This window comes from Streptomyces albofaciens JCM 4342 (genome assembly GCF_008634025.1).
Taxonomy (GTDB): Bacteria; Actinomycetota; Actinomycetes; order Streptomycetales; family Streptomycetaceae; genus Streptomyces; species Streptomyces albofaciens.
The window spans coordinates 4,003,602-4,058,432 of the sequence record NZ_PDCM01000002.1; the positions used below are offsets into that span (position 1 = coordinate 4,003,602).

60 protein-coding genes (2 of these 60 running past the window's edge) are annotated in these 54,831 nt (G+C 71.4%); 20 read left to right on the top strand and 40 right to left on the bottom strand.

What is annotated here, in order from left to right:
• From CP973_RS37485 to CP973_RS37495, 3 genes are all read right to left on the bottom strand, one after another.
• Positions 1–279, bottom strand: partial view of a methyltransferase gene (locus CP973_RS37485; protein WP_150248948.1) — the start only. 759 nt of this gene lie to the left of the window's left edge; 279 of the gene's 1,038 nt are visible here — the first part of the coding sequence; its start codon is at positions 277–279; its stop codon lies beyond the left edge, outside the window.
• 229 nt (positions 280–508) lie between these two features.
• Entirely contained in the window at positions 509–1,195 is a 687-nt protein-coding gene (locus CP973_RS37490) for a response regulator (RefSeq protein ID WP_150248951.1), read from the bottom strand.
• 273 nt (positions 1,196–1,468) lie between these two features.
• A complete protein-coding gene (locus CP973_RS37495) occupies positions 1,469–2,680 on the bottom strand; it encodes a sensor histidine kinase (RefSeq protein WP_150248953.1) in 1,212 nt (403 codons plus the stop codon).
• Positions 2,681–2,871: 191 nt separating this feature from the next.
• On the opposite strand from CP973_RS37495, the gene CP973_RS37500 reads away from it, so the two are divergent.
• Together CP973_RS37500 and CP973_RS37505 are read left to right on the top strand one after the other, a co-directional pair.
• Positions 2,872–3,891: an SAM-dependent methyltransferase gene (locus CP973_RS37500; protein ID WP_150248956.1), complete on the top strand. Its 1,020-nt coding sequence runs from the start codon at positions 2,872–2,874 to the stop codon at positions 3,889–3,891.
• Positions 3,892–3,928: 37 nt separating this feature from the next.
• Positions 3,929–5,071 carry an NADH-quinone oxidoreductase subunit D gene (locus CP973_RS37505; protein ID WP_150248959.1) on the top strand — a complete coding sequence of 381 codons (1,143 nt, stop codon included), beginning with the start codon at positions 3,929–3,931 and terminating at the stop codon, positions 5,069–5,071.
• A gap of 51 nt (positions 5,072–5,122) precedes the next feature.
• On the opposite strand, the gene CP973_RS37510 is transcribed toward CP973_RS37505, so the two are convergent.
• The 3 genes from CP973_RS37510 to CP973_RS37520 form a co-directional block, all read right to left on the bottom strand.
• The gene (locus CP973_RS37510) at positions 5,123–5,683 is read right to left on the bottom strand and encodes a DUF4232 domain-containing protein (RefSeq protein ID WP_150248962.1); all 561 of its coding nucleotides are present in this window, start codon (positions 5,681–5,683) and stop codon (positions 5,123–5,125) included.
• 221 nt (positions 5,684–5,904) lie between these two features.
• Positions 5,905–6,558, bottom strand: coding sequence for a GNAT family N-acetyltransferase (locus CP973_RS37515; protein ID WP_150248965.1), 654 nt, complete (start codon positions 6,556–6,558; stop codon positions 5,905–5,907).
• Between the two features lie 124 nt (positions 6,559–6,682).
• The gene (locus tag CP973_RS37520) at positions 6,683–7,300 is read right to left on the bottom strand and encodes a TetR/AcrR family transcriptional regulator (protein WP_244410216.1); all 618 of its coding nucleotides are present in this window, start codon (positions 7,298–7,300) and stop codon (positions 6,683–6,685) included.
• 104 nt (positions 7,301–7,404) lie between these two features.
• Here CP973_RS37520 and CP973_RS37525 point away from each other — a divergent pair, with 104 nt between their 5' ends.
• Positions 7,405–7,914, top strand: a complete 510-nt coding sequence (locus CP973_RS37525) for a DUF1453 family protein (protein WP_150248970.1) — start codon at positions 7,405–7,407, stop codon at positions 7,912–7,914.
• Between the two features lies 1 nt (position 7,915).
• Here CP973_RS37525 and CP973_RS37530 read toward each other — a convergent pair whose 3' ends face one another.
• A complete protein-coding gene (locus CP973_RS37530; protein WP_004571905.1) occupies positions 7,916–8,464 on the bottom strand; it encodes a TetR/AcrR family transcriptional regulator in 549 nt (182 codons plus the stop codon).
• 104 nt (positions 8,465–8,568) lie between these two features.
• Between CP973_RS37530 and CP973_RS37535 the strand changes: the two genes are divergently transcribed.
• A complete protein-coding gene (locus tag CP973_RS37535; RefSeq protein WP_280119049.1) occupies positions 8,569–9,915 on the top strand; it encodes an MFS transporter in 1,347 nt (448 codons plus the stop codon).
• Between the two features lie 90 nt (positions 9,916–10,005).
• On the opposite strand, the gene CP973_RS37540 is transcribed toward CP973_RS37535, so the two are convergent.
• The 4 genes from CP973_RS37540 to CP973_RS37555 all read right to left on the bottom strand — a co-directional run bounded on the left by CP973_RS37540 (position 10,006) and on the right by CP973_RS37555 (position 14,378).
• Complete coding sequence (locus tag CP973_RS37540) at positions 10,006–11,448, bottom strand: hypothetical protein (protein WP_341874875.1); 1,443 nt, start codon at positions 11,446–11,448, stop codon at positions 10,006–10,008.
• A gap of 133 nt (positions 11,449–11,581) precedes the next feature.
• Positions 11,582–12,631 carry an ABC transporter substrate-binding protein gene (locus tag CP973_RS37545; protein WP_244410217.1) on the bottom strand — a complete coding sequence of 350 codons (1,050 nt, stop codon included), beginning with the start codon at positions 12,629–12,631 and terminating at the stop codon, positions 11,582–11,584.
• 253 nt (positions 12,632–12,884) lie between these two features.
• On the bottom strand, positions 12,885–13,640 hold the full coding sequence (locus tag CP973_RS37550; protein ID WP_150248975.1) for an ABC transporter permease: 756 nt from the start codon (positions 13,638–13,640) through the stop codon (positions 12,885–12,887).
• A 3-nt stretch (positions 13,641–13,643) separates the two neighbouring features.
• Positions 13,644–14,378, bottom strand: a complete 735-nt coding sequence (locus tag CP973_RS37555; RefSeq protein ID WP_150248978.1) for an ABC transporter permease — start codon at positions 14,376–14,378, stop codon at positions 13,644–13,646.
• Between the two features lie 198 nt (positions 14,379–14,576).
• On the opposite strand from CP973_RS37555, the gene CP973_RS37560 reads away from it, so the two are divergent.
• Complete coding sequence (locus CP973_RS37560; RefSeq protein WP_150248981.1) at positions 14,577–15,764, top strand: ABC transporter ATP-binding protein; 1,188 nt, start codon at positions 14,577–14,579, stop codon at positions 15,762–15,764.
• A gap of 81 nt (positions 15,765–15,845) precedes the next feature.
• On the opposite strand, the gene CP973_RS37565 is transcribed toward CP973_RS37560, so the two are convergent.
• The 6 genes from CP973_RS37565 to CP973_RS37590 form a co-directional block, all read right to left on the bottom strand.
• The gene (locus CP973_RS37565) at positions 15,846–16,337 is read right to left on the bottom strand and encodes a DUF3180 domain-containing protein (RefSeq protein ID WP_150248985.1); all 492 of its coding nucleotides are present in this window, start codon (positions 16,335–16,337) and stop codon (positions 15,846–15,848) included.
• A 114-nt stretch (positions 16,338–16,451) separates the two neighbouring features.
• Positions 16,452–17,045 carry a 2-amino-4-hydroxy-6-hydroxymethyldihydropteridine diphosphokinase gene (gene folK / locus CP973_RS37570; protein WP_150248988.1) on the bottom strand — a complete coding sequence of 198 codons (594 nt, stop codon included), beginning with the start codon at positions 17,043–17,045 and terminating at the stop codon, positions 16,452–16,454.
• The gene (folB, locus tag CP973_RS37575) at positions 17,042–17,401 is read right to left on the bottom strand and encodes a dihydroneopterin aldolase (RefSeq protein ID WP_030596419.1); all 360 of its coding nucleotides are present in this window, start codon (positions 17,399–17,401) and stop codon (positions 17,042–17,044) included. Before folB ends, folK begins: the two co-directional genes overlap by 4 nt.
• A gap of 417 nt (positions 17,402–17,818) precedes the next feature.
• Entirely contained in the window at positions 17,819–18,313 is a 495-nt protein-coding gene (locus tag CP973_RS37580; protein WP_150248991.1) for a nuclear transport factor 2 family protein, read from the bottom strand.
• Positions 18,310–19,230, bottom strand: a complete 921-nt coding sequence (gene folP / locus CP973_RS37585) for a dihydropteroate synthase (protein WP_208853374.1) — start codon at positions 19,228–19,230, stop codon at positions 18,310–18,312. Before folP ends, CP973_RS37580 begins: the two co-directional genes overlap by 4 nt.
• A gap of 69 nt (positions 19,231–19,299) precedes the next feature.
• A complete protein-coding gene (locus CP973_RS37590) occupies positions 19,300–21,144 on the bottom strand; it encodes a phosphatidylglycerol lysyltransferase domain-containing protein (RefSeq protein ID WP_150248994.1) in 1,845 nt (614 codons plus the stop codon).
• A 140-nt stretch (positions 21,145–21,284) separates the two neighbouring features.
• On the opposite strand from CP973_RS37590, the gene CP973_RS37595 reads away from it, so the two are divergent.
• Positions 21,285–22,400 (top strand): alpha/beta hydrolase, encoded by a 1,116-nt coding sequence (locus CP973_RS37595; protein ID WP_150248997.1) that lies wholly within the window; start codon positions 21,285–21,287, stop codon positions 22,398–22,400.
• A gap of 276 nt (positions 22,401–22,676) precedes the next feature.
• On the opposite strand, the gene folE is transcribed toward CP973_RS37595, so the two are convergent.
• From folE to dacB, 6 genes are all read right to left on the bottom strand, one after another.
• On the bottom strand, positions 22,677–23,282 hold the full coding sequence (gene folE, locus CP973_RS37600) for a GTP cyclohydrolase I FolE (protein ID WP_150249000.1): 606 nt from the start codon (positions 23,280–23,282) through the stop codon (positions 22,677–22,679).
• A 229-nt stretch (positions 23,283–23,511) separates the two neighbouring features.
• Entirely contained in the window at positions 23,512–25,527 is a 2,016-nt protein-coding gene (gene ftsH, locus CP973_RS37605) for an ATP-dependent zinc metalloprotease FtsH (RefSeq protein ID WP_150249003.1), read from the bottom strand.
• Positions 25,528–25,812: 285 nt separating this feature from the next.
• Complete coding sequence (gene hpt / locus CP973_RS37610) at positions 25,813–26,352, bottom strand: hypoxanthine phosphoribosyltransferase (RefSeq protein ID WP_004571923.1); 540 nt, start codon at positions 26,350–26,352, stop codon at positions 25,813–25,815.
• A gap of 77 nt (positions 26,353–26,429) precedes the next feature.
• Entirely contained in the window at positions 26,430–27,518 is a 1,089-nt protein-coding gene (tilS, locus tag CP973_RS37615; protein ID WP_150249006.1) for a tRNA lysidine(34) synthetase TilS, read from the bottom strand.
• Between the two features lie 204 nt (positions 27,519–27,722).
• Positions 27,723–28,871 (bottom strand): zinc-dependent metalloprotease, encoded by a 1,149-nt coding sequence (locus CP973_RS37620; RefSeq protein WP_150249009.1) that lies wholly within the window; start codon positions 28,869–28,871, stop codon positions 27,723–27,725.
• Between the two features lie 616 nt (positions 28,872–29,487).
• Positions 29,488–30,966, bottom strand: a complete 1,479-nt coding sequence (gene dacB, locus CP973_RS37625; RefSeq protein WP_244410218.1) for a D-alanyl-D-alanine carboxypeptidase/D-alanyl-D-alanine endopeptidase — start codon at positions 30,964–30,966, stop codon at positions 29,488–29,490.
• Here dacB and CP973_RS41270 point away from each other — a divergent pair.
• Both CP973_RS41270 and CP973_RS37630 read left to right on the top strand, forming a co-directional pair.
• Positions 30,959–31,132: a hypothetical protein gene (locus tag CP973_RS41270; RefSeq protein ID WP_244410219.1), complete on the top strand. Its 174-nt coding sequence runs from the start codon at positions 30,959–30,961 to the stop codon at positions 31,130–31,132. The genes dacB and CP973_RS41270 overlap by 8 nt on opposite strands.
• An 82-nt stretch (positions 31,133–31,214) precedes the next feature.
• Entirely contained in the window at positions 31,215–31,712 is a 498-nt protein-coding gene (locus CP973_RS37630; RefSeq protein WP_004571927.1) for an inorganic diphosphatase, read from the top strand.
• Between the two features lie 150 nt (positions 31,713–31,862).
• On the opposite strand, the gene CP973_RS37635 is transcribed toward CP973_RS37630, so the two are convergent.
• Together CP973_RS37635 and CP973_RS37640 are read right to left on the bottom strand one after the other, a co-directional pair.
• Positions 31,863–33,662 carry a threonine/serine exporter family protein gene (locus CP973_RS37635; protein ID WP_150249012.1) on the bottom strand — a complete coding sequence of 600 codons (1,800 nt, stop codon included), beginning with the start codon at positions 33,660–33,662 and terminating at the stop codon, positions 31,863–31,865.
• A gap of 177 nt (positions 33,663–33,839) precedes the next feature.
• A complete protein-coding gene (locus CP973_RS37640; protein ID WP_150249015.1) occupies positions 33,840–34,559 on the bottom strand; it encodes a DedA family protein in 720 nt (239 codons plus the stop codon).
• A gap of 289 nt (positions 34,560–34,848) precedes the next feature.
• Here CP973_RS37640 and CP973_RS37645 point away from each other — a divergent pair, with 289 nt between their 5' ends.
• Positions 34,849–35,220 carry a YbjQ family protein gene (locus CP973_RS37645; RefSeq protein ID WP_150250826.1) on the top strand — a complete coding sequence of 124 codons (372 nt, stop codon included), beginning with the start codon at positions 34,849–34,851 and terminating at the stop codon, positions 35,218–35,220.
• A gap of 68 nt (positions 35,221–35,288) precedes the next feature.
• Here the strand turns inward: CP973_RS37645 and CP973_RS37650 are convergent, their stop codons facing one another.
• A complete protein-coding gene (locus CP973_RS37650) occupies positions 35,289–36,047 on the bottom strand; it encodes a MerR family transcriptional regulator (protein WP_150249018.1) in 759 nt (252 codons plus the stop codon).
• A gap of 117 nt (positions 36,048–36,164) precedes the next feature.
• Between CP973_RS37650 and leuE the strand changes: the two genes are divergently transcribed.
• Positions 36,165–36,839 carry a leucine efflux protein LeuE gene (leuE, locus tag CP973_RS37655; protein WP_150249021.1) on the top strand — a complete coding sequence of 225 codons (675 nt, stop codon included), beginning with the start codon at positions 36,165–36,167 and terminating at the stop codon, positions 36,837–36,839.
• A 144-nt stretch (positions 36,840–36,983) separates the two neighbouring features.
• Here the strand turns inward: leuE and CP973_RS37660 are convergent, their stop codons facing one another.
• Complete coding sequence (locus tag CP973_RS37660) at positions 36,984–37,460, bottom strand: hypothetical protein (RefSeq protein ID WP_208853375.1); 477 nt, start codon at positions 37,458–37,460, stop codon at positions 36,984–36,986.
• Between the two features lie 20 nt (positions 37,461–37,480).
• Entirely contained in the window at positions 37,481–39,010 is a 1,530-nt protein-coding gene (locus tag CP973_RS41945; protein WP_483025202.1) for a helix-turn-helix domain-containing protein, read from the bottom strand.
• Between CP973_RS41945 and CP973_RS37670 the strand changes: the two genes are divergently transcribed.
• The gene (locus tag CP973_RS37670) at positions 38,978–39,406 is read left to right on the top strand and encodes an ATP-binding protein (RefSeq protein ID WP_150249024.1); all 429 of its coding nucleotides are present in this window, start codon (positions 38,978–38,980) and stop codon (positions 39,404–39,406) included. The genes CP973_RS41945 and CP973_RS37670 overlap by 33 nt on opposite strands.
• On the top strand, positions 39,400–39,873 hold the full coding sequence (locus CP973_RS37675) for a hypothetical protein (protein ID WP_150249027.1): 474 nt from the start codon (positions 39,400–39,402) through the stop codon (positions 39,871–39,873). The genes CP973_RS37670 and CP973_RS37675 overlap by 7 nt, the downstream gene beginning before the upstream one ends.
• Before the next feature lie 97 nt (positions 39,874–39,970).
• Here CP973_RS37675 and CP973_RS37680 read toward each other — a convergent pair whose 3' ends face one another.
• On the bottom strand, positions 39,971–41,020 hold the full coding sequence (locus tag CP973_RS37680; protein WP_150249030.1) for a methyltransferase: 1,050 nt from the start codon (positions 41,018–41,020) through the stop codon (positions 39,971–39,973).
• Between the two features lie 549 nt (positions 41,021–41,569).
• On the opposite strand from CP973_RS37680, the gene wrbA reads away from it, so the two are divergent.
• The 3 genes from wrbA (at position 41,570) to CP973_RS41540 (ending at position 43,999) form a co-directional block, all read left to right on the top strand.
• On the top strand, positions 41,570–42,268 hold the full coding sequence (wrbA, locus tag CP973_RS37685; RefSeq protein WP_244410221.1) for an NAD(P)H:quinone oxidoreductase: 699 nt from the start codon (positions 41,570–41,572) through the stop codon (positions 42,266–42,268).
• 15 nt (positions 42,269–42,283) lie between these two features.
• On the top strand, positions 42,284–43,696 hold the full coding sequence (gene gad / locus CP973_RS37690) for a glutamate decarboxylase (RefSeq protein ID WP_150249033.1): 1,413 nt from the start codon (positions 42,284–42,286) through the stop codon (positions 43,694–43,696).
• Positions 43,697–43,864: 168 nt separating this feature from the next.
• Positions 43,865–43,999, top strand: coding sequence for a hypothetical protein (locus CP973_RS41540; RefSeq protein WP_280119050.1), 135 nt, complete (start codon positions 43,865–43,867; stop codon positions 43,997–43,999).
• On the opposite strand, the gene CP973_RS37695 is transcribed toward CP973_RS41540, so the two are convergent.
• Entirely contained in the window at positions 44,000–44,668 is a 669-nt protein-coding gene (locus CP973_RS37695; protein WP_150249036.1) for a PadR family transcriptional regulator, read from the bottom strand.
• A gap of 98 nt (positions 44,669–44,766) precedes the next feature.
• On the opposite strand from CP973_RS37695, the gene CP973_RS37700 reads away from it, so the two are divergent.
• Positions 44,767–45,483, top strand: coding sequence for a bleomycin resistance protein (locus CP973_RS37700; protein WP_150249039.1), 717 nt, complete (start codon positions 44,767–44,769; stop codon positions 45,481–45,483).
• Between the two features lie 241 nt (positions 45,484–45,724).
• A complete protein-coding gene (locus tag CP973_RS37705; RefSeq protein WP_150249042.1) occupies positions 45,725–46,093 on the top strand; it encodes a hypothetical protein in 369 nt (122 codons plus the stop codon).
• Between the two features lie 175 nt (positions 46,094–46,268).
• Here the strand turns inward: CP973_RS37705 and CP973_RS37710 are convergent, their stop codons facing one another.
• The 3 genes from CP973_RS37710 to CP973_RS37720 form a co-directional block, all read right to left on the bottom strand.
• On the bottom strand, positions 46,269–46,814 hold the full coding sequence (locus tag CP973_RS37710) for a DinB family protein (protein ID WP_150249045.1): 546 nt from the start codon (positions 46,812–46,814) through the stop codon (positions 46,269–46,271).
• Positions 46,815–47,107: 293 nt separating this feature from the next.
• Complete coding sequence (locus tag CP973_RS37715; RefSeq protein ID WP_150249048.1) at positions 47,108–48,565, bottom strand: aldehyde dehydrogenase family protein; 1,458 nt, start codon at positions 48,563–48,565, stop codon at positions 47,108–47,110.
• A gap of 89 nt (positions 48,566–48,654) precedes the next feature.
• A complete protein-coding gene (locus CP973_RS37720) occupies positions 48,655–49,518 on the bottom strand; it encodes a helix-turn-helix domain-containing protein (protein WP_150249051.1) in 864 nt (287 codons plus the stop codon).
• A 320-nt stretch (positions 49,519–49,838) separates the two neighbouring features.
• Between CP973_RS37720 and CP973_RS37725 the strand changes: the two genes are divergently transcribed.
• A complete protein-coding gene (locus CP973_RS37725) occupies positions 49,839–50,339 on the top strand; it encodes an ATP-binding protein (RefSeq protein ID WP_150249054.1) in 501 nt (166 codons plus the stop codon).
• Between the two features lie 130 nt (positions 50,340–50,469).
• Here the strand turns inward: CP973_RS37725 and CP973_RS37730 are convergent, their stop codons facing one another.
• The 5 genes from CP973_RS37730 to rpmG form a co-directional block, all read right to left on the bottom strand.
• Positions 50,470–50,709: a DUF397 domain-containing protein gene (locus tag CP973_RS37730; protein ID WP_003984637.1), complete on the bottom strand. Its 240-nt coding sequence runs from the start codon at positions 50,707–50,709 to the stop codon at positions 50,470–50,472.
• Positions 50,710–50,979: 270 nt separating this feature from the next.
• A complete protein-coding gene (rpsR, locus tag CP973_RS37735) occupies positions 50,980–51,216 on the bottom strand; it encodes a 30S ribosomal protein S18 (protein ID WP_053695505.1) in 237 nt (78 codons plus the stop codon).
• Between the two features lie 171 nt (positions 51,217–51,387).
• On the bottom strand, positions 51,388–52,602 hold the full coding sequence (locus CP973_RS37740) for a CobW family GTP-binding protein (protein WP_244410222.1): 1,215 nt from the start codon (positions 52,600–52,602) through the stop codon (positions 51,388–51,390).
• Complete coding sequence (locus CP973_RS37745; protein ID WP_003984634.1) at positions 52,602–52,856, bottom strand: type B 50S ribosomal protein L31; 255 nt, start codon at positions 52,854–52,856, stop codon at positions 52,602–52,604. The genes CP973_RS37740 and CP973_RS37745 overlap by 1 nt, the downstream gene beginning before the upstream one ends.
• 8 nt (positions 52,857–52,864) lie before the next feature.
• Positions 52,865–53,029 carry a 50S ribosomal protein L33 gene (gene rpmG / locus CP973_RS37750; protein WP_150249057.1) on the bottom strand — a complete coding sequence of 55 codons (165 nt, stop codon included), beginning with the start codon at positions 53,027–53,029 and terminating at the stop codon, positions 52,865–52,867.
• Positions 53,030–53,079: 50 nt separating this feature from the next.
• On the opposite strand from rpmG, the gene rpmB reads away from it, so the two are divergent.
• Positions 53,080–53,316: a 50S ribosomal protein L28 gene (gene rpmB, locus CP973_RS37755; protein WP_150249060.1), complete on the top strand. Its 237-nt coding sequence runs from the start codon at positions 53,080–53,082 to the stop codon at positions 53,314–53,316.
• Positions 53,316–53,621: a 30S ribosomal protein S14 gene (gene rpsN / locus CP973_RS37760; RefSeq protein WP_150249063.1), complete on the top strand. Its 306-nt coding sequence runs from the start codon at positions 53,316–53,318 to the stop codon at positions 53,619–53,621. The genes rpmB and rpsN overlap by 1 nt, the downstream gene beginning before the upstream one ends.
• 51 nt (positions 53,622–53,672) lie before the next feature.
• On the opposite strand, the gene CP973_RS37765 is transcribed toward rpsN, so the two are convergent.
• Both CP973_RS37765 and CP973_RS37770 read right to left on the bottom strand, forming a co-directional pair.
• Positions 53,673–54,266, bottom strand: coding sequence for a Uma2 family endonuclease (locus CP973_RS37765; protein ID WP_150249066.1), 594 nt, complete (start codon positions 54,264–54,266; stop codon positions 53,673–53,675).
• A gap of 105 nt (positions 54,267–54,371) precedes the next feature.
• Positions 54,372–54,831: the 3' portion of a nitrilase-related carbon-nitrogen hydrolase gene (locus CP973_RS37770; protein ID WP_150249069.1), read on the bottom strand. The gene runs 386 nt beyond the window's last position; the window shows 460 of its 846 coding nt (coding positions 387–846); its start codon lies beyond the right edge, outside the window; the stop codon is at positions 54,372–54,374.

Here is a 54,831-nt window from a genome sequence, read left to right on the forward strand (position 1 = left end):
GGTTTCGGTCAGTCCGAAGGTGTCGTCCGCGTGCTCGCTGAACAGGCCGCGCGCGGCGAGCAGCCGCAGGACGCGGCGCAGGGGAACCGCCTGGGTGCCGGACCGTTCGGCCAGTTCGTCCACAGACCGCGCGCCGTCGGCCAGGAGGTCCGCTATGCCGTGGAGGGCGACGGCGCGCAGCGCGGACGCGTAGATGTGCCCGTACATCAGGTCGTGCAGCGACGATGCGGGGAAGTGGGGGTGGGAGGTGGCCGACGGGGTGACGGGAGTTGCTGTCATGGATGAGCTCCTACCGTTGGGCGGTGTGTCCACGCCCCCATTATCGGCGATTTGCGCAGCTCAGAGCGGTCTTTGACGGTTTTACGAAACGCTGCGCGGCGGCCACACCCCGCGCCGAAGCCGCCCCGCACGCCCCGCGTCACGCGTCACGCCCCCACCCGGGAGGCCTCATCCCGGGAAGCCCCCACCCCGGAAGGCCTCCCCAGCCCGGGAGGCCCCCGGACACGCGTTACGCCCCCGCCCCGCCCCCAGCTCGTACCAGCCCCGTCTCGTACGCCAGCACCACCGCCTGCACCCGGTCGCGCAGCTCCAGCTTTGTGAGGATCCGGCCCACGTGGGTCTTGACCGTGGCCTCCGACAGCACCAGCCGGGCCGCGATCTCGCCGTTCGACAAGCCCTGCGCGACCAGCAGCAGCACCTCCCGCTCGCGCTCGGTGAGCCGCCCGAGCTCCGGGCGGGCGGGCTCGGCGGCGGTCGCCGGCAGCATCGGCGTGAACCGGTCCAGCAGGCGGCGGGTGGTGGACGGCGCGACCACCGCGTCCCCGCTCTGGACCGCGCGGATCGCGGCCAGCAGCTCGTTCGGCGGCACGTCCTTCAGCATGAAGCCGCTGGCCCCCGCCTTGAGCGCGGAGAAGGCGTACTCGTCCAGGTCGAAGGTGGTCAGGATGAGCACCTTCGGCGCGCCCTCTTTCTGGCCGCCCTCACAAATCCGGCGGGTGGTCTCCACCCCGTCCAGGTTCGGCATCCGGACGTCCATCAGGATCACGTCGACCTTGGTGGACCGCAGCACCTCCAGGGCCTCCACCCCGTCACCGGCCTCGGCGACGACCTCCATGTCGGGCTGCGCGGCCAGCACCATACGGAAACCGGTGCGCAACAGCACCTGGTCGTCGACGAGCATCACGCGGACAGTCATGGCAGGAGGTCCCTTTCAACGGCGGTGCGGCAACAGGCTACGGAGGAGACGTGCATACGGAGGCACGGGTACATACGGAGGCGCAGGTACGTACGGAGGCACAGGAACGTACGGAAGGACAGGTACGTACGGAAGGACAGGTACAAACGGAGAGATAGTTGCGAACGAAGCGAAAGTCGCGCGGAACGGCCGACGAAGGAGCCAGAACCCACAGCAGGACGCCCAGCCCCAGACACCCCACCCTGAACACCCAGCCCCGGACACCCCGCCCCCTCACCCCCCCGACTTCAACGGCAGCACCGCGCTGATCCGGAAGCCGCCGCCCGGCCGTGGCCCCGCGTCCAGGCTGCCGCCGACCATGCCGACGCGTTCGCGCATGCCGATCAGGCCGTGGCCGAGGCCGTCCGCCCCGCCGCCCGTGTACAGATCGTGCTGGGCGCCGCGGCCGTCGTCCTCGACCAGCAGGTCCAGCTCGCTGTCCTGGTAGGAGAGGCGGACCGTGGCGCCCACGTCCGGGCCGCCGTGCTTGCGGGTGTTGGTCAGCGCTTCCTGCACGATGCGGTACGCGGTCAGCTCGATGCTGCTGGGCAGCGAGCGCGGCTCGCCCATCACCTGGAAGTCGACCGGCAGCCCGGCCCCCCGCACCTGGTCGATCAGGTCCGCCAGTTGCTCCACGCCGGGCTGCGGCACGTACTCGCCGCTTTCGGGCTGCTCGCCGGTGCGCAGCACGCCGAGCAGCCGGCGCATCTCGGCGAGTGCCTGCCGGCCGGTGCCGGAGATCGTCTCCAGCGCCTGTTTGGCCTGGTCGGGCGCGGCGTCCAGGACGTACGCGGCGCCGTCGGCCTGGACCACCATCACGGACACGTTGTGCGCGACGACGTCGTGCAGCTCGCGGGCGATCCGGGCGCGCTCGGCGGCCACCGCGATACGCGACTGCGTCTCGCGTTCCTTCTCCAGGCGCGCGGCCTTCTCCTCCAGCTGGGCCCAGTACGCGCGGCGGGTGCGGACCGAGTCGCCGAGCACCCAGGCCAGCACGAACGGGACGGTCAACAGGCCCATGATGAACAGCCCTTGCCCCAGGCCGCCGGGCGGCGCCCCGCCGTTGCCGTGGCGAACGGCGTAGAGCGTCGGGCCGACCAGCGCCCCGCCCAGAGCGGTGCGCGAGGCCCAGCGCCGGGACCCCGAAGCGACCGTATAGATGATCACCAGCATGGCGAGGTTGGAAGGCCTGGAGTCCACATCGAACCCGACCTGGCAGAGCCCGACCACGATCGCCAGCAGCAGCATCTGCCCGGGCGCCTTGCGCCGCAGCGCCACGACGAGGCACATCGCGACATCGACGAGCGCCTCGGCGACGGTCCGCAGGGCGCTGTGCGCATCCGCCGACGCCACCAGCGCCAGGCTGCTGACACCGAACAGGAGGACCGCCCAGAAGGTGTCCACACCGGTCGGATGCCTGCGGAAGAAGTCGTAGAGACGCTGCACGTCACCCAGCGTAGGCAGAGCGTAGTGGCGCACGGGTCAACCGGACGGGCGATCCTGGGGGATGGGACTACTCCGCAAGGTGGAGACGGGCCCGGGACCGTGGTCTCCGGCCCCCGGCACACCGCCGGTTCCGGGGCGCGGACCGGCCCGGTCCGCGCCCCGGACCGGGCGGCCCCGCGTACCGTGGTGCGGTGACACACGACTGGTGCGGCTGGCGGGACGCGACGGAGCGGGCGCTGTACGGCCCCGGCGGTTTCTACACCAGCGGCGACGGGCCGGGCCCCGCCGGTCACTTCCGTACGTCCGTGCACGTATCGCCCCTGTACGCCGAGGCGCTGGCCACGCTGCTGTGCCGGGTCGACGCGGCGCTCGGGAGCCCGGCGGAGCTGGCGCTGGTGGACGTGGGTGCCGGGCGTGGCGAGTTGCTGACCGGCGTGCTGGCGGCGCTTCCCGAACCGGTGTGCGCCCGCGTGCGCCCGTACGCCGTCGAACGCGCCCCCCGGCCCGCCGGTCTCGACGAGCGCGTCACCTGGCTCGCCGAGCTGCCCGCGCCCGGTTCCCTGACGGGCCTGCTCTTCGCCAACGAGTGGCTGGACAACGTCCCGGTCGATGTCGCCGAGACGGACGGGGACGGGGTGCCGCGCCTCGTCCTGGTGCGGCCGGACGGCACCGAACGGCTCGGCGACCCGGTGACCGGCGCGGACGCCGAATGGCTCGCCCGGTGGTGGCCCCTGCCGGACTCCGCCCCGGACCACGCCCCGGCCTCCGGGCTGCGCGCCGAGATCGGCCACCCCCGGGACGCGGCCTGGTCCCGCGCCGTACGCACCCTGCGCTCCGGGCTCGCCGTCACCGCCGACTACGCGCATTCCCGCGACGCCCGCCCGCCCTACGGCACGCTCACCGGCTTCCGCGAGGGCCGCGAGGTCCACCCCGTACCCGACGGGACCTGCGACATCACCGCCCACGTCGCCCTGGACGCCTGCGCGGGCCCCGGCGCCGAGCACCTCACCCAGCGGCAGGCCCTGCACGCCCTCGGCGTCGACGGCCGCCGCCCGCCCCTGTCCCTCGCCTCCAGCGACCCGGCCGCCTACGTACGGGCCCTCGGCACGGCGGGCGCGGCGGCGGAACTGACCGATCCGGCGGGCCTGGGCTCCTTCGGCTGGCTGCTGCAACCGGTCGGCGACAGCTGTACGGGGCTGCTCACCGGGTGACGGCCGGCGGCGGCCGGCGAGCTGCGAGACTGTCCCCATGACGGAGACCACGGTCGGCATCGGCGGCGCGGCGGAGAGCACCGACATGGTGCTGAACATCGGCCCGCAGCACCCCTCCACGCACGGCGTGCTGCGGCTGCGCCTCGTCCTGGACGGCGAGCGCATCCAGCACGCCGAACCCGTGATCGGTTACATGCACCGCGGTGCGGAGAAGCTCTTCGAGGCGCGTGACTACCGGCAGATCATCATGCTCGCCAACCGCCACGACTGGCTGTCGGCCTTCTCCAACGAGCTGGGCGTGGTCCTCGGGGTGGAGCGGATGCTCGGCATGGAGGTCCCCGAGCGCGCCGTGTGGACCCGTACGCTCCTCGCCGAGCTGAACCGCGTCCTGAACCACCTGATGTTCCTCGGCTCCTACCCCCTGGAACTGGGCGGGATCACGCCCGTCTTCCACGCCTTCCGCGAGCGCGAAGAGCTGCAGAACGTGATGGAGGAGATCTCGGGCGGGCGCATGCACTACATGTTCAACCGCGTCGGCGGCCTGAAGGAGGACCTGCCGGCGGGCTGGCTCGGGCGGGCCCGGCACGCCGTCTCCGAGGTCCGTTCCCGGATGGACGTCTTCGACCGGCTGGTCCTGGGCAACGAGATCTTCCGGGGGCGCACTCGCGGCATCGGCGTACTGAGCCGCGAGGCGGTGCACGGGTACGGCGTGTCGGGGCCGATCGCCCGCGCCTCCGGCGTCGACTTCGACCTGCGCCGCGACGAGCCGTACCTGGCCTACGCCGACCTCCAGGACACCCTGAAGGTGGTCACCCGCGAGGAGGGCGACTGCCTGGCCCGCTTCGAATGCCTCCTGGAGCAGACCCACAACTCCCTCGACCTGGCCGACGCCTGCCTGGACCGGATCGCCGAACTGCCGCCCGGTCCGATCAACCAGCGCCTGCCGAAGGTCCTCAAGGCGCCCGAGGGCGCGACCTACGCCTGGACCGAGAACCCGCTCGGCATCAACGGCTACTACCTGGTCTCCAAGGGCGAGAAGACCCCGTACCGCCTCAAGCTCCGCTCGGCGTCGTACAACAACATCCAGGCGCTGACCGAGCTGCTGCCGGGCACGCTCGTCGCCGACATGGTCGCCATCCTCGGGTCGCTGTTCTTCGTGGTGGGCGACATCGACAAGTAGGCGAAGGCACCGTACGGGTACGGGGTCGTCCCGGACGCGCGGTCGCCCGCGCTACCTACGCGGCTTCGGCCCTTCCCGGTGCCACGCCGTGACGCCCAGCTTGCCGGTGCTGCCGAGGTCGATCAGCTCACGCACCGTCTGCGGCCGGCCGCCGCCGTCGGCCGGTGTGAGCGCCAGGTACGCGCCGTTCACGGCGTTGCCCGTCACGTCCGTGACCCGGTTGCGCCACATCAGTACGGCCCTGGCGTGCTCGCCCGGCTGGAGCGTCAGCGGTTCGGGGCCGACGTCGTCCACGATGTCCGAGCCGTGCGCGATCCTCACGTCCAGCGGCTTGCGCCGCTCGTCGAGGACGCGGACGCCCGGGTAGCCGTTGACCTTGTACGGGCGGGTGCCGCAGTTGGTCAGGGTGATCCCCATCGCACGGGTGCCCATGGCGGCGTCCACCGGCAGCCCCTTGATGACGACGCCGTCTTCGGGACAGGCGGGCGCGGTCCTGGAGGGCTTGGCCGTGGGCTTCGGTTCCGACCGGCCCTTGGGCTCCGACGCCGACGAGCAGCCGGCCGCGGCGAGTGCCGTGACGGCGAGGGCGGCCGCCAGCGCGATCCGCACCACCGGTCCGGGCGCCCTTCCGGTGCCTGACCCGGGCGCCCTTCCGGTGTCTGTCCCGGCCACTGTCCGCCCTCCCCCGCTCTGCCTGGCGCCCGCGCGTCCCGTACGGCGCGCGCGTCCCCGTACGACCCGCCCGTCCCGTACGGCCCGCGCCGCTTCCTGATCAAGCCGGTCGCCAGCGTACCCGCGCGTAAACGTCCCGCCGCGCCGTACGGCCCGCCGCCTCACGCCCCGAACAGTTCCCGGCACTCCTCTGTCCACCCCGCCACCTCGACCGGCACCGTCCGGTGCGCCGCCCACCGCTCGCGGTCGAGCCGCAGCCGCTGCAACGTCCGCGATTCCCCGCGCACCGCGATGACCTGCACACCGTCCGGTACGTACCCGAGCTTGCGCGAGACGGCCAGGGAACGGGGGTTGTCCGTCATCGCGGCGGACGTCACGGTGTGCGCGCCGAGTTGTTCGAAGGCGAGGTGCAGGACGGCCGCGCGCATTTCCGTACCGATGCCCTGGTTCTGGTGGGCGAGCCCCAGCCAGGAACCGGTCTCCGCCTCCCGGGTCACGCCGAAGTCGGCGGCGGAGAGTTCCTGTATGCCCACCGGTTTGCCGTCCCGCGTCACGGCCAGGCCCAGCGCCCAGCGCTCCGGCCGCCATTGCGCGATCAAGCCGAGCTGGTGCTGGAAGGTGCTCCGCCCGCGCTTCTCCGGGGAACCATCCGTCCAGGGCACGCTGAACGGCATCTCCGCCGGGTCGTGCACACCGTCCGCGGAGACCGCGGCGAGATCGTCCAGCAGGGCGGTGTCCGGCAGGCGCAGTTCCAGGCGCGGGGTCCGGATACGGATGCCGTACGGGGGCCAGAAGCGGAACCCGTGCTCCCGCACGGCTTCTCCCCTACACGCGTCGCCTGCCGTGTCTGCCGTGTCTGCCGTGTGTGCTGTGTGTGCTGTGTGTGCCGTGTGTGCCATGACGGAATGCTGCCGAACATACGGCAACCCGTCGACCGGATTACCGGGGCGCCCGCAGCCCTTGCAAATGCCGCCGCAGCACCGCCCGCTGCGCTTCCGGAGTGACGTACTCCGGCTCCAGCATCGCCCGCAGGTTGAGGCCGTCCAGCAGGGCGGACAGCCGCAGGCACTCCAGGTCCACGTCCAGATCGGCGGGCAGGGCGCCGGATTCCTGCGCGCCGCGCAGCACCCGCGCCAGCAGGTCCCGCAGGCCGGTCTCCATCTCCACCGCGCACGCCCGCAACTCCGGACGGATACGGGCCGCCCCGCAGAACGCCATCCACAGGACCGCCTCCTGCCGCCGCTCCTCGTCCAGCGCCAGGAACTCGCCGATCAGCTCCTCGACCTGCGCCGGGCGTTCGTCGCGCGCCGCCGGGCCGAGCAGGCGGTCCACGTGGGTGCGTACGCGCCCGTCGATGCGCGTGCTCAGCTCGCGCATCGTGAAGAGCAGCAGCTCGTCGTGGTCGCGGAAGTAGTGCCGCACCGATCCGATGGCCAGCCCGGCCTCTTCGGCGACGTTGCGCAGCGAGGCGCCTTCCACCCCCTCCCGGCCGATCACGCGCAGCACGGCGTCGGCGACGGCCCGGCGGCGGGCCTCAGGATCAACGATCTTCGGCATGGTGGCCATTGTGGCACGCCCGCGCTAAATTGTTTTTAGCGCGGGCGAGCTAAAAAAGTTTGAGCCGCCTTACGCGCCCACCGGCACACACTCTTGGGGGAACAGTGAACAGCTGGCTGCTCGCGGCGCTCATCGCCGCGGCCCTCGTCCTCGTGATCGTCAAGCGGCTGAAGGGCGAGCCGGTCAACGTCCGTGAGCTCTTCGCGGGCCCGGCCGTCCTCACCGCACTCGGCATCGCCTTCATCGCCAAGGCCGACAACGTGACGGGGACCGACCTCGCCTGGGTGATCCCCGGCGCCTTCCTGGGGCTCGCGCTCGGCGCCGTACGCGGCCGCCTGGTCCACCTCGGCGAGAAGGACGGCGCCCTGTGGCAGCGCTACACCGGCCGCACGTTCGCCGTCGTCATCGCGTCGCTGCTGATCTCCGCCGGTTACGGCTTCCTCGCCGAGCACATGGGCATGCACCCGTACGCCCGCCCCACCCAACTGAGCATCGGCGTCAGCTTCCTGGGCGAGTCGCTGCTGATCTACTTCCGTGCGCGCAGGACGGGGACGCCGTTCGCGGCAGAGGGGAGCAGGAGCCCGCTCGACTTCCTCGTCCGCCGCTCCCGGTGAGTCACGCGGCGGCGAGCAGGGCGGTCGCCACCGCCTTGGCGCGCAGGGCGGGGGCCGCCGAGCGCTCGCGCAGGGCGGTGACCTGGGCGCCGTCGATCAGCAGGACGAGCTGTTCGGCGAGTTCGCGGGTGCCGCGGGTGTAGCCGGCGCCGGTGAGCAGTTCGGCGACGTACGAGGTCAGGGTGGCCTTGTGGGCGGCGGCGGCGCGGTGCGCGGCGCTGGCCGGGTCCGCGATCTCGACCATGGTGTTGATGGCGGCGCAGCCACGGTAGTCGTCGGACGCGAAGCGCGCGGCGAGGGCGTCGAAGAGGGCGAGCGGCGTGCCGCCGCGCTCGGCGACCGCGGCGTGCAGCCAGTCGAACCAGCGCCGGCCATATCCGTCGATCATGGCCACGACCAGGTCGTCCTTGCTCGCGAAGTGCCGGTAGAACGAAGCCCGGCCCACCCCGGAGGTGGCGAGCAGCCGCTCGACACCGACGGCGCGGATGCCCTCGGCGTAGAAGAGGTCCTCGGCTGCCCTGACGAGCCGTTCCCTGGCGTTGGTCGGCATGCCGCCACGATAACCAACCTTGACCCAAGATGGAACCGATCGGTACCGTCTCGCCATCCCAGCAGACGGTACTGATCGGTACCATTTTTTGAACCGGAGACCGCATGCCCCGCAACAGCGCGTCCCATCCACCGTCGTGCGCGGCCACCGCGCCCACCGCATCCACCGCGCCCGCCGCCTCCGCCCCACTCGCCGCGCCCACCACCCCCGCCACGCCGAATACAGCCACCACTCCCACGACCCTCGCCACCCCCGCCCCCGCCCCCGGAAGCTGGCGCTTCCACGGCGTGGTGCTCGCCCTCGGTACGTTCGTCGTCGGCACCGACGCCTTCGTGATCGCCGGCGTCCTCCCCGACATCGCCGCCGACCTGCACATCGGTCTCGGCGCCGCCGGACAGCTCGTCACGACGTTCGCCATCGGCTACGCGCTGCTCTCACCCCTCCTGGCCGCGCTCACCGCGAGCTGGTCACGGCGTACGGTCCTGATCACCGCGCTGCTCGTCTTCGCACTCGGCAACGCGGCCACCGCCCTGGCCCCCACCTACCCGCTGGCCCTCGCCGCCCGCGTCGTCGCGGCGGCCGGCGCCGCGCTCTACACTCCGAACGCCTCGGCCACCGCCGCCGCCCTCGCGGGCGATGCGGCACGCGGGCGGGCCTTCGCCCTGGTGAACACCGGGCTGACCTCGGCGCTGGTCCTCGGGGCGCCGCTCGGCACCGCCGTCGGCGGCGCGTACGGGTGGCGCACCACGATGTGGCTGGTCACCGTGCTGCCCCTGCTCGTCGTACCGCTGCTCGCCGCCCGCCTGCCCCGCGTACGCATCGACACCCCGCGCGGCCTGCGCCGTCGCCTCGCCCCGCTGGCGGACCGCCGCGTCCTGTACGCGCTGGCCGTCACCGTGATCGTGTTCGTCGGGATCTACATCCCGTTCGAGTACATCAGCGCCGTCTACGCGCCGGTGCTCGGCCACGGCGCGGACGGCGGCGGTACGGGAGCCGGGAGCGGCGGTACGGACAGCACCCTGGCAGCCGTCCTGCTGCTGATCTTCGGCGTCACCGGTACGGCGGGGAACCTCGTCGCCGGGCACCTGGCCGACCGCTTCGGCCCGCGGCGGGTGATCCTCGGCGCCTCGCTCGCACTCACCGGCGTCTTCGCGCTCGTACCGCTGAGCAGGCAGTGGCTGCCCGCCGCGCTGGTCGCGGTGGCGGTGTCCGGGTGGGTGTCGTTCTCGGTGACCACACCGCAGCAGCACCGGATCGCCGCGCTCGCCCCACAGGCGCAGGCCGTGGTCGTCTCCCTCAACGCGGCCGCCATCCATCTCGCCGTATCCCTGGCGGGCGGTCTGGGCGGCATCGGCGTGGAGACGGTGGGAGCGGCCCGCCTGCCGTGGCTGGCCGCCGGGTTCACGCTGGTCGCGGCCGTACTGACGGCGGTCGGCCGACGCCACGAGTGACGGCGGCCGGACGGCCCGGCGCACGGCGGCGCGCAGCGGTGCGCAGCGGTGCGCCGGGCACGCGGACATGCCCGGCGGGTACGGAAACGGTCAGGAAGAGACCGCGCTGCGCAGCTCCACCATGTCGATCTGCTCGGTCTCGTCGTGCGCGGTCAGATCGATGACCTCGCCGTTCCCGGATTCCTCGGCTCCGGCCGCTTCCTCGACCGCTTCCCCGGTCGTTTCCTCAGCCGCTTCCCCAGCCGCTTCCCCAGCCGCTTTCCCGGTCGCTTTCCCATCAGCGTCGCCGTCCGCCGTCCCGGCCCCGGCCCCGGCCCCGGCCCCGGCCTCACCGGTCTCAGGACCGGTCGTGGACTTCCGTCCGCTCTCGGAACGCACCTCGTCCGTCGTACGGCCCCTGCCGCGCGCCGACTGTTCGGCGACCGCCTCGTCCCCGACCACGTCGGCCAGGTCCTCCTCCAGCTGCCGGGGCGGCTTCGCACGCCGCGGCACGGCCGACGGCACGCCCGTGCCCGGGCCGGTCGGCGCCGCCCCGTTCCGTACGGCGCCGGTGCCCGTGGCCGTACCGAAGAAGTCGAAACCGCCCTGCGCTCGGGAGGCGGGCAGCCGGGGAACCTGTACGGGCGGGACGACGGCCGCGGCGGCCGGTACGGGGCGCAGGTTCGGCGCCACCCGCGCGGCCTGCCGTTCGGCGTCCCGCGCGTCGGCGTCAGCATCGGCATCGACACCGACATCGGCACCGGCACCGGCATCGGCATCGACATCGACATCGGCGGGAACCCGGTCGTCGGCCGGGCCGTCGCTGCCGGGAGCGGCGTTCGAGCCCGCACCGGCGGCGGCCACGGCAGCACCCGGCCCCGACCCGTCGGACTCGGAACCGGTCGACTGCGGACCTATCGGCTGCGTAGCGGTCGACTGCGAAGCGGCGGCCGTACGGGGGCGGCCCTGCGCGGCCGAAGGCTCCGTGGCCGCCACGGGATTCCCCTGGCCGTCCTCACCGTCCTGGTCCGGTACGGTCCCGGCCTGGCGGGCCGCATTGCGCGGCAGCTGCCGCAGCGCTTCCGCCGCCCGGTGGTACATCCCCGCGGTGAGCGTGCCCGGCACGCCGTCCGGACCGGCCCCGGCCGCCGGCTCCCCGGCGGGCGTGCCGGCCTCGATGGCGAGCAGCCGGCGGCCTTCCAGCGCGCTGGCGCGCTCGGTCTCGGCGGTGGCGTAGCGGCGCAGCAGCTCGGCGTGCTCGCTGCGCAGCCGGGCCAGCTCGGCCCGCTTGGACCGCAGCTTGGTGTCCAGCTTGCCGCGTATCTCGCGGGACTCCTCCAGGTCCGATTCGAGCTCGGCCAGCCGCTCGTCGGTCTTCCACTCGTCCCGCAACCGGGCGTTCTTCAGCTCGGCGACGCTCTTGCCGGCCGTACGGTCCCAGGCGCGCAGCAGGACGGAGCCGGTGACCGCGGCGGCCGCCGCGCCCGTGGCGAGAGCGCCCTGCACCAGGTCATCACCGACGAACCAGACACCCGAGGCGCAGGCTAGGGACACACCGGCGACCGTCACAGGGGGAAGAAGCCGGTGCAGGGATGGCGAATGGCGGTGGCGTCCTCGTGGCATGGCCTGAAACTTACCGTGCGTGCGGGACCTATGGGGCCCCGCCCGCCGCTTCGTTTCATGGTGGTTACTTCTTTGCCAGTCCCTTCGACTCCAGATATGCGCGCGCGACATCCGCCGGCTTCTGCCGTTCCGCGTCGACCTTGCGGTTCAGGTCGATCAGATCGGCGGTGGTCAGCTTGTCCGTGAGCTTGCCGAGAGCCGTCTCGATCTCCTTGTCACCGGCGCTCTTCGCATTCACCACGGGCAGCACGTTGTCGGCATTCTGCAGCTTCTTGTCGTCCTTCAGCAGCACCAGGCCGAAGTTGTCGAGCGTGGCGTCCGTCGTGGTGGTCAGCACCATCTGGTCCGTGCCGTCCTTGACCGCCTGCTTGGCCTGGGTGGTGCCGACGCCCTTCGGGTCGATGCCCGTCACGTCTATGCCGTACGTCTTCTCCAGGCCCGGCTTGCAGAACGGGCGCGTCTCGCACTCCTCGCCCGCCGCCAGCTTGACCTTCTGCTTCGACCGGCCGAGGTCGGAGAGCGTCTTCAGGTGGTAGCGGTCGGCGAATTCCTTGGTCACCGCGAACGCGTTCTGGTCCGTCGCCTCCCCGGCCGGCAGCACCTTCAGTCCGCGCGGCCCGGCGAGCGCCTTCAGGGCCTCGACCGTCTTGGCGATGTCGCTGGAGGCGACGGGCTTCGCGTCGGGGCCGTTCTTCTTGGCGTTGAGGAATTCGGCGAGCGTCGAGGCGTATTCCGGCACGACGTCGATCTGGCCCTTCTCCAGCGCCGGTTCGTACAGCTCACGATTGGCGAGCGTCTTGACCGTGGCGTGGTATCCGGCGTCGTTAAGGATCTTGGAATAGATCTCCGCGAGCACCTTCGATTCGGTGAATCCGGCCGAGCCGATGACGATGTCCCCCTTACCGCCGCCGCTCCGCGCGCCGCCCTTCTCCTCCAGGCTCTTTCCCCCGCATGCGGCCAGCCCGCCCGCCAGCGCGGTCACAGTGCCCGCGATCACCGCGGCCCGCAGGACGCGGGCCGGTCTCCGGCCGCGCCCGGCCCGACGGGCGGGGTCCCGAGTGGCGTGCTGGTCGGTGCGATGGCTGTGGTGCTGGCTGTTCGAGTCCTGGTTCATACCGGTTCACCATCCAAGGAGGAGAGAAGAAGTTCTTGCACGGGCCCCGGGCCCCCGGGCCGCGTCGTCACCGACCCGGGCCGCGTCGTCACCGACCCGGGCCACCCCGCCGGTCCACCGGCCCATGCCGCCGATGCCCTGGCCGGTCCCGCCGATGCCCTGGCCGGTCCCGCCAATGCCCTGGCCGGTCCCGCCAACGCCCTGGCCGGTCCCGCCGATGTACCAACGCGTCCCACCGACGCGCCGGCCCGGCTCACGCCCGACTCCCGGCCGCCGTCACGTCGTCCGACGCCGAGCCGTCCGCCGCCGCGTCACCCGCCGTACGCGACCTCCGCGCCCGGCCCCGGCCCCGCCGCATCGGGTCGAAGGCCCGGTCCGTCAGCACCAGCAGCCCTTCGACCAGCAGCGCCAGCACGGCCACGAGCACCGCGCCCGCCACCACCTGCGGCGTGTTGTAGTTGCCGAACCCGGCGGTGATGATGCGGCCGAGGCCGCCGCCGCCCGCGAGCGCGGCGAGCGTGGCCGTGGCCACCACCTGGACACCGGCCGAGCGCAGCCCCGTCATGATGAGCGGATACGCGAGCGGCAGCTCGACCCGCAGCAGCAGCTGCGGCCCGGACATGCCCATCCCGCGCGCCGCCTCCACCACGTCCCGGTCGGCCTCCCGCATGCCCACATACGCGTTGGTCAGCAGCGGCGGCACCGCGAACAGCACCAGCGCGATGATCGTCGGCCAGTCCCCCGCCGTACCCAGCGGACTGAGCGTCAGCAGGACCAGTACGGCGAACGTCGGCACCGCGCGGCCCACGTTGGAGATGTTGACGGCCAGCGCCCCGCCCTTGCCGATGTGGCCCAGATACAGGGCGACCGGCAGGGCTATCAGGCAGGAGATCGCCAGGCACAGTGCGCTGAGGTAGACATGCTCGCCGAGCCGGTGCCACACCCCCTTCTCGCCGGCCCAGTTGGCCGAGGTCGCCAGCCAGTCCCACGCACCCGTTATCGCGTCCATCGCCTAGGCCACCGCCTTCTTCGCCCGGCCCGCGGCCCGCCGCTCGCGCCGCGCCCGGGAGCGCGCCCGCGCCTGCGCCCGGGTCCACGGCGTCAGCAGCCGCTGGAGGCCGAGGAGGAGCACGTCGGCGATCACCGCGAGCAGCACGCACAGCACCGAGGCCGTCAGCACCTCCGCCTTGAAGAAGCCCTCCATGCCGCTGGATATGAGGTTCCCGAGGCCGCCGTAGCCCACCACGGCGCCGATCGTCGTCATCGCCACCGTCGAGACCGTCGCGATGCGCAGCCCGGCCGTCAACGCGGGCAGCGCCAGCGGGAGTTCGACGCCGAACAGCAGCCTCACCGGGCCGTACCCCATGCCGCGGGCGGCCTCGCGCACCTCCTGCGGCACGGACTCCAGCCCGGCCAGGATGTTGCGCACGAGGAGCGTCAGGGAGTACAGCACGAGGCCCGTGACGACCACGGCCGCCGAGACGCCGAAGACCGGGGTCAGCAGGGCGAACATGGCCAGCGAAGGGACCGTGTACAAAATCGTCGTCAGCCCGAGGACCGGGCCCGCGGCGGTCCGCCAGCGGCGGGCCACCAGCGCCAGCGGGAAGGCGATCAGCAGCCCGAGGACGACGGACACCAGGGTGATGCCCACATGCTGGACGGTCGCGTCGATCAACTCCTGGCTGCGCGTCCGGACATACTCACCGCAGATCCAGTCGTTCGCTTCCAGGCAGCTCTGCGCACCCACCCGCGGTCACCTCCCCCGACCTGTCGCTCACATTTCCGGTGACTGTCTGCGACCCTATCCCCCACCACTGACAATCCGACCGGCCCGCCATCCAGTCGTAACAAGACGCCTGCGACGGAACGGATTCCGCGGGTATCAGCCGGGGAGCGCTCCGTGCGCCTGCCCGGCCGGCGACCGTTCACACTGGGGGACCCCACCATGATCCGTTTCGAGCATGTCACCAAGAGCTACGCCGACGGCACCACCGCCGTCGACGACCTCTCCTTCGAGGTCGGGGAGGGCGAGCTGGTCACGCTCGTCGGGCCCTCGGGCTGCGGCAAGACCACGACGATGAAGATGGTCAACCGGCTCATCGAGCCGACGAGCGGTCAGATCTTCCTGGACGGCGTGGACATATCGACCATCGACCCCGTCGAGCTGCGGCGCCGCATCGGCTACGTCATCCAGCAGGTCGGCCTCTTCCCGCACAAGACGGTGCTGGACAACACCGCCACCGTCCCGCACCTGCTCGGCTGGCAGCGCAAGAAGGCCCGGGACCGCGCGGCCGAACTCCTCGACCTGGTCGGCCTGGACCCCGCGCAGTACGGGGACCGCTACCCGGAGCAGCTCTCCGGCGGTCAGCGCCAGCGCGTCGGCGTGGCCCGCGCGCTGGCCGCCGACCCGCCCGTCCTGCTGATGGACGAGCCGTTCGGCGCGGTCGACCCGGTCGTGCGCGAACACCTCCAGACGGAGTTCCTGCGCCTGCAGTCCACGCTCCACAAGACGGTGCTCTTCGTCACCCACGACATCGAGGAAGCGGTCCGGCTCGGGGACCGCATCGCGGTGTACGGGTCGGGGCGCGTCGAGCAGTTCGACACCCCGGCAACGGTGCTGGGCGCGCCGGCCACCCCGTACGTGGCGGAGTTCGTCGGCGCCGACCGCGGCCTCAAGCGCCTGTCGGTCACCCCGATCGAGACCGGCGACCTGGAGCAGCCGCCGGTGGTCCGGCTCGACGACGACGCGGCGCGGGCCGCGGGCCGGCTGGCCGAGGAGGGCGCGGCCTGGGCCGTGGTGCTCGACGCGGACGGGAGCCTGCACGGGTGGGTCTCCGGCGCCGGGCTGGCCGCCGGAACGGGCGGGCCGGGCGGGCCCGGCACGGCCGGTGGCGAGGTGCGGGACCACGCGCGGCGCATGGACGCGTGGCTGCCGGTCGGGGCGCCGCTGAAGCAGGCGTTCAGCACGATGCTCCAGCACGACGCGGGCTGGATCGCGGTGCTGGACGGCGAGCGCTTCCTCGGCGTATTGACGCCCGCGGCCCTGCATGCCGCGCTGCGGCGGTCCACGGCGGCGGACGCCGGGCACGTACAGCGGGAGGACGTCGTGGTGGAGAGCGTGCCCGGCGCGTAGTCGCACGGACGGCGCGCGGCCGGAGGCGGGTGTGGGGGCGGGGCGGGCGGGAGCGCCGTACGGGACCGTACGGCCACCGGCCTACGCCGGGCTCGCGCCCCCCGCGCCCGTCTCGTCGTCGTCCTCCGGAAGCTTGCACACCCGCTCCAGGAAGATCGCGGCGGCCACCACCGCCACTCCCGCCAGGACCGAGAAGCCGGCGTGGACGGCCTGGTCCCGGCGCGGGTCCTCGTCCATGCTCGTGGTCAGCAGGAAGACGCCGACGCCGCCGTACAGACCGGCCACCAGGGACGCCACCAGGGCGCTCGCCTGGCCGAAGACGACGGCGCGGGCGGCGACCAGCGGGTCGACGCCCTTGGCGCCGGGCTCACGGGCGCGCTGGGCGTTCAGCCGGGAGCGCAGGGACAGGGCGGTGGCGGCCAGGACGGCGGCGATCAGGGCCAGCACGATGGGGGCCGCCAGCGGCACGCTGGGGAGCGTGCCGAGGGCGTCCCACAGCCGGGCGCCGGCCCACGCCAGCACCCCGGCCGCCAGGAACAGCCCGACCAGCACCTTGATGTGTAGCTGCTTCACCGAGCGCTCGCCCCTCGTGCCTTCGTTCTCGTACGTGTGCCGGAGTCTTAACGACCACCCCGGCGGTCCCGGTTCCTGGACGGCGGCCACCGCGGCGGCCGCACCGCCGGGACCCTACTCCGGCAGCCGCAGTTCCAGGTCCGCCCGCGGCGTCACGCCCTCGCGGCCGACCGCCGAGAGCAGCTCCGCCACCGCGCCGCGGCCCGGGACCTCCGCCTCCGGGTCGATGTCGTGCCACGGCACCAGCACGAAGGCGCGCTCGTGGGCGCGCGGGTGCGGCAGGGTGAGCAGCGGGTCCTCGGAGACCACGTCCTGGTACGCGAGGATGTCCACGTCGATCGTGCGCGGGCCCCAGCGCTCGTCGCGGACGCGCTCGAAGGCCTCCTCGATGGCGTGGCCGCGCTCCAGCAGCGAGGTGGGCGGCAGCGTCGTCTTGATGAGCACCACCGCGTTGAAGTACGTGGGCTGGGAGCCGGGGTCGACGCCCCACGGCTCGGTCTCGTAGACCGGCGAGACGGCCTTGACCCGCACGCCCGGGGTGTCCTCCAGGGCGTCGATGGCGCCCTGGAGGGTCTCCAGGCGGTTGCCGAGGTTGCTGCCGAGGGAGATCACGGCGCGCTTGGGGTTGGAGAGGGTCACGTCCGCCGCGTCCACCCGCTCCACCACGGACGTGGGCACCGGCTGTACGGTCGGGTCACTGCTGGTCATACTCGGCTCCGGGTGATGGTGATGGTCACGTCGTCAAAGGGGACGGTGATCGGGGCGTCCGGCTTGTGGACGACCACCTCCACCTCCTGCACCCCCTCGTGCTTGAGGCACTGCCCGGCGATGCGCTCCGCGAGCGTCTCGATGAGGTCGACCGGCTCGCCCTCGACGACGGCCACGACCTCCTCCGCCACGACGCCGTAATGCACGGTCTTCGCGAGGTCGTCGGCCGCCGCCGCCGGGCGGGTGTCCAGGCCCAGCACCAGGTCCACGATGAAGGTCTGGCCCTCCTCGCGTTCCCGGGGGAAGACCCCGTGGTGCCCTCTGGCCTTCAGCCCACGCAGCGCGACACGATCCACGCGAATCACACTCCCACTGGTCCCATTGGCACCTCTGGTACCACTGATCGTCGGAATTCCGGGCGGGGGTCCAGGACTCCTCCGGCACGCCGCCCTGTCATCGAATCTACCTGCGAGCACCGGCAGTGCTTGCCCACGGGGCCATGGACAAGCCCCCTGCCGCTGCCGGGCGGCGGTGCCGAGGCGGTCGAGCGGGCGTCCGCGCGGCCACTACCCGGGCCGTCGCGCTTCCACCCCTACCCTTGCAGCACTTGGCTCGAACGGGTGCGCAGAAGTCGACCTTGCTGACGCTTCCCGCTGACGGCCCCGGCCGCCGTCCCCCCTGGTCCGGACCTGTCGGCGGCTGTGGCGGCACCACCGTACGACCACACAGCGACCGCGAAACTCCCCGAAGACTTCACGCGGCTTTCACGTCGGTCAGCCGCCGCCCACGCCTCCGACGCCCGGCCCGTCGCCGTCGCCGGCCTCCCCCGCTTCCCCGTCCTCATCGTCGTCCCGGTCCGCCAGGACGGGCGAGCCGTGGTGCGACCAGACCCGCCAGCCCTCTTCCGTACGCCGGAATACATTGGTCGCCACGACCAGCTGGCCGATCAGCGGCCCGACCGAGCCGTCCTCCTCCGCCGGCCCGCCGCTGAGGATGTTCTCGGTGCAGGTGACCAGCGCGGTGTCGCCCAGGACGTCGATCTCCACGTCCGTCAGGAAGAACTGGATGTACTCGGTGTTCGCCATGATCAGGGCGTACGAGCGCAGCACCTCGCCGCGCCCGCGCAGCACCGGCCAGCCCGGGTGCACCACGCTCACCTGGCCGTCCATCCACATCTCGGACATGGCCGCGTGATCTCCGCGCTCCATGGCCTCGTACAGGTCGGTGTTCGCCTGCTCGACCAGCTCGATGTCCGTACGTGGACTCACACCGCTCCCGTCGCGTCCGCCGCACCCGCGGCGCCCGTCACACTCGTTCCGCCCGTCTCCTGCGCCGCGCCCTCCACGGCGCGGGCAACCCGTACCGCGTCCGCGCTCGCCCGTACCTCATGCACCCGCACCGCCCAGGCTCCCTCCCGCGCGACCATCGCCGAGACCGCGGCCGTCGCCGCGTCCCGCTCCCGGGCCGGCGGCGGGGCGGCGTGCGCGTCCCCTGCCAGCACCCTGCCCAGGAAACGTTTGCGCGAAGCGGCCACCAGCAGCGGACGGCCCAGCTCCCGCAGCCGGGCCAGGTGCGCGACCAGCGCGAGGTCGTGCGCGGCCTCCTTGGCGAAGCCCAGCCCGGGGTCGATCACGATCCGCCCGGGGTCGATGCCGCCGGCCACCGCCCGGTCCAGGCTCTGCCGCAGCTCGTCGACGACCTCGGAGACCACGTCCCCGTAGACGGCCCGGTTGTTCATGTCGATGGACCGGCCGCGCCAGTGCATGACCACGAACGGCACCCCGGCCGCGGCCACCACCGGGACCATCGCCGGGTCGGCCGCGCCCGCGCTCACGTCGTTGACCAGCCGGGCACCGGCCGCGACGGCCCGCTCGGCCACCGAGGCCCGCATGGTGTCCACCGAGACCGTGACCCCGGCGGCACACAGCTCCCGTACGACCGGCACGACCCGGCGCAGCTCCTCGGCCTCGTCCACCCGGGCGGCGCCCGGCCGCGTCGACTCGCCGCCCACGTCCACCAGGTCCGCGCCCTGCGCGACGAGGTCGAGGCCGTGCTTGACGGCCAGCTCGGTGTCGAACCACTGCCCGCCGTCGGAGAACGAGTCGGGCGTCACGTTCACCACGCCCATCACCGCGCAGCGGTCCCAGTCCGGAAGTCCGGCCACCCGGCCGCGCAAGGTACTCATGGCTCCAGCCTAGGCGGGTGCGGTACGGAGCCGCCCACCCCGGTCAGGGGCGGGCGGCGTACCCGGTCCCTACGCGGCGGTCCCGACCACGTCCGCGGTGATGGGCTCGTCCTTGTGCGCGCACGGCCGCGGCTCGGCGGGCGTCCTGCGGCGCAGCGCCCGGGGCAGCCCCAGTTCCAGGTAGCCCTCGGCCTGAAGCGCGGCCAGACCGATGCGCGGGATGTCCCGGCTGTTGCGGAAGACCACGAAACGCGGTTCCCAGCGGGGCTGGAACTTGTCGTTGAACTTGTAGAGCGACTCGATCTGGTACCAGCGGGACAGGAAGATCAGCATGCCGCGCCAGATCCGGATGACCGGGCCCGCGCCCAGCTTCTCGCCGCGCTCCAGGGAGGAGCGGAAGACCGCGAAGTTCAGCGACACCTGCTTGATCTTGAGGTCGGGGGCCGCCTGGAGGGCGGCGACGATCAGCAGCTCGTTCATGCCGGGGTCGGCGGAGCGGTCACGGCGCATCAGCTCCAGCGAGATGCCGTCCCTGCCCCACGGCACGTAGTGCTGCATCGCCTTCAGGTCGCCGAACGGGCCGGGCTGCTCGCCCTCGGCGGGCGCCAGGTGGGCGGTGGCGATCACCGCGTCCCCGTCCTTCTCGGCGTCGATGCGGCCCAGCGCCATGGAGAAGCCGCGCTCGGTGTCGGTGTCGCGCCAGGCGTCGGCGGCCTTCTGGATACGGGCCAGCTCCTCGGGCTCCAGGTCGCGCACCCGCCGCACCCGGGTCTCGTAGCCGTTGCGCTCGATGCGCTTGACCATCTGGCGCACGTTGCGCATCGAGCGGCCCGTGAGGGTGAAGTCCGCCACGTCCACGATCGCCTCGTCGCCCAGCTCCAGCGCGTCCATGCCGGTCTCGCGGGTCCAGACCTGGCCGCCGGTCTCGCTGCAACCGGTGACGGCCGGTGTCCAGGAGTGCGCCCGCGCCTCCTCCATGAAGCGCTCGATGGCGCCCGGCCACGCCTCCACGTCACCGATCGGGTCGCCGCTGGCGAGCATCACGCCGGATATGACCCGGTAGCAGACCGCGGCCTTGCCGGTCGGCGAGAAGACCACGCCCTTGTCGCGGCGGAGCGCGAAGTAGCCGAGGGAGTCCCGCCCGCCGTGCTTGGCCAGCAGCTCGCGCAGCCGCTCCTCGTCCTCCTCGGTGAGCCGGGCGGCCGGGTGCTCGGGGCGGAAGGCCAGGTAGGCGGTGGTGGCGACGGTCAGCAGGCCGAGGGCGCCGAGGGAGTAGCCGACGGTGTAGTCGACGTTGTTCACGTACCGGACGGGGCCCTCGAAGCCGAACAGGCCCCACAGGACGTGCTTGATCCGCTCCCACACCGACGGATCGCCGACGATCTTGTGCGGGTGGGAGTTCACGATCACCAGGCCGAGGCCGAAGCTGATCCCTCCGAGGGCGACGAAGTTCAGCAGGGCCTTCACCCGGCTGCGCGGGTCCGGCAGCGCCTCGAAGGCGCGGCGGTGCCACACCAGGAAGGCCAGCAAGGCCAGCGAGAAGGCCGCGCCGAGGATGGAGTGCCGGTAGACGAGCTGGGCCGCGATGCCCACCGGGAGCAGCGAGACGGCCGCCACCCAGGCGCGGCGCTTACGCCGTTTGAGCCCGTGGGCGAGCATCAGGAGCAGGATGCCGACGACTATGGAGGAAGCCGCGGCCAGGGCGCTCACGGCGCCCGGCAGGACCTCCGCCAGCGCATGCAGCCGGCTGTGCCGGAACCGGGGGAACAGCCCGGCCGCCAGATTCAGCAGCCCGACGACCGCTCCGGCGGTCCCCACCAAGGGCGGGACCTTTTCCGGGCGGGGGCCGCGCAGCCAGCGTGGCGGACGCCACGCAACCGTCCCGGACTTTTCGCCATCTAGCCTGTCAGACATTACTTTCCCGTCGCCCCGGTCGAGAGAACGTGCGAGTGTTAGTCGCAGCATCTGGACTTTTGCGCCCTGTATGACGGCGTTTCAGGGCCCGGGGTTCCACCTGCGGCCGTGTCGACCGGCCGCCCGGAAGAAAGCGCCACATGGGTCTCACCAGCAAAAAAGTGCTGCTCCTGGCCGTCCTTTTCGCGGTAGCACTCTTTGTCCTCACCATCTGGCTGTGGCCTCGCCTGTCCAAGCGCAACTGGCGCGCGGTCCTCGGCCGCATCGGCCTGCTGCTCGCGACCCAGTTGTCGATCTTCGCGTCGATCGGCCTTTTCGCGAACAATTCGTTCGGTTTCTACGCATCCTGGGCGGACCTGTTCGGCAAGGAACAGGAGCCGGGGGTGGTGACCAATTACGAGACCGGCCCGAACGGCACCAAGCTGAAGATGCTGGGCAGCGAGCACGTGGGCGTGCCCGGCGGCTCCAAGCCGCACGTCGGCGGCCGGATAGACAAGGTCCTGCTCAAGGGCGAGAAATCCAAGATCAACAGCCCGGCGTTCGTGTATCTGCCGCCGCAGTACTTCCAGACCAAGTACGCGAAGAAGCGCTTCCCGGCGTCCGTGGTGCTGACCGGCTACCCGGGCACCGCGCAGGCCCTCTACAAGAAGCTGCACTTCCCGCAGACCCAGCACGACCTGGTCCGCAAGAACAAGATGCAGCCGACGATACTGGTCATGATGCGCCCGACCGTGGCGCCGCCGCGGGACACCGAGTGCGTGGACATCCCGAACGGTCCGCAGACCGAGACGTTCTTCACCCATGACGTACGCCACGACATAGCCAGCCACTACCGGGTGGGCACCGACGCCAGGAACTGGGGCGTCATAGGGGACTCCACGGGCGGCTACTGCGCCCTGAAGATGCCGATGCGCTACCCGCAGGCGTTCTCCACCGGTGTGGCCCTCTCCGGCGCGTACAAGGCCCCGCTGGACGCCACGACCGGCGCGCTGTTCGGCGGCGACAAGCAGCTGGAGCGGGAGAACGACCTCATGTGGCGGCAGAAAAACCTTCCTGCACCGCCGGTGAACCTCCTCGTGACCTCCAGCAAGCAGGGCGAGGAGAACTACAAGGACACGCTGAAGTTCATCCAGCAGACCAAGTCCCCGAGCCGGATCGCGTCGATCATCCTCGACAGCGGCGGCCACAACTTCAACACCTGGCGGCGTGAGATACCGGCCGCCTTGGAGTGGATGGGCGGCCACCTCAAGGCGTAGCGGACACCGCCCCGGGGGCGGCGTGACGGACGAGGGCGGGGCCCGGTGGATTCCACCGGGCCCCGCCCTCGCTCGTGACACGGGCAGCTCGCCGACGGGCATCAGCGGGCCGGTGTCGACAGGCGCCGACGGGCCGGCATGGGGCGCACCGGCCGCGTACCGGCTTCAGCGGACCGGTGAGGCGCACCGGCCGCGTACCGGCTCAGCGGACCGGTGAGGCACACCGGCCACGTACCGGCTCAGCGGGCCGGCGAGGCGCACCGGCCGCGTACCGGCTCAGCGGGCCAGTATCAGGCTCATCGCCTCGGCGCGGGTCGTGGAGTCCCGCAGTTGGCCGCGTACGGCCGAGGTGGTCGTCTTGGCGCCCGGCTTGCGGATGCCGCGCACCGACATGCACATGTGCTCGGCCTCGACCACCACGATGGCGCCGCGGGCCTCCAGGATGCGCATCAGGGAGTCCGCGATCTGCGTGGTGAGGCGTTCCTGCACCTGCGGGCGGCGGGCGAAGACCTCGACCAGCCGGGCCAGCTTGGACAGTCCGGTGATCTTGCCGCTCTCGGCCGGGATGTAGCCGACGTGCGCGACGCCGTGGAAGGGCAGCAGGTGGTGCTCGCACAGCGAGACGATCTCGATGTCCTTGACCAGCACCATCTCGTCGTGGCCCAGGTCGAAGGTGGTCGTCAGGACGTCCTCGGGCTCCTGGCGCAGTCCGGCCAGGATCTCCTTGTACGCCCGGGCGACCCGTGCCGGCGTCTCCAGCAGGCCCTCGCGGTCCGGGTCCTCGCCGACGGCGATCAGCAGCTCACGTACGGCGTTCTCGGCGCGCTTCTCGTCGAACTCGCCGATCGTGCCGTCGCCGTCCAGCGTCACCGGATCGGTCATCTCGTGCCTCGTTCCTGTTGCGCCCGCTCCTCAGGCGGAGTACCACGTGCCCAGGCTAGAACCCGTGGGGCGCGGCTTTCATTCCGGGGCCGGTGTGAGCCTCACGACATACCGGGCATATCGTCCGGACGGCAAAGAAAAAACCGGGTCCGTACGGAATGTTCCGTACGGACCCGGTCTGCTGCCGGGCGGGCCCGGCCAGTGCCTTGTCAGCGCCGCTCGGAAGCGGTCAGCTCTCCGGCGTCCGGTCCTCGGGGGACTCGGTCTTCTCGGTCGAGACGTTCGACGAGGAGGAGGGGGCCGAGCCGTTGGCCGGGGCCAGCTCCTTCGGGGAGAGCACCGGCGGGCGGGTCGAGGGCGTACGCCGCGAGGAGCCGGTCCACGCCGGGCGGGCCGGGCGCTTGACGATGTGCTTGAAGACCTCGGCGACCTCTTCCTTGTTCAGCGTCTCCTTCTCCAGGAGCTGCAGAACCAGGTTGTCGAGCACGTCGCGGTTCTCGACCAGGATCTCCCACGCCTCGTTGTGCGCGGTCTCGATGAGCTTCTTGACCTCTTCGTCGACCAGCGCCGCGACCTCTTCGGAGTAGTCGCGCTGGTGACCCATCTCACGGCCGAGGAACGGCTCGGAGTTGTCGGAGCCGAACTTGATCGCGCCGAGCCGCTCGGTCATGCCGTACTGGGTGACCATGGCGCGGGCCGTCGCGGTCGCCTTCTCGATGTCGTTCGCGGCGCCGGTGGTCGGGTCGTGGAAGACCAGCTCCTCGGCCGCGCGGCCGCCGAGCATGTACGCCAGCTGGTCGAGCATCTCGTTGCGCGTGGTCGAGTACTTGTCCTCGTCCGGCAGGACCATGGTGTAGCCCAGGGCCCGGCCGCGGGACAGGATCGTGATCTTGTGGACCGGGTCGGAGTTCGGCGAAGCGGCCGCGACCAGGGCGTGTCCGCCCTCGTGGTACGCGGTGATCTTCTTCTCCTTCTCCGACATGATGCGGGTCCGCTTCTGCGGACCGGCCACCACGCGGTCGATCGCCTCGTCCAGCGCCTTGTTGTCGATCAGCTTCGCGTCGCTGCGGGCCGTCAGCAGCGCGGCCTCGTTCAGTACGTTCGACAGGTCGGCGCCGGTGAAGCCGGGGGTGCGCTTGGCGACGGCCGTCAGGTCGACGTCCGGCGCGACCGGCTTGCCCTTCTGGTGGACCTTGAGGATCTCCAGGCGGCCCTGCATGTCCGGGCGGTCGACGGCGATCTGCCGGTCGAAGCGGCCGGGGCGCAGCAGCGCCGGGTCCAGGATGTCCGGGCGGTTCGTCGCGGCGATCAGGATCACGCCGCCCTTGACGTCGAAGCCGTCCATCTCGACCAGCAGCTGGTTCAGCGTCTGCTCGCGCTCGTCGTGACCGCCGCCGAGGCCCGCGCCGCGGTGCCGGCCGACGGCGTCGATCTCGTCGACGAAGACGATCGCCGGGGCGTTCGCCTTGGCCTGCTCGAACAGGTCACGGACCCGGGAGGCACCGACACCCACGAACATCTCGACGAAGTCGGAGCCGGAGATCGAGTAGAACGGCACGCCCGCCTCGCCGGCGACGGCACGCGCGAGCAGCGTCTTGCCCGTACCGGGCGGGCCGTACAGCAGCACACCCTTGGGGATCTTGGCGCCGACGGCCTGGAACTTGGCCGGCTCCTGGAGGAACTCCTTGATCTCCTGGAGCTCCTCGACGGCCTCGTCCGAGCCCGCGACGTCCGAGAACGTCGTCTTCGGGGTGTCCTTGGTGATCAGCTTGGCCTTGGACTTCCCGAAGTTCATCACCCGGGAGCCGCCGCCCTGCATCTGGTTCATCAGGAACAGGAAGATGACCACGATGAGGACGAAGGGCAGCAGCGAGATCAGCATCCCGACGAACGGGTTCTGCTTCGACGGGGAGACGGTGTAACCGTCCTTGATCTCGCCGGTCTGGTACCTGGCCTGAAGGGTCTTGGCCAGATCGACGCCCTGGTCGCCGATGTAGCTCGCCTGGAGCTTGTTGGAGCCGTCGACCTTGTTGTCGCCGGACAGCTCGACCTTGATCTTGTTCTCGTCGCCGGTCGTCAGCTCGGCGGATTTCACCTTGTTGTCAGTGATCGCCTTGACGACCTGACCGGTGTCCACCGTCTTGTAGCCGCCGGACGAGCCGACGACCTGCATCAACACGACCACGGCGAGGACGGCCAGCACGATCCACATGACCGGCCCACGGAAGTATCGCTTCACGTCCATCCATACGGAGCTCTCTGAGCCCCGTCCCTCCTGCCACAGTGAGGCACAACAGCCCTGCGGAGGGCTGGTCGTGCGTACGGTGTATTACTGGCCCGAAAAAAGACTGACCTTCGGACGGTACCCCAGCATTGTCACCCGACGACGCCGCCCACGGTTAACAATGCAGCTTCGGATGCCGTTCTCCCTGCTCCAACGGCGGGCGGCCGCACGGGGTTCCCGCCGCCGGTCTCCGGTCGGTCCCGGGCCCCGGCCGCCGGTGCGGCGGCCGGACGGGTACGGCGTCGCTCAGCCGCCGTAGACGTGCGGCGCGAGCGTGCCGACGAACGGCAGGTTGCGGTACTTCTCCGCGAAATCCAGGCCGTAGCCCACGACGAACTCGTTGGGGATGTCGAAGCCGATCCACTTCACGTCGATCGCGACCTTGGCCGCGTCCGGCTTGCGCAGCAGCGTGCAGACCTCCAGGCTGGCGGGCTCGCGCGAGCCCAGGTTCGACAGCAGCCAGGACAGCGTCAGGCCGGAGTCGATGATGTCCTCGACGATCAGGACGTGCTTGCCCTTGATGTCGGTGTCCAGGTCCTTGAGGATGCGGACCACTCCGGAGGACTGGGTGCCCGCGCCGTACGACGACACGGCCATCCAGTCCATCGTGACGGGGTTGGACAGCGCACGCGCCAGGTCCGCCATGACCATCACGGCGCCCTTGAGGACGCCGACCAGGAGCAGGTCCTTGCCCGCGTACTCCGCGTCGATCTTCGCGGCCAGCTCCGCCAGCTTCGCGTCGATCTCTTCCTTGCTGATGAGCACCGACTGAAGGTCGGAACCCATGTCCTTGTCGTCCACCCGTGCCACTCTCGCTCGGTTCGGTGTCATGAGACTCATGCAGCAAGGCGGTCTCGTGCGGCTCAGCCCTGCCGGATCACCAGTCTGCCACCCTGCCGTCGCACACCCACGCGCCCGGGGAGGTTGACGGTCCCCTGCCCCCGCCAGGCCGTGATCAGCCGGTCCACTTCTTCGATGTGGCGGGCGAAGAGCGAACCGGCCGGCGCCCCCGCCGCGATGGCGGCCCGGCGCAGCACCCGGCGGCGGACGGCGGCGGGCAGGGCGTACAGCTTGGCGGCGTCCAGGGTGCCGCGTTCGTCGAGGACCGTGCGCTCGGCGTCGGCGGCCCAGGAGTCCAGGGCGTCGGCGTCGTCCCGGGAGAGCTGGGCCGTACGGGCGAGGGCCTCCACGACGCCCTTGCCGAGCGCCTTCTCCAGAGCGGGCAGGCCCTCGTGGCGCAGCCGGGAGCGGGTGTACAGGGGGTCGGCGTTGTGCGGGTCGTCCCAGACGGGCAGCGACTGGATCAGACACGCCTTACGGGCCGTCTGCCGGTCCACCTCCAGGAAGGGGCGGCGGTAGCGGCCGCCGCGGCCCGTCGTGGCCGCCATGCCGGACAGCGAGCGCGTGCCGGAGCCCCTGGCGAGGCCCAGCAGGACCGTCTCTGCCTGGTCGTCGCGGGTGTGGCCGAGGAGGATGGCGGCGGCGCCGTGGCGCTCGGCGGCGGCGTCCAGCGCGGCGTAGCGCGCGTCGCGCGCGGCGGCCTCGGGGCCGCCCGCGACGCCCACCTCGACGGCCACCGCCTCGACCGGGTCCAGCCCGAGGGCGCGCAGACGCACCACGACCTCCGCGGCGCGCAGGTCGGAGCCCTCCTGGAGGCCGTGGTCGACGGTGATGCCGCCGGCCCGTACGCCCAGCTTGGGCGCCTCGAAGGCCAGCGCGGAGGCGAGTGCCATGGAATCGGCGCCGCCGGAGCACGCGACGAGCACCAGCGGGGCCGCGTCCGCCGCGGGGGACGGGGACGGCGCCTCGGCGGGCCGCGCGGGGCCCGCGGCGACCGGCTGCTGCGCGGCGTGCGCGGGCGCCGGGGTCTGTGAGGTGTGGTGGGTCAGTACGTCGTGGAGTACGCGGCGGACCGCCACGCGTATCGCTGCGACCGCTGGATGGGGACCCATGTCCGTTTCCAATCGTGGGGGGCTTCGAGCCGGCTACGGCTTTTCGTCACACAGAGTGCCTAGATGGTGACAGAGACGAGCGGTTCCCTGAGCATTGCACGCCCATCCTGTGGTCACGGTCCCTCAGAAGAGTGATTACGCGGAGCGTTCACCGGCCCTGCGGTGCGACCGGCTCGCGCCTCCGTCCCCCGGGGCTCCGCCCCCTCAGCGGTGCACCCGTGCGACCCAGTCCGCCGGTTTGGCGATCTCCTGCTTGGTCGGCAGCGTGTTCGGCGACGTCCACACCCGGTTGAAGCCGTCCATGCCGACCTCGTCGACGACGGCCCGTACGAAGCGCTCGCCGTCCCGGTACTGGCGCAGCTTCGCGTCCAGCCCGAGCAGCTTGCGCAGCGCCTGGTCCAGCCGTCCCGCGCCGCTGGCCCGCCGCTTCTGGAACTTCTCGCGGATCTCCGCGACGGACGGGACCACGTCCGGGCCGACGCCGTCCATCACGTAGTCGGCGTGCCCCTCCAGCAGCGACATCACCGCGGTCAGCCGGGCCAGGATCTCCCGCTGGACCGGGGTCTGCACCAGGTCCACGAAGCTGCGGCCCCCGTCGTCGCCCTCCTCGCCCTCCGGGCGGCCGCCGGTCAGCGACTGGACGGCCTCCCGCAGCCGCTCCAGCAGCGTGCCCGGGTCGATCTCGGTCTCGCCGAGGAAGGACTGGATCTCGCCCTCGATGTGGTCGCGCAGCCAGGGCACGGCGGTGAACTGCGTACGGTGCGTCTCCTCGTGCAGGCACACCCACATGCGGAAGTCGTGCGGGTCCACCTCCAGCTCCCGCTCCACGTGCACGATGTTCGGCGCCACCAGCAGCAGGCGGCCGCCCTGCGCACCGGCCGGCAGCTCGCGCGAGGCGGGCGCGAAGGTCTCGTACTGGCCGAGGACGCGCGAGGCCAGGAACGACAGCAGCATCCCCAGCTCGACGCCGGTCACCTTGCCGCCGACGGCCCCCAGCACGGCCCCGCCCGGCAGGGAGGAGCGGCGCTCCTCCATCTTCCGCAGCAGCGGCTTCAGCACGGCGCGGAACCCGGCCACATTGGCCTTGATCCAGCCGGGGCGGTCCACGACGAGGACCGGGGTGTCGTGCTGTGTACGGGGCTGTTCCGCGCCCGGCTCCCCCTGCGTCTCCGGGTGCACCATGCGGGTGAACGTCCGCACATGCTCCTCGGAGGACTTCGCGTGCCGCCGCAGCTCGGCGACGATCGCCCGCGCCTCGTCGCGGCTCACCTCTGGTCCCGGCCGTACGAACCGGGTCGCGGTCGCTACCGCGAGGTTCCAGTCGACCATCTCCACACCACCGATGCTCGTCATGGGTTCACGGTACGTGGGCGCATCCGCTTGGGGTAGCGCGGCGCCCTTCGGGCGCGGTGGGCCGGTTCGCCGGTGACCGTTCGATCCCGGCTGTCCCCCGGTCGCGCCTGCGGCGGGCGGGGGCCGCGCAGCGCCCCTGGGGCGCGGATGTCCGGCCCATCGGTGACGGCTCGCTTTCAGCCGCCCCGCCGGTCGCGCCTGCGGCGGGCGGGGGCCGCGCAGCGCCCCTGGGGCGCGGATGTCCGGCCCATCGGTGACGGCTCGCTTTCAGCCGCCCCGCCGGTCGCGCCTGCGGCGAGCGGGGGCCGCGCAGCGCCCCTTGGGCACGGATGTCCGGCCCATCGGTGACGGCTCGCTTTCAGCCGCCCCGCCGTTCGCGCCTGCGGCGAGCGGGGGCCGCGCAGCGCCCCTTGGGCGCGGATGTCCGGCCCATCGGTGACGGCTCCCTTTCGGCCGCCCCGCCGTTCGCGCCTGCGGCGGGCTGTGGCCGCTGCGCGGGGCGGTCAGGTTCGGGGGCGGGCCTGCGCGGCAGGCCGCTCCGGCCCGCCCCCTTCCGTGGTGGGGTGGGGAGAAGATGGGATCTAGCCGGTGCAAGTGGTCGGGTGCCGGTTGTCTGCTATCGGCAACCGCAGTTCGCCACCGCTGTGGCCAGGCGGTCGAGCGCCTGTTGGGCCGCCTGGGGGTCGGTGGTGTTGTTGGTCATGAAGGCGAAGGCCAGGAGGCGGCCGTCGGTGTCCACGACCGTGCCAGCCAGGGTGTTCACGCCGGTGAGGGTGCCGGTCTTGGCGCGTACGGTGCCGGCGCCCGCCTTTTCGCCCGCGTAGCGGCCGCTGAGCGTGCCGGTGAAGCCGGCGACCGGGAGGCCGGTGGTCACCGGGCGCAGCTCCGGGTGGTCGGCGGAGGTGGCCAGGACGAGGATGCGGGAGAGCAGGCCCGCCGAGACCTTGTCGTCGCGGTCCAGGCCGCTGCCGTCCTCGAAGACGGCGCCGGTCAGCGGGAGCTTCAGGTCCGCCAGTTCCTTGCGTACGGCCCGGCCCGCGCCCTCGAAACTGGCCGGTTCGCCGGCGGCCAGGGCCGTCTGGCGGGCCAGCGCCTCGGCGATGTCGTTGTCGCTGTGCGTCAGCATCCGCTCGACGAGCGCGGCGAGCGGGAGTGAGCGGGCGGTGGCGAGGCGGGGCGCTTTGGCGGGGGCGGTGGTCTTGGCGGGCTCGCCGTCGACCGTGATGCCGCGGTCCTTGAGCATCCGCGCGAAGGTGCGGGCGGCCGTGGCCGCCGGGTCGGTGTCGCGGGGCGCGGGTCCGTGCTCGCTCTCGTCGAGGCGGCCCTCGTCGGCCATGAGGGGCGTGACGGGGGCGATGTTCTCGTTGGGGCTTATGGGGTGCAGGACCGGTCCCGTATAGGCCGAGGTGTCGTAGCCGAGCCGTACGGTGGCGGTGCCGCGCTCCTTGAGGGCGCGGGCCGTGTCGTCGGCCAGCGCGCGCAGGCTGGCGGGCTGGTCCTGGGCGTCCTGCTTCGGCGCGCGGGCGGTGAGGGTGGGGTCGCCGCCGCCGACCAGGGCGATGCCGCCGGGCCCGGCCTCGACGACGGCGGTGTCGATGCGGTGCTCGGGGCCGAGGGCGGAGAGCGCGGCGGCGGCGATGGCCAGCTTGACCGTCGAGGCGGGCGTCGCGCTGCGGGCCGGTTCGGCGCCGAAGAGTTCCCGGCCGGTGGCGGCGTCCACGACGGATGCCGTACGCGGCGAGCCGAGCGCCGGGTCCTTCATCAGCGGCGCGAGCACGCCGGCCAGGGCTTTGGCGCCGGGCGCGGGCGGCGTCCCGTCGTCCCCGCCGCGTGCGGGCGTCCCGGCAGCGGCCAGTACGGGCGGCGCGCTGGGCACGGTCGCGGTGCCGCCCGGGGCGTGACGCTCGCCACCCCTTCCGTCGGCCGCCGCGGCGCGGGCCCGCTCGGCCGTACGCTGGCCGGAGTCCCAGGGGCCGGCCAGCGTCACCGCGCCGGCCGCGACCACGAGTCCCAGGACGGTGGAGCTGGCCGTCAGCCGTACGGTCTGCCGCTGCTGCTTGGAGGCGGACCACCAGGCGGTACGGGTGGTGTCCACGGCGGACCGGTACGCCGAACGCGCCGAGCCCGCCGCCGAACGGGTCACGGACGCGGCGGTGGACCCCGCCGACCGGGCCGAACCCGCCGCCCGCCGGGCGGAACGTTGCGCCAACCGCTGCGCGGCCTGCCACCTGACCTGCCACGACCTGGTCTCCGGCACTTAGGACCAGCCCCTTTCGCCACCACACACCTGCGTGGGGGACACTTAATCACCAGACGTATGTGTTGATCATGGAGGAGCCACCCGTGGAGTTCGACGTCACCATCGAGATCCCGAAGGGTTCGCGGAACAAGTACGAGGTGGACCACGAGACCGGACGGATCCGTCTCGACCGTCGACTCTTCACCTCGACCAGCTACCCGGCCGACTACGGCTTCGTCGAGAACACCCTCGGCGAGGACGGCGACCCGCTGGACGCGCTGGTCATCCTGGACGAGCCGACGTTCCCCGGATGCCTGATCAAGTGCCGCGCCATCGGCATGTTCCGGATGACCGACGAGGCCGGCGGCGACGACAAGCTGCTGTGCGTCCCGGCGTCCGACCCGCGCGTGGAGCACCTGCGCGACATCCACCACGTGTCGGAGTTCGACCGCCTGGAGATCCAGCACTTCTTCGAGGTCTACAAGGACCTGGAGCCCGGCAAGTCCGTCGAGGGCGCCGACTGGGTCGGCCGCGCCGAGGCCGAGGCCGAGATCGAGGCCTCCTTCAAGCGCCTTGAGGCGCAGGGCGGCGCCCACCACTGAGCCTGCGGCCCACCGGACGACTGACAGGCTTGGTCAGCTGTCAGTACCGGTCGGCCGGCAGCAGTGATGCGCGCGCGAAGGCGGCACCCGGATGACCGGGTGCCGCCTTCGGGCTGTGGGGGGCGTCGGAAACCCCGCGGGCCGGGGGCGTCAGAAGCCCCGCGTCCGCTTGGCCGCCCGGCGGCCGCCCGCCTCTTCCACCGTCGCGCCGGGCGCCTTCATGAACAGGCGGGCCACCTCGCCGCCGAGGTTCACGCCGACCGCGATGGCCAGGGCCAGGGAGGCGGCCTTGATGAGGGACGAGACGCCGGGGCCGATGTCGCCCTGGGCGAAGTTGAGCAGGCCGAAGTACGTGGCGCTACCGGGCAGCAGCGGACCGATCGCGGCGGTGACGTACGGCAGCGCGGAGGCGTACCGGTAGCGGCTCAGGAGCTGGCCGAAGAGGCCGACGAGGCCGGCCGCGATGGCCGTGGCGGGTACCGCGTTCATGTTGCTGACGTTGGCGAGCGCGCCGTAGACGACCCACGCGACACCGCCGTTGAGCGTGGCGAACAGCACGGTGTGACGTTCCTGCTGAAGCAGTACGCAGAAGGACAGCGCCAGCAGCATGGCGGCCAGGGTCTGCACCGGCGGATCGTTGTACGCGCCGAACCCGGCCGCCGGGTACAGGTACTCCGGATTCAGCTGCAACCCGATGTACAGCGCGGCCAGCACGCCGATCACGATGCCGACGATGAGGTAGCCGACTTCCAGCAGGCGTGCCGAGGCGGTGATGTAGTACCCCGTCAGGCCGTCCTGGACGGAGGCCACCAGCGCCCGCCCGGGGATCAGCGCGAAGAGGCCACCGGTGATCACCGCGGACGCCTGCACGGCGACGTGCGAGAAGCTCAGCGCGACCCCTATGGCGGCCGGCGGCATCGCCGCGACCACGAACTGGTAGAACTCCGGCAGCCCGCGGCTGGACGCCAGCCAGGCCAGCCGGTCGCCGAGCATCGAGCCGATCGCCGCCGCGATGAAGACGATCGCCCCGCCGCCGACCAGCATGCTCGCCGCGCCGGACAGCAGGCCGGAGGCCAGGGTGAGCGACCAGCTCGGGAAGGGGTGGCGGTTGCGGCGGATCTCGGCCAGGCCGCGGTACGCCTCCTCCAGGGTGATGCCCTCGGAGGTGATCTCGTCGACGAGGCGGAAGACCGCGGACAGCCGGGTGTAGTCCACACCGCGCCGCCGTACCGTACGGCTGGCCGTGACCGGGTCGTCGACCAGCGACGGCTGGTAGGAGATCGACAGCAGCGTGAAGGTGACGGTGGGCTCCACCCGCTCCAGCCCGTACGCGTGCGCGACGCCGAACATCGCGGCTTCCACGTCCTCCGCGCCCTCGCCGCCGGCCAGCAGGATCTCGCCGATACGCAGCGTCAGGTCCAGGACGCGCGGTACGGCGGGCCCGGTGTCCTCCGCGCGCTCCACCCGCTCCGGCACCGGCCGCTCGCCGACCGGCATGCGCAGCATGGTGCGCATCCGGTCCTGCCAGGGCGTCTGCTTGGTCAGGCTGATGACGGGGACGCCGTGCGGCGGGGTGAAGGCGGGCCAGCCCGCCGGGGTCCGGTCGGGCAGCTGGTGCTGACCGGTGGTGCTGCCGGTGCTCGTGGCCGTACCGCCGGGCGGGCTGAAGGCGGAGCCTTCCGGCTCGGCCGGCGCCTCGGTCTTCAGGCCCTCGGGGAGGGCGAACTCGGAGGTGGGGTGCTCTTCCTCGGGGACCGGCGGGTAGGGCACGCCGAGCGGCGGGGTGAAGGCGCTGCGCGCCTCGTCCGACTGCGGTTTGCGGTCCTCGGAGTGATCGGTTCCGCCGTTCGCACCATTGCTGGTTCCGTGCACGCCTTTGACGCCGTTCACGCCGTTCTTCCCGTTCGTGCCGTTGGTTCCGCGCTGTCCCCGCTGTGCGTCCGACGCCACGTCTCTCGCTCCTCGTACGCCTCCTGCCGACCGTCAAGGACACGATGCCTGATGGTCGGCAGGGGCGCGCGGGGCGGGGCCCTCGCTGAGGTTCTTATGGGTTCTTGTGTGCTGCGGGTTTCCTCAGCGCAGCGGGAGAAACCCGGGACTTCCGGTGCGCGCGGCAGCCGGTGGCGCTCAGCGCTTGGCGTGCCGTCCCCGGCGCCCGTCGTTGCCGGGCTGGCGGGGCGGCTGTACGGCGCCGGCCGGGTCGTACGCCACCCGGGCCGCCGCTTTCTTGTTCTTGCCGCGGGAGCGCAGATACTCGATGACGATCGGGACGACGGAGATCAGCACGATCGCGACGAGGATCAGCTCGATGTGCTTGTGCACGAATTCGATGTTGCCGAGCGAGGCGCCGAGCAGGGTGACGCCCGCGCCCCACAGCGTGCCGCCGATCACGTTGAAGGTGATGAACGAGCGGTAGTTCATCCGGCTCACGCCCGCGATGATCGGGGTGAACGTACGGACGATCGGTACGAAACGGGCCAGGATCAGCGATTTCGGGCCGTGCTTCTCGAAGAACTCGTGCGCCTTCTCCACGTTCTCCTGCTTGAACAGCTTGGAGTCCGGGCGCTTGAAGAGCGCGGGTCCGACCTTGCGGCCGAAGAGATAGCCCGCCTGGTCACCGAGGACCGCCGCGAGCACGATCAGCAGGCACACCAGCCACAGCGGCTTGTCCAGCTTGTCGGTCGTCACCAGCAGGCCGGTGGTGAACAGGAGCGAGTCGCCCGGCAGGAAGAAGCCGATCAGCAGACCGGACTCCGCGAAGACGATGATCAGCACGCCGATCAGCCCGAACGTGCCGATCAGGTAGTCCGGGTCCAGCCACTGGGGGCCGAGCGCGAGAGTATTCACGGGGTGAAGGCTCCTGGGTCGAGGGCGCCGGATCGTGCGGTGCGACGGGGATGAAGGCGCAGTGTGCGGCCCAAAGCTATCAACGCCGGATGACATGCCGTGGTTCCAGCCGCCCGCTACGGCCCTCCCCACGGCCTCCGCACGGCCCGCAGCGGCCCCCCGCGACCACCGTGGCCGGACACCGACGGCACCCTCCCCCCGGGTCCCCCGGTTCCACCCCGTCCCCATGAGACGCTCCCCCGAGGAGCCGGCCTCCCGGCGGGCTCACCGCACGGAGGGACAGGACACGATGGGCATCGAGGAGTTCGGCGGCGGGCAGACCGCACAGTCCGATGTGCTGGTGGTGACGACCAACGACGTCCCCGGGTACGAGGTGCAGCGGGTCATCGGCGAGGTCTTCGGCCTGACGGTCCGCTCACGGCACCTGGGCAGCCAGATCGGGGCCGGGCTGAAGTCGATGATCGGCGGCGAGCTGAAGGGCCTGACCAAGACGCTCGTGGAAACCCGTAACCAGGCCATGGAGCGGCTGGTGGAACAGGCGCGGGCCCGCGGCGCGAACGCGGTGCTGATGTTCCGCTTCGACGTGACGGAGGCGGCGGACGTGGGCACGGAGGTCTGCGCGTACGGCACCGCCGTGGTGATCGCCCCGAAGACCGCCTGAGCGGGCGGTCCGCTCCGCGCGACAGGGCCGTACGGACCAGGGGGCGCGCTACCCCGGCCCGTACGGTCTCAGCTGTTGCGCACCGCGTTGGCGAGCATCGCGTCACGCATGTAGACGGCCAGCCCGGGCCGGATGGCCTCATAGGTGGCGGTGAAGCGCTCGTCCGCTACGTACATCTCGCCGAGGCAGGTGTGCATCTCGTACGAGCAGTCGTAGTAGCCGGACGAGATGAACCGGCGGTGTTCCTCGGCGACGTCCATCGCCTCGGCCGAGTCGGCCGGCAGCCCGCTCGCCATCGTCTCGGCCATCTTCCGGTGGATGGCGTCGAACTCCTCCGTCAGCCGCTTCCAGTCCTCCTTCGTGTACGTGGCCGTGCGGCGCTGCGACTCCTTGTACGCGTCGGTGCCGCCCCAGCGTTCGCGCACCTCGTCCGCGTAGTCGTCCGGGTCGAAGTCCCCGAAGACCTCGAACTTCTCCTCAGGGGTCAGGTTGACGCCCATCTTGCGTGCCTCCATCGCGTGTTCGACGGCGGTGACCATGGCCTGGAGCCTGTTGATCCGGGCGCTGAGCAGCGCGTGCTGCCGCCGCAGGTGTTCCCGCGGGTCGGCGTCCGGGTCGTCCAGGAGGGCCGCCACCTCGTCGAGCGGGAAGCCGAGCTCCCGGTAGAACATGATCTGCTGGAGCCGGTCGAGGTCGGTGTCGTCGTAACGCCGGTGCCCGGCGTGGCTGCGCCCGCTCGGCACCAGCAGCCCGATCTCGTCGTAATGGTGCAGGGTGCGCACCGTCACACCGGCGAACCCGGCGACCTGTCCCACGGAGTAGCCCATCGCTCCCGCCCTCCTTCTCGGTACGCACTCCACGATGTGTCCTCACGCCACGTGAGGTGCAAGTCCGAATCCCGGAAACCCGTGGGGCGGAAGGGACGCCGGTGGCATCCTGCCCCCATGCTGGGGATAACCGATCTTCCGACCTACCTGGTGGGCGTCGCGCTCATCGTTCTGCTGCCGGGCCCGAACTCGCTGTACGTCGTCTCCGTCGCGGCCCGCCGCGGCCCGCGCGTCGCCTACCGGGCGGCGGCCGGCGTGCTGTGCGGCGACGCGGTGCTGATGACGCTCTCCGCGGGCGGCGTGGCCTCACTCCTCCAGGCCAGCCCGGTCCTCTTCGCCATCGTGAAGTTCGCGGGCGCGGGCTATCTGACGTGGCTCGCGGTCGGCATGCTGCGCGGCGCCTGGTCCCTGTGGCGCGACCGCGAGGCCGCCAAGTCCCTCCGCGAGAAGGCCACCGCCGACGGCGCCGCCCACCCCGCCGCGCCCCGCGAGCGCCCCTACCGCCGCGCGCTGGTGATCAGCCTCCTCAACCCCAAGGCGATCCTCTTCTTCATCTCCTTCTTCGTCCAGTTCGTGGACCCCGCCTACGCCCACCCCGTCCTCTCCTTCCTCACCCTCGGCGCCTGGGCCCAACTCTTCAGCTTCACCTACCTCACCATCCTCATCTTCAGCGGCACCTACCTGGCCGCCACCTTCCGCCGCCGCAAGCGCCTGACGGCAGGCCTGTCGGCGGGGGCCGGCGCGGCATTCCTGGGCTTCGCGGCAAAGCTTTCGCTGGCCAGTGCGGGGTGATGGGCGGGGCCGCGCACCACGCGCGCGGCCCGCGTGAGTACGGAAAACGGCAAGCGGGAAATTGCCGCGCGCCTCCAATGCGTTGCCATTCGATTACGGGAGGCACAGCACCGGGAACGAGTGGCGGAAGTCCTCACGGTCGGGCTAACCCCGCACCGCTCCCTCCGGCCAGATGACATCGACCGGTACGCCCACCCGCCGGGCGTACGCCACCACGTCGGCCGTCCCACCAAATCCTCTGGCCGGTTTCCCGTCCCAGACGGCGAGCAGCCGGTCGGCCATTCCTACGAGCATTTCGCTCCCCGCCATATGGGCTTCGGAGGAAGAATCCCGGAGCCCGGTCCGGTGTACGTCGACAGCGCGCCGGAGCAGAGCGTCGTAAATGGCGTGGTGATCCTCCGGAAGCCCGTCCCGATATCGCTGAGCAGGTACTACGACCTCAACGCATCCTCCCATCCTGAGGACGATATCGGCGAGCCACGTATCGGGGCCGTCGGCGAGGCAGGACACTGCGCACAATTGCGAGGGATCGTAACGCCCCAGGTACTCCGCCAATTCAGCCCGCACGGACCGCCCAACCGCCTCTGGCAGACCCCTGTGTCCCGTAATGCCCAGTCGCACGACACAACCCCTTTCATGCCTTACAGAAACACGTCGTGCATACAGTCGTCGAAGTCCCTCACGACTTTCGGCGGCACGACAGGCGCATACGCACGGCGTAATGACCGCGCCCGTTCGACAATGCGCCCCGACTTGTAGCGCACCCCCACCTCCAGAGCACGTTTGGCCAGGTCGAATGCCCCGTCGATGCGGCCGGAGGCCAGGTGTCCGGAAGCAATCTCCAGCATGAGAAGTGCGCGTTGCTTCTCATGCCCTGAAGCCAGCACCGCGCCGGCATCGTCCTGTGCGCCGGACACCCAATCGGCCCGGCCGAGACGGGCGCCACAGGAGACCCGGACCGCCGCGACTTTCGCGCCGTCGAAAGTGAACACCCACGGCCAGGGCGCCTGCGCAGCCACGCCTCGCACCTTGCCGGCCGCATCGTCCAGGACGCCTCCGGCTGCCACGGCGTCGCCCGCCGCGGCCAGGGCCAGCGCCTCCACGCCCGACAGCCATGCGTCAGCGACAGCTGGGCATTCCGCCTCCAACGCGCGGCGCGCCCGGCGTGCCAGGGCAAGTCCCTGTGCCGCGTTCCCCGCGTGTGCCTCGAATTGGGCCAGGCTCCCTAGCTGGTAGGCGGCCAGCAGTGGGTGGCAAGCGCGGCGGGCGGCTTTGAACGCGGCGCCGTACCAGGTACGGGCCGAACCGTGATCCCCCATGTCCCAGGACAACCAAGCGACAAGGCCGGCGGCTTCACTCCCCGCGGCGGCAAGCCGGGCACGCTGTTCGCGGTGCCCGGCCTCCTGGGCGATCTTCTGGATCAGCCGCAGGTGCGCCAGCACTGGTTCCACGAGCTGCCGCGACGCTGTCGAGCCGTCCATGCGCCGGAAAGCAGCAGTCGCCGATCGCAGAGTCGCGGCCTGACCGCCGCTGCCGTCCGCTGTCGATATCGGTGTGGCGAGCGCCGGCATGGCCGGCGCGGTGGTCACCGCCACGGCTCCCGCCAGAAAATTTCGGCGTTTCACAGGCCCATCCCCCTCCACGGCGTCAGCCGCAGTGTGGTCGGCCAGACCGACCAAGTGACGCGGGATCCGCAAATGGTCGGCCACTCGGCCTAGTTGCGTCATGTCATAGGGGCCCGTACCGCGCTTCTCCAGTCGCGACACCGCGGACTGACTCGTGCGACAGGCCTCCGCCAGTTGACGCTGAGATACGCGGAGCGCCTCCCGGACGATCCTGACCACTCTTCCGTAGTCACCCTCCCTGGACGCCTTTCCCACAGCTTGCGACACCCGACCCATGCGGCCCACCCCCGGAATCGTTGATACAGGCTCAACGACTGGCCTCGCGTAGCCGTATGCACCTGTCGCATAGCGATATGCGCGCACCGGGTGGTTCCTCGCGCACACGCGGTGAGGCCGGTTGGGTTCCGAGCAGCACAATCTCGCCTGCCTCGGGTGTAGACGCGGTGGTGGCCGCACCAGCCGTCGATACGTCACGCGTCCAGGGAAGCGAGGGCAACGAAAGGTGGTCCGGTCATGCACGAGGCTCCGCAGAGAGGGCCCAGCCATGGGGCTTCCGCACTCACTCCACCGTGCAGATTCTCAGGTACGGCCAGGAGTGCAGGGCTGGCCCGCGCATACGCCCGGCAAGTCATCCAACAGTCCGTGCCAGGCATCCCCGAAGAACAGCTCGACCTGGCCCTACTGCTCGTCAGCGAACTCGTCACCAACGCCTGTCGCTACGGGACGGAGCCCGGAGACCGCGTGGCCGTGGCCGTGACTGCGTCCCCGAGCATGGTGCAGATCGCGGTACACGATCCGACCCGGCGCCGCCCCCGTCGCAAACTCCCCGGCCCAGAGCGCGAAAGAGGCCGCGGCCTGCTCATCGTCGAAGCCATCGCCAGCGATTGGGGCGTTGCCAACCGGCCGCTCGGGAAGATCGTCTGGGCGGAGTTGGCATGGTGAGCGCTGCCCGACCCGTGCCGGGGCCCGGTTTCGTTGCGGGGTTGGTGGTCAGTACGTGGCTCGACACCGTGTCGCCCGTCGGGGCCGTGGCGTGGCTGCTGATCGCCCATCCGCCTCCGCATCGCCCCGGCGAGACGGTCGAGCGGGTCGAGAGCTGCTTGCTCGGTATGGCCGACGGGCTCGGGCTGCGGGCCGCTGCGGGGCGGGTGCCGGACATCGGGGAGCGGCTGTCGGTGCGAGGGCCGCACCTCGTTCTCGATTACGGCCATCGGGATTTCTGTTTGCGGGTGCCACGGCCATCGGCCCGGTGGACGGAACACGCCCTGGGTGGTGGGCATGTCTGTCTCGTGCTCGGTCTTGATCCGATCGGGTCCGGAAAAGGGCCTGACGTGATCGAGCCGTACCTGCGCCGCGCCACCGCCCACGACCGCGCCTTCATAGGCGCCACGGCCGTACGCCGACGGTGACCACGTACGCACGACGGGAACGGCGCCGCCCGGCCGGGCAGGTTGCCGGGCGGCGCCGGGTGCGGTGGCCGGGGTGTGCCGGCCGGCTCGTACCGGCTCAGGACGGAGCGGCCTCGATGAGGACGAAGGGGTCCGGGGCCGGTAGTGGGGTGAGGCCGGTGAGGGTGAAGCCGGCCTTGGCGCAGAGGTCTTCGAAGTCGGCGCGGGTGCGTTCGCGACCGCCAACGTTGACCAGCATGTTGAGGTCGCTGAGGTAGATCAGGGGTTCCGTTTCGGGGCGCACCGTGTCGGTGAGCACGGGCTCGATGACGAGCAGACGGCCGTCCGCGGGGATCACCTGCCGGATGTGGCGCAGGATCTGCGCGCACTGGTCGTCGTTCCAGTCGTGGATGACGCTTTTGAGGAGGTACAGGTCGCCGCCGGCGGGGGCCGCGGTGAAGAAGTCGCCGGCTTCGAGGGTGACGCGGTCGGCCACGCCCTCGGCGGCCAGTCTGGCGTCGGCCTGGGCGAGCCCCTCGGCGGTGTCGTAGATCATGCCGCGCGGCGCGGGGTGGGCCCGCAGGATGGCGGCGAGCAGTGTGCCGTCGCCGCCGCCCACGTCGACGATGGTGCCGAAGCGCCCGAAGTCGTAGGCGGCCGGTACGTCCTCGGCGGCGATCCGGGTGCCCTGGCCCATCGCCGTGTTGAACACCTGCGAGAGTTCCGGCTCGTTCTTGAGGTGGCCGAAGAAGTCGGTACCGAAAATCGCGTCGAAGGCGGGTTCGCCACTGCGAACGCTGTCTTCCGTACGTTCCCGGGCCCGGGTCATGAGCGGGTCGCTGAAGATGCGGGCCAGGGCGGACATGGAGTCCGGGGTGTCGCTGCGCAGCAGCGCTCCGGCGGCGGTGGCCTCGAAGGTGCCCGGTTCGGGTTCGGTCAGCAGCCCCAGCGCGGCCAGGGCGCGCAGCAGGCGCAGCGTGGCCTGCGGGTGGGTGCCGCAGTCGGCCGCCACCTCGTCCGCCGTACAGGTGCCGGTGCCGATGCGGTCCAGCACACCGAGCCGGACGGCGGCGCCCACGGCGTACGTGGCGAGTTGCCCGAACAACAACCGGGTGACGGTGCCCCGGGCCGCGCGTGTGGCTGCCGCCCGTTCCTGGTTCGCTTCCACGTCCGCTCCTTGGTCTGATGCGACTGGGACGCCGCTCCCGGGGCAGGTCGTGGCCCGGGGGAGGGCGCGGCGGGCCGGCGGACCGTACCCCCGTCCCGCGCAAGTTAGGTAAGCCTAAGTTGACCGCGCGGGATGGCGCAACTCCCGGATGCGGGTCGGTCGTTGACGCTTCACCGATCGCGCGTCACGGTGGGGAGGGATGCCGTCCGCGCCGCGGTGGGTGAGGGGTGCCGCTCGCGTCACAGTGAGGGACGCCGCCCGCGGCGCGGCGAGGGACGCCGTCCACGGCGCGGCAAGGAGGGGGCACCGCCCACCCCGCCCGGGAGGAGCACCGTCCACCCCCGCTCGGAAGGGGCGCCGCCCACCCCCGCCCGGGAGGACGCCAACCGCCCGCCGCGGGGAGGGCGCCAACCGCCCGCCGCGGGGAGGGCGCCAACCGCCCGCCACAGGGAGGGCGCCGCACCCCCCGGCAGTCGGCGCCCGAGCGCAACCGCAGGCGCGCCGAATATCCCGCATGCCCGTATCGTCGCCTCCGTAGGAGGTATCACCATGACCCAGCCCAGCGACCGGTCCGAGAGCCCCACCGGTGCCGGTACCGGAGCCGATACCGGTACCGGCACCGGCTCCGGCGACCGCTCCGTCCGCCTCGCCGTCATCTACTACTCCTCGACCGGGACCGTCACCGAACTGGCCAAGGCCGTCGCGGACGCCGCCGAGGCGGCGGGCGCCGAGGTACGGCTGCGCAAGGCCGCCGAGCTGGCCCCGCGGGCGGCCGTCGAGTCCAACCCCGCCTGGGCCGAGAACGTCCGCGCGACCGCCGGCATCCCTGAGGCCGCGCCCGACGACATGCTCTGGGCGGACGCCGTGATCTTCGGCTCGCCCACCCGGTACGGCAACATCTCCTCGCAGCTCAAGCAGTTCATCGACACGCTCGGCGGGCTGTGGCAGCAGGGGAAGCTGGCCGACAAGGTGTACAGCGGCTTCACCGCCTCCGCGACCAAGCACGGCGGCCAGGAGACCACCCTGCTCGCCCTCTACACCACGATCCACCACTTCGGCGGCATCGTCGTGACGCCCGGCTACACCGACCCCAGCAAATTCGCGGACGGCAACCCGTACGGCACCTCGCACGTCGGCGGCCCCGAGACGCCGCTCGACGACGAGGCGCGCACCGCCGCCGGCGTCCAGGCGCGGCGTGTCGTGAAATACACCCGCGCCCTCAAGGCAGGGCTATCCGCGGCCGGCTGAGGGTACGCGGCCACCATGGCACTCCACGAGGGCACGTCCGCCGGGAACCGCAAGCAGAGCGTGTCGGTCAATCCCTTCTACGGTGAGGCCGATCCGGTGGCGGGGATGGCCGAGGCGCCGCCCCGGCACGCGCTGCCGGACGGTCCCGTCGCCCCGCGGGCGGCCTACCAGCTCGTCCACGACGAGCTGATGCTGGACGGCAACGCCCGGCTGAATCTGGCCACCTTCGTGACCACCTGGATGGAGCCGCAGGCCGACGTCCTGATGGCGGAGTGCCGCGACAAGAACATGATCGACAAGGACGAGTACCCGCGCACCGCCGAGCTGGAGCAGCGGTGCGTGGCCATGCTCGCCGATCTGTGGCACGCGCCCGACCCGGCCGCCGTAGTCGGCTGCTCGACGACCGGCTCCAGCGAGGCGTGCATGCTCGCCGGAATGGCCCTCAAGCGCCGCTGGTCCCGGGCGAACGCCGACCGCTATCCGGCCACCGCCCGGCCCAACCTGGTCATGGGCGCGAACGTGCAGGTCTGCTGGGAGAAGTTCTGTACGTTCTGGGAGGTCGAGGCGCGGCAGGTGCCCATGCAGGGCGACCGCTTCCACCTGGACGGGGAGTCCGCCGCCGCGCTCTGCGACGAGAACACGATCGGCGTCGTCACCGTCCTCGGCTCGACGTTCGACGGGTCGTACGAGCCGGTGGCGGAGATCTGCGCGGCCCTGGACGCCCTACAGGAACGCACCGGACTCGACATCCCCGTCCATGTGGACGGCGCGTCCGGCGCCATGATCGCGCCGTTCCTGGACGAGGACCTGGTGTGGGACTTCCGGCTGCCGCGCGTCGCCTCCATCAACACCTCGGGCCACAAGTACGGGCTGGTCTACCCGGGCGTGGGCTGGGTCCTGTGGCGCGACAAGCAGGCGCTCCCGGAGGAGCTGGTCTTCCGCGTCGACTACCTGGGCGGCAACATGCCGACCTTCGCGCTCAACTTCTCCCGGCCGGGCGCCCAGGTCGTCGCCCAGTACTACACGTTCCTGCGGCTGGGCCGCGCGGGCTACCGCGCCGTACAACGGAACACGCGTGACGTGGCGCGCTCGCTCGCCGAGCGCATCGGCGCCCTGGGCGAGTTCCGGCTGCTGACCCGCGGCGACGAACTGCCGGTCTTCGCCTTCACCACGGCCGACGGAGTGACCGACTTCGACGTCTTCGACGTCTCCCGCCGCATGCGCGAACGCGGCTGGCTCATCCCCGCCTACACCTTCCCGCCCGACCGCGACGACCTCTCCGTCCTCCGCATCGTCTGCCGCAACGGTTTCTCCCATGATCTGAGCGATCTGTTCATGTCCGACTTGGAACGCCTGCTGCCGGAACTGCGCAAGCAGGGCGGACCGTTGGGGAACCGGGCGGGTACGGATACGGCGTTCCACCACTGAGGCCCCGCCGCTGACCGGAGCGGCGGCCCGTCTCCCGGCGCTACCCGTGCGAGTGGCGCTACGGTCGCCCGAAGGACGGGCGGGGTTACAGCAAAAAGCACCACGACCCCGATCCGGCCCCGTGCCCTCCTGCGGGCGGGACCACCAACCCGTACACGATGCCGCGCAGTGCACGAGTTCCGACTCCGCCACGAAACGGGTGTCTACGCCCCGAGCCCCGAACGCCCCGTCCACACCGACAAGCTCATGACCAGCGTCCCCTTCCCCGTCGACATCGATCTCCACGCCCTCATCGAGGCGTGATCACTCACCGGACGCCGTCGCCCTCTCCGCATCCCCGTCCTCAGGATCCGGCTCCCCCGTCGCATACGGATTCTCCTGGCCCTCCGCCAGCACCCCCACGAACGGCTCGCCCTCGCCCGCGAAGACGTACGCCCCGCGCTCGATGCGGTCGATCAGCCCGCGGGTCCAGTCCGCGCCGGTGTCCGCCGCGTTCACCCACATGTTCATGATCTCGCCGATGTGGCCGAGCTGCTCCGGGCCGTCCGCCGGGGTGTAGTACTCGGTGACCGACTTCCGCCACTCCTCCAGCCCCCGCACCCGCTCCTTCAGCAGGGCCACGGCCTCCTCGCGGGGCAGGTCGACGATGAAGCCGATCGCCGCGCTCAGTTCGTCCACCTTGCGGTCGTGCCGGGACAGGGAGTCGCGCAGCAGCTTGAAGTACTCCGCCGTGCCCGCCTCGGTCATCTCGTACTCCGTACGCGGGGGGCCGCCGACGGTGCTGGGGGCGATGTCGTGCGCGTGCAGCAGGCCCTGCTTCGCCATCTGTTTGAGGGCGTGGTAGATCGACCCCGGCTTGGCGTTGGACCACTCGTGGGCGCCCCAGTATTCGAGGTCGTTGCGCACCTGGTAGCCGTGCGCCCGTCCGTGCTGCCGCACGGCCCCCAGTACCAACAGCCGGATCGCCGACATCGTCTCCTCGCATCCTTCACGCTCGCACTGTGGCCAGCCTAGACCTCCCCCTCTATTCAAGTTTGAATACCAGCCTCGCACGCCCTACGCTCACCCGCATGGCCGAGACCGTGATTCCGATGCTCCCGTGCCCCTCCATCGACGGACTGCTCGACTTCTACCGAGCCCTCGGTTTCGAGGTGACCTCGTACCAGAAGACCCCGAACCCGTACTGCGGCGTCCGCCTGCGCGGCATCGAGCTGCAGTTCTTCGGGATGAAGTCGTACGACCCGACCACCTCGTACAGCACCTGCTACGTCCTGACCGACGACGTGGACGGGCTCCACGCGTCCTTCCGCGCGGGCCTGAAGGCCGCGTACGGCAAGGTGCCGACCCGCGGGCTGCCGCGGATCGGGGCGCTGAAGGACATGCCGTACGGCGTGCGGCAGTTCCTGATGACCGACCCCGGCGGCAACTGCATACGCATCGGGCAGCCGATCGCGGACAGCTTCGAGTACCCGGCCGTCCCCAAGGAGCGGTACGCACGCGCCCTGCATCAGGCGACGCTGCTCGGCGAGTCAAAGGGCGACCACGCCGCGGCGGCCCGCATCATCGACCGGGCCCTGGAGGACGACGCGACGCCGACCGGGCCGACCGCTCCACAGCTCTTCCAGCTTCTCGTCCTGCGCGCCGAGACGGCTGCCCAGTTGGACGGCTTGCCTGCGGCCGTTCCCTGGCTCGACCGGGCGGACGCGGTCGAACTCGACGGCGTGGAAGACGAGCCGGTACGCGACGCGCGGCGCCGGGCGGCGGAGTTGCGTGACGGCGCGGGCTGACGGCGGGGAACGGTCCGCGGGTGTCCCGTCCGGCCGGGCCACTGTCCGGGACAGGCGCGACGCAGGGCCCTGACCAGCCCGGACACCCACCGCCTGTCCGGGACGCGCCGATTCCGTTGTCCCGGTGGCAGGGCCGTACGCAGACTCCTGAACCGTCGGCCGGAGCCGGGGCGGAACCGCAGCCGCGTCCCGCCCCTCCCGGCCGCGTCCTGTTCAGGTGCTTTCTGCGAAGGGATACCGAATGCGTACGTCGAAGAAGCTGGTGGCGGTGGCCGGGCTGGCGGCCGGGAGCGGGCTGATCTGGGCGGGGCCCGCGACGGCTCAGACGAGCGCGCCGACGACGACCGCGGCCGCCGTACGGGCGCTGCCCGCGGGCACGGTGCTCTCCCCCGCCCAGGCCCTCGCGGCGGGATGCAGCAAGGGAGGCCACGGCCAGTCGGTCGGCTTCGCGAACTGCCCCGCGTCCTTCGGCAAGTTCAAGGTACGGGTCTGGTGCACCTGGGCCGGCAGCGGCCTCAGCGCGTCGTGGCGCACCAAGTACAACGCCGCGAGCTGCAGCACCGGCAGCGTGCACACCGAGTCCAACGGCATCGAGATCATCAAGTACTGAGCACGGCGCCCGGTACCGGTACGGGGGGGGACCGGCGCCAGTACGGAGGGCGGGCGCCCGGCACTCGTACGGGGGCGGCCAGCACCGGTACGGAGGGTGGGGCCCGGCACCAGCACGGAGGGTGGGGCCCGGCACCAGCACGGGGGGCTGGTGCCGGGGCCCGGCCGGACCCGCCTCAGCCCTGCGCCGCCCGCTCCTCGTCGACCAGGGTGAAGGCGGTCTTGCCGTCCAGGGACTCGCGGAGGATGTCCGCGTGGCCGGCGTGCCGGGCGATCTCCTCGATCAGGTGGAGCAGCAGCCAGCGCATCGACTGCTCCGCCTTCGGCGGGAACCAGGGGGCCTCGGGCAGCGGGAACGTGCCGTTCAGGTCCGGCTGCGACCGGATGAAGTCCTCGGTCGCCCGCGCCGTCTCCGCCCACTCGGCGAGCACGCTCGCGACCGTCTGCGACTCCTCCAGCTGGAAGCCCAGGTGGTAGTTGGACATGTCGCGCTGGACGGTGTGCGGCACCTGCTGGGCGGTTTCCAGCCAGTCGCGCTCCACCTCGGCGACGTGCTTGAGCAGGCCGGCCAGGGACAGTTCGCTGGCGGACGGCTTACGGGTGGCCTGTTCGTCGGTCAGCCCGAGGACCGACCGGCGCAGACCGCCGCGCTGCGCCTCCAGGAAGGCCAGGAGCGCACCGCGCTCGTCGCCGTGGGCTTCGGCCGGAACGTGAGTGGGCATGGGGTCCGCCTTTCGTGGGGGCCGCGGCGCTGCTGCCGTGGCCCGACAGAAAGAAAGCTACGGGCCATTGAGGACAGGTGCTGTCCTCAACGGCCCGCATCTCTGACCGCGTCCGGAAAATCTCCGGAGTGGGTGCGAAAGGCCACCAGCACCGGCGCGGGTACGGAAGGCCACCGCCACCGGCGTGAGTACGGAAAGCCTCCACCACCGGCGCCCGTCCGGGCCGCGTCGGCCGGTCCGGACGGGTGTGCAGGCGGAAAGCGGACGAACCAGCGGCAAGGATCGGACGGGCCTCAGAACGGGAACCGCGACCGCCCGTGCTGAATGGAGATCCACTTGGTGGTGGTGAAAGCCTCCACCATCGCGTCACCGTTCAGCCGCCCCAGCCCGGAGCCCTTCTCGCCGCCGAAGGGCACGATCGGCTCGTCGTGCACCGTGCCGTCGTTGATGTGGATCATGCCGGTCTCGATGCGCTTGGCGAACCGCACACCGCGCTCGATGTCCGCGGTGTGCACGGCACCGCTGAGCCCGTACGGGGAGTCGTTGGTGATCCGTACGGCCTCCTCGTCCCCGTCGAACGGGACCAGCGCCACGACCGGGCCGAAGACCTCCTGGTTGAGCACGCACGAACCCTCCGGCAGCCCGGTCAGGACGGTCGGCCCGACCAGGGTGCCCCGGGTCGTGCCGTGCACCAGCGCGGTGCCGCCCTCGGAGACCGCGCGCTCCACCACCGCGGTCACCGCCTCCGCCTGGCCCTCGTTGATCAGCGGGCCGATGTGGGTGGCCGGGTCGGTCGGGTCGCCCACCTTCAGCGCCTTGACCTTGGCGACGAACTTCTCGGTGAACTCCTCCTCCACCGCGCGGTCCACCAGCACCCGGTTGGCGGCCATGCAGACCTGGCCCTGGTGGACGAAGCGGCTGAAGACGGCGGCGTCCACCGCGTAGTCGATGTCGGCGTCGTCCAGGACGACCAGCGCGCTGTTGCCGCCCAGTTCCAGGACGGTGCGCTTGAAGTGGGAAGCGGCGACGGTCGCGACGTGGCGGCCGACCTTCTCCGAGCCGGTGAAGGAGATGACCTTCGGCACCGGGTGCTCGATGAGCGCGTCACCGATCTCCGCAATGTCGGTCACCACGACGTTCAGCAGCCCGGCCGGCAGCCCGGCCTCCTCGAAGACCTTGGCGACCAGGCCGCCGCCGCAGACCGGGGTGTTCTGGTGCGGCTTGAGCACCACGGCGTTGCCGAGCGCGAGCGCGGGCGCCACCGACTTGACCGACAGCAGGAACGGGAAGTTGAACGGGCTGATGACGCCGACGACACCGACCGGGAGGCGGTAGAGCCGGTTCTCCTTGCCGTCCACCGGGGACGGCAGGATACGGCCCTCCGCCCGCAGCGAGAGCTGGATCGCCTCGCGCAGGAACTCCCGTACGAGGTGCAGCTCGAAGGCCACCTTGGCGTGCGTGCCGCCGACCTCCGCGGCGATCGCCGCGCCGAGTTCCCGCTCCCGGTCGTCGATGATCCGCAGCGCGCGCTCGAAGACCAGCCTGCGGGTGTACGGGTTGGTGGCCCCCCACTCCCCCTGCGCGCGTTCGGCGGCACGGTACGCCTGGTCGATCTCGTCGACCGTGGCGACGGTTATGGACGCCAGCTTCTCCCCGTCATAGGGATTGAAATCGACGATGTCCCACGAGCCGCTGCCGGCCCGCCATTCGCCGTCGATGTACTGGTACGCCAACTCGTCGAAGAAGGACATGCGAAATCCCAATCTGGAGGGCGGGACGCTGGTCGGAGCGCCCGGCCGGGGGGTGCTGGCTCCTGATTGGCACTCATGCTACCTACGAGTTAAGTCAGTTGGAGTAGACCACGTATCAAGTCTCTGGTCTCGGCCGGATTCGGACTGTCCTCCTGGAGCCGGTCCATGACATGCGCGTACTGCGCCACCTCGTCGCGCTTGTCGAGGTAGAGCGCGCTGGTCAGCTGCTCCAGGTAGACGACGTCGGGCAGGCCCGGCTCCGGGAATCCCAGCGTGGTGAAGGCTCCGCTCTCGCCCGCGTGGCCGCCGAAGCTGAACGGCATCACCTGCAACCGTACGTTGGGCCGCTCGGAGAGTTCGATCAGGTGCCGCAGCTGCCCCCGCATCACCTCGCGGTCGCCGTACGGGCGGCGCAGCGCCGCCTCGTCCAGCACGCAGTGGAACTCCGGCGGGCGCTCTGCCAGCAGCAACTTCTGCCGCTCCAGGCGCAGCGCGACCCGGCGGTCGATTTCCGCCGCACTCGCATCAGGCATTCCACGGCGCACGACCGCGTGCGCGTACTCCTGCGTTTGCAGAAGCCCGTGCACGAACTGGACCTCGTAGGCGCGGATGAGGGAAGCGGCCCCTTCCAGGCCCACATATGTCTGGAACCAGCCGGGCAGCACGTCGCCGTAACTGTGCCACCAGCCCGCGACGTTGGCTTCGCGGGCCAGCACGAGCAGCGCCTCGCGCTCCTGCGGATCGTTCACGCCGTACAGCGTGAGCAGGTCCTCGACGTCCCTGGCCTTGAAGCTGACCCGGCCCAGTTCCATCCGGCTGATCTTCGACTCGGAGGCGCGGATGGAGTAGCCGGCCGCCTCGCGGGTGATTCCGCGCGACTCGCGCAACCTGCGGAGCTGTGCCCCCAGCAGGATGCGCCGCACCACGGACCCGCTCGATTCACTTGCGGACACCTCTGTGACCCTCCCATGGCCCACCCCGTCCAACAGTGGGCCGCAGTCTGCCACGTCCGGGCTTCGTTGAGTGCTCATCCGGTTACTGATGTGTGAGGTCCGTCCGGCGGCTCCACAAGAACACGTAGGAAGAAATACGCGTGAAGTGGCATGGCCGCGCCCAAACAGGGCGCGTGCACGTGCATCTGCCCTTGCATCTGGCGTACGCATTGGGAACCATGGGCAGCGCACGCATGCACGCTCGTGAAAGATCCGCCAGACCGCCGGATCCAGGTGCCCGGCCGGGATCAGGACGTCCGCGAACGCCAGGAGTGCCTCGCATGGGGACCAAGGTTTTGACCATGCTCCAGCCGTTATGGCAGGGCTTTCCTTCCGCCGACCCCCTGGCCGTCTCCGGTTCCGTCTCCTACTCGCTGGCACCGCGGTTCGAGTCGGTGCGCGGAGCCCGGCAGTTCACCCGCGAGACCCTGCACCGCTGGGAGCTGGAGGAGATCTTCGACGGAGTCGCCCTGGTCGTCTCCGAACTGGTCACCAACGCGCTGCGGCACACGTCGGCGGCCGGTGACGGCGTACCGTGCGGGCCGCCCGGCGACGCGTCCGCCCCGCCCGCCCGGCTGCACCTGATGCGCTGGTCGTCCCGCCTGGTCTGCGCGGTACGGGACTCCAGCGACGCGTCACCGGAGGCCGGGGAGGCCGATGCCGGTGCGGAGTCGGGCCGCGGCCTGTACCTGGTGGACGCCTTCAGCGACGGCTGGGGCTGGCAGCCCCTGGCCAACGCGCCGCACGGCAAGATCGTGTGGGCGCAGTTCAGACTGCCCTGAGCGGCGGATGTCCCGGGGCCGCGGGGGCACGGGGCCCGGGGGCCCCGGAACATCCGCCGGCCTGCCCGGACGGCCGGAACCGTCCGGGCAGGCGCGCGGGCAGGCTCCGGTCAGTTCCGGACCAGGCCGGTCAGTCCCGGACCAGGTGGTCGAACTCGCCGTCCTTGACACCCAGGATCATCGCCTCGACCTCGGCCGGCGTGTACACGAGCGCCGGTCCGTCCGGGAAGCGGGAGTTGCGTACGGCGATCTCACCGCCCGGCAGCCGCGCGAACTCCACGCAGGAGCCCTGCGAGTTGCTGTGCCTGCTCTTCTGCCAGATCACACCGTGGAGATCCGTTGCGGCCATGCCGTTGTATGCGTCGGGCACAGGTGTCTCCCCCGGTGGATGCGAAAGTCAGCGGTGGTGGATCCGGGCGCGCTGAGCGGTTGGCATTCGATGATGGTCTGTCAGTGGCAGTGCCGACAACAGGAAACGGTGTCAACTGCAACTGCTTGGGATCATAGCTGCGTTCATGTGCTGATGCATGGTCGGATGCACGTGCACGACGGGCCGTAAAAGCCTGGTCACAGCACGTCGAGCACCCCGAGCACCTCACGCAACACCCGCATCACCGGGCCACCGCGCCCGGATCCTCGCTCACTTCGACGCGTACGGCAGCAAAGCCATCTCCCGCGCGTTCTTGATCGCCCGGGCCAGCTGCCGCTGCTGCTGCGCGCTCACCCGCGTGACCCGGCGGCTGCGGATCTTGCCGCGGTCGGAGATGAACTTCCGCAGCAGGTCGGTGTTCTTGTAGTCGATGTAGGTGATCCCCGCCGCGTCCAGCGGGTTGGGACGGGGCGCGGACTTCTTGCGGGGGTCGTGGCGACGGGGCACGAGAGGCTCCTGGGGTCGTACGGGCAGGTCGCGGCCGCTGGGATACGGCGTGTGCGACCGGTGGGGAACGGGGGAGGCGGCCGGCGGGGGACAGGGGAAACGGCCAGGGGGACGGGGAAGAAGGCCTATCGGGGGCGGGGGGGGAGGCGGCCGGCGGAAAGCCGACAAAGATCACGACACGGGATCGAGGAGTTCGTCGAACGCGGGGGCCAGCCGCTTCCACGCCTCGGGCCCGCCCGCGTACTCCTCGTCCGTCAGCAGGCAGGACTCCAGCAGCGAGGTCAGACCCTCACGGTCCAGCCCCGGTGAGGTGAAGACCAGGTGCTGCGCGCGGTCGCCGTGCTCGGGGTGCCAGTCGAGGGCGGCCGCGGCACGGCGTACCGGCGGCACCAGCTCCCAGGCGGCGTCCGGCAGCGCGGCCAGCCACGGACCGGCGTTCTCGACGCACAGCGCGCCGCCCGCCGCGTCCCAGGACAGCAGCGTGTCCGGCCGGTCGGCCAGCCAGAACCGGCCACGGCTGCGGGCCGCCGCACAGGTCAGGTCCTCCAGCGCCGCGTACAGCCGGGCCGGGTGGAAGGGCCGTTCACGGTGCCAGACGAGCGTGCCGACCCCGTCCGCGTCGGCCTCCTGCGGCAGCAGCGCAGACGCCGGGTGCTGCCGTGCCGCCGCCGCTTCCACGTCGAAGCCCGCGAGGGCCGCCGCGGCCAGCTCGTCCGGCGCGTCGACGGCCACCTGCCGGGCCGTGGGGTGCAGCTGCGCGAGCAGCGCCAGGTCGGACGCGTCGCCCTCCTCCTCGCCGGGCACGATGGCCAGCACCGGCGGGTACTCCAGCTGCCGCGCCCAGGTGTCCGCGACGGTCCGCTGGTCGGAGGCCGCCGCGGCGAGCCCGGCCTCGGCCAGGTCGTCGCCGCAGCCCAGGTACGGCAGCAGCAGCGCCGGTTCGACGGCGGTGATGACGCCGGTCAGCGCCAGCTCCGTACCGCCGCAGGCCGTGACCACCTCGGCCATGGCCTTGGGCTCGACCGAGTCCCACAGCTCGACCACGGCCAGCCGGCAGGTCCGCGCGGCGGCCAGCCGTTCCAGCTCGGGCACCAGGTCCTCGCGCAGCGCGCAGCACGCGCAGTCGTTGACCAGCGGCGCCTCGCCCGTGTCGAGCACGCCGCCGGCGTCCCGCACGGTCCGGCGAACCGTTCCTTCAGCGGCCGAGGCGAGGTCGTGGTGGAGCGCGACACTGCCGGGCACGGCGCGCAGCAGGCGCTCCACGGTGGCCCGGCGGGCGTCCGAGTGCAGCCCGCCGACGATCACCACGGGCAGCCGGTCCCCGTAACCGCCACTGGGGCCGCCGGTCGCGCCTTCCCGCGACGGGTCCTGCGACGGGCCGCCCATCAGCGGGCCCCGCGCTTCCCGTAACGGCGCTCGAACCGCTCGACGCGGCCCGCGGTGTCCAGCACGCGCGCCGTCCCCGTGTAGAAGGGGTGGCTCGCGGACGAGATCTCGACGTCGATGACCGGGTAGGTGTTGCCGTCCTCCCACTCGATCGTCTTGTCGCTGGTCGCGGTCGACCGGGTCAGGAAGGCGAAGTCGGCGGCCCGGTCACGGAAGACGACGGGCCCGTAGGCGGGGTGGATCCCAGGCTTCATGACGCTGCTCAGCGCTCCTCTCGGAAGTCGACGTGACGGCGGGCGACCGGGTCGTACTTCCTCAGCACCAGCCGGTCGGGGTCGTTCCTGCGGTTCTTTCGGGTCACGTACGTGTAGCCGGTTCCGGCGGTCGACCGGAGCTTGATCACCGGGCGTAGTTCGTTGCGGGCCATGGGGGCTACTATACAGAAATGGTTTCCATTTTCATTAGGAGGTCCTGACCTTGTCCGCCCACTGCCAGCTGACCGGCCGCGCCCCCGGCTTCGGCAAGTCCGTCTCGCACTCGCACCGCCGCACCTCGCGGCGCTTCGACCCGAACATCCAGCACAAGCGCTACTGGCTGCCGAGCGAGGGCCGGCACGTCCGGCTGACGCTGAGCGCCAAGGGGATCAAGACCGTGGACACGATCGGGATCGAGGCGGCCGTCGCCCGTATCCGCGCCCGAGGGGAGAAGGTCTGATGGCCAAGAAGAGCAAGATCGCGAAGAACGAGAAGCGGCGTGCGACGGTGGCCCGTTACGCCGCCCGGCGGGCCCTGCTGAAGTCCGTCATCCGCAACCCGCACACCCCCGAGGAGGAGCGGCTGGCCGCCCGGCGCGAACTGACCCGCCAGCCGCGCGACGCGAGCGCCACCCGCGTCCGCAACCGCGACAGCGTCGACGGCCGCCCGCGCGGCTACTTCCGCGCGTTCGGGCTCTCCCGCGTCCGCCTGCGGGAGCAGGCGCATGCGGGATTCCTGCCGGGGGTGCGGAAGTCGAGCTGGTAGGCGTAAGGGCGGCCTGTCCCGCTGAGGAAGCGGGACAGGCCGTTCGGCCGCTCAGAACTGGGTGGTGTCGATCTCGAAGTTGAGGGGGTCCGGCAGGGGAATGGCCTTCTTGGCCAAGTCGATCTCGCTCATGCGCAGGTAACGGTCGCCGGACGGTTCCGTGCAGAGGATGGCGAGGTCGGCGGCACGGTCGATCAGCAAGTAACAGGGGATGCCGGCACGGGCGTAACCGCGCAACTTCTTGATCCGGTCGTGTCCCGCCGTCGTATGCGAGAGCACCTCGGCGACCAGCATGACCGGCGACGGGTCGTGATAGTCGACTTCGTCGTCGAAGCTGCCCTTCGGGGCGACCGCCAAGTCGGGGATCACCTTCCCCGTGGATGAGGCACCTGGGACGGAGAGCCCGAGGTTCGTGTAGCGCCCCAGGTCCTTACGGTGATCGCGGACCTGCCCTGAGAGTTCCGACACGACTTCTTCGTGCCTGCCTACGGGAGGAGGTGCAACGTGGATTTCCCCTTCGAGCAGCTCCACGCGCCATCCCTTGGGGGCTGCCGCGCTCAACGCTTCGAAGGCGTCCTCGGCCGACACAGGCTCACGCTCACCGGCGGCAGCGCACGGCTCGGGTTCCGGAACGGTCAGTGCCACGGTGGACCTCCTTCGTACGGGAACGAGCCTGGCAGTACCGGCGACACCATGCGGGCATTCGGGTGACCGTTCACCCGAACGAGCGTGCCCTCCCCTTTTCCCGGCTCAGCTGTCCCCGCCCTCATCGATCAGGCGCCGCACCTCCCGGTCGATGAGACCCAGCCGGGCCTCCGCGACCAGGGGGACGGCGCGGCGCTGGCGGCGTGCCTCGGAGGGGTCGATGTCGACCGTGACCAGGGCGGGCTCCCACTTCGGGGCCTGTGCCACCACCGTGCCGCGCGGGTCCACCACACGCGAGCCGCCCCAGAAGGTGGCGCCGTGCTCGTTGCCCACGCGGTTGACGAAGACGATCCAGCACTGGAGCATCCGCGCGGTGTAGGAGAGCAGGGTGTCCCAGTACGAGCCGGTGTCCATGGCCTCCGGGTCGAGGCTGGCCGCGCTGTTGGTGGGGATGAACAGCACCTCGGCGCCGTCCTGCACGGCGAGCCAGGGCAGTACCGGCTGCCAGGCGTCGTTGCAGACCAGCGTCGCGCCCCGGCCGCCGCTGGGGGACTTCGTGAGGCTG

Coding starts and splice junctions, on each gene's coding strand:
- CP973_RS37700 (WP_150249039.1), top strand. CDS start 44,767: ATGGCCGAGACCGTGATTCCGATGCTCCCGTGCCCCTCCATCGACGGA.
- CP973_RS37740 (WP_244410222.1), bottom strand. CDS start 52,602: ATGGGCGGCCCGTCGCAGGACCCGTCGCGGGAAGGCGCGACCGGCGGC.
- folP (WP_208853374.1), bottom strand. CDS start 19,230: ATGAGTACCTTGCGCGGCCGGGTGGCCGGACTTCCGGACTGGGACCGC.
- hpt (WP_004571923.1), bottom strand. CDS start 26,352: ATGGGTTCCGACCTTCAGTCGGTGCTCATCAGCAAGGAAGAGATCGAC.
- CP973_RS41945 (WP_483025202.1), bottom strand. CDS start 39,010: ATGGCTGGGCCCTCTCTGCGGAGCCTCGTGCATGACCGGACCACCTTT.
- CP973_RS37650 (WP_150249018.1), bottom strand. CDS start 36,047: ATGGGCTACTCCGTGGGACAGGTCGCCGGGTTCGCCGGTGTGACGGTG.
- CP973_RS37710 (WP_150249045.1), bottom strand. CDS start 46,814: ATGCCCACTCACGTTCCGGCCGAAGCCCACGGCGACGAGCGCGGTGCG.
- CP973_RS37560 (WP_150248981.1), top strand. CDS start 14,577: ATGATCCGTTTCGAGCATGTCACCAAGAGCTACGCCGACGGCACCACC.
- ftsH (WP_150249003.1), bottom strand. CDS start 25,527: ATGGACGTGAAGCGATACTTCCGTGGGCCGGTCATGTGGATCGTGCTG.
- tilS (WP_150249006.1), bottom strand. CDS start 27,518: ATGGGTCCCCATCCAGCGGTCGCAGCGATACGCGTGGCGGTCCGCCGC.
- CP973_RS37545 (WP_244410217.1), bottom strand. CDS start 12,631: ATGAACCAGGACTCGAACAGCCAGCACCACAGCCATCGCACCGACCAG.
- CP973_RS37705 (WP_150249042.1), top strand. CDS start 45,725: ATGCGTACGTCGAAGAAGCTGGTGGCGGTGGCCGGGCTGGCGGCCGGG.
- CP973_RS37505 (WP_150248959.1), top strand. CDS start 3,929: ATGACGGAGACCACGGTCGGCATCGGCGGCGCGGCGGAGAGCACCGAC.
- CP973_RS37715 (WP_150249048.1), bottom strand. CDS start 48,565: ATGTCCTTCTTCGACGAGTTGGCGTACCAGTACATCGACGGCGAATGG.
- wrbA (WP_244410221.1), top strand. CDS start 41,570: ATGACCCAGCCCAGCGACCGGTCCGAGAGCCCCACCGGTGCCGGTACC.
- CP973_RS37695 (WP_150249036.1), bottom strand. CDS start 44,668: ATGTCGGCGATCCGGCTGTTGGTACTGGGGGCCGTGCGGCAGCACGGA.
- CP973_RS37595 (WP_150248997.1), top strand. CDS start 21,285: ATGGGTCTCACCAGCAAAAAAGTGCTGCTCCTGGCCGTCCTTTTCGCG.
- rpmG (WP_150249057.1), bottom strand. CDS start 53,029: ATGGCCCGCAACGAACTACGCCCGGTGATCAAGCTCCGGTCGACCGCC.
- CP973_RS37670 (WP_150249024.1), top strand. CDS start 38,978: ATGCACGAGGCTCCGCAGAGAGGGCCCAGCCATGGGGCTTCCGCACTC.
- leuE (WP_150249021.1), top strand. CDS start 36,165: ATGCTGGGGATAACCGATCTTCCGACCTACCTGGTGGGCGTCGCGCTC.
- CP973_RS37535 (WP_280119049.1), top strand. CDS start 8,569: ATGCCCCGCAACAGCGCGTCCCATCCACCGTCGTGCGCGGCCACCGCG.
- folK (WP_150248988.1), bottom strand. CDS start 17,045: ATGACCAGCAGTGACCCGACCGTACAGCCGGTGCCCACGTCCGTGGTG.
- CP973_RS37590 (WP_150248994.1), bottom strand. CDS start 21,144: ATGTCTGACAGGCTAGATGGCGAAAAGTCCGGGACGGTTGCGTGGCGT.
- CP973_RS37745 (WP_003984634.1), bottom strand. CDS start 52,856: ATGAAGCCTGGGATCCACCCCGCCTACGGGCCCGTCGTCTTCCGTGAC.
- CP973_RS37550 (WP_150248975.1), bottom strand. CDS start 13,640: ATGGACGCGATAACGGGTGCGTGGGACTGGCTGGCGACCTCGGCCAAC.
- CP973_RS37530 (WP_004571905.1), bottom strand. CDS start 8,464: ATGCCGACCAACGCCAGGGAACGGCTCGTCAGGGCAGCCGAGGACCTC.
- CP973_RS37520 (WP_244410216.1), bottom strand. CDS start 7,300: ATGCCGAAGATCGTTGATCCTGAGGCCCGCCGCCGGGCCGTCGCCGAC.
- folE (WP_150249000.1), bottom strand. CDS start 23,282: ATGACCGATCCGGTGACGCTGGACGGCGACGGCACGATCGGCGAGTTC.
- CP973_RS37490 (WP_150248951.1), bottom strand. CDS start 1,195: ATGACTGTCCGCGTGATGCTCGTCGACGACCAGGTGCTGTTGCGCACC.
- CP973_RS37675 (WP_150249027.1), top strand. CDS start 39,400: ATGGTGAGCGCTGCCCGACCCGTGCCGGGGCCCGGTTTCGTTGCGGGG.
- CP973_RS37645 (WP_150250826.1), top strand. CDS start 34,849: ATGGGCATCGAGGAGTTCGGCGGCGGGCAGACCGCACAGTCCGATGTG.
- CP973_RS37620 (WP_150249009.1), bottom strand. CDS start 28,871: ATGACGAGCATCGGTGGTGTGGAGATGGTCGACTGGAACCTCGCGGTA.
- rpsN (WP_150249063.1), top strand. CDS start 53,316: ATGGCCAAGAAGAGCAAGATCGCGAAGAACGAGAAGCGGCGTGCGACG.
- CP973_RS37725 (WP_150249054.1), top strand. CDS start 49,839: ATGGGGACCAAGGTTTTGACCATGCTCCAGCCGTTATGGCAGGGCTTT.
- gad (WP_150249033.1), top strand. CDS start 42,284: ATGGCACTCCACGAGGGCACGTCCGCCGGGAACCGCAAGCAGAGCGTG.